This window comes from Actinoplanes sp. NPDC020271, from assembly GCF_044388125.1.
Classification (GTDB): Bacteria; Actinomycetota; Actinomycetes; order Mycobacteriales; family Micromonosporaceae; genus Actinoplanes.
The window spans coordinates 564,393-612,629 of the sequence record NZ_JBIRWQ010000003.1 but is presented as its reverse complement, the minus strand read 5'-3'; the positions used below and the strand labels follow the sequence as shown (position 1 = coordinate 612,629).

42 protein-coding genes, 2 tRNA genes and 1 pseudogene are annotated in these 48,237 nt (G+C 70.4%); 27 read left to right on the top strand and 18 right to left on the bottom strand.

The window, feature by feature from the left end; genetic code table 11:
• Window positions 1–137 precede the first annotated feature (137 nt).
• Window positions 138–536, bottom strand: coding sequence for a pilus assembly protein CpaE (locus ACH442_RS10140; RefSeq protein WP_396337585.1), 399 nt, complete (start codon window positions 534–536; stop codon window positions 138–140).
• A gap of 233 nt (window positions 537–769) precedes the next feature.
• Between ACH442_RS10140 and ACH442_RS10135 the strand changes: the two genes are divergently transcribed.
• Complete coding sequence (locus ACH442_RS10135) at window positions 770–973, top strand: cold-shock protein (protein WP_014447450.1); 204 nt, start codon at window positions 770–772, stop codon at window positions 971–973.
• A 454-nt stretch (window positions 974–1,427) separates the two neighbouring features.
• Here ACH442_RS10135 and ACH442_RS10130 read toward each other — a convergent pair whose 3' ends face one another.
• Window positions 1,428–2,141, bottom strand: coding sequence for a lysophospholipid acyltransferase family protein (locus tag ACH442_RS10130; RefSeq protein ID WP_396337584.1), 714 nt, complete (start codon window positions 2,139–2,141; stop codon window positions 1,428–1,430).
• Between the two features lie 101 nt (window positions 2,142–2,242).
• Here ACH442_RS10130 and ACH442_RS10125 point away from each other — a divergent pair, with 101 nt between their 5' ends.
• The gene (locus tag ACH442_RS10125; protein ID WP_396337583.1) at window positions 2,243–3,124 is read left to right on the top strand and encodes a hypothetical protein; all 882 of its coding nucleotides are present in this window, start codon (window positions 2,243–2,245) and stop codon (window positions 3,122–3,124) included.
• Here the strand turns inward: ACH442_RS10125 and ACH442_RS10120 are convergent.
• The 4 genes from ACH442_RS10120 to ACH442_RS10105 are packed head-to-tail and all read right to left on the bottom strand — an operon-like array spanning window position 3,121 to window position 6,372.
• Window positions 3,121–4,071: an ABC transporter permease gene (locus tag ACH442_RS10120; RefSeq protein ID WP_396337582.1), complete on the bottom strand. Its 951-nt coding sequence runs from the start codon at window positions 4,069–4,071 to the stop codon at window positions 3,121–3,123. The genes ACH442_RS10125 and ACH442_RS10120 overlap by 4 nt on opposite strands.
• Window positions 4,061–4,837 carry an ABC transporter ATP-binding protein gene (locus ACH442_RS10115; protein ID WP_396337581.1) on the bottom strand — a complete coding sequence of 259 codons (777 nt, stop codon included), beginning with the start codon at window positions 4,835–4,837 and terminating at the stop codon, window positions 4,061–4,063. The genes ACH442_RS10120 and ACH442_RS10115 overlap by 11 nt, the downstream gene beginning before the upstream one ends.
• Before the next feature lie 26 nt (window positions 4,838–4,863).
• Entirely contained in the window at window positions 4,864–5,946 is a 1,083-nt protein-coding gene (locus ACH442_RS10110) for an ABC transporter substrate-binding protein (RefSeq protein WP_396337580.1), read from the bottom strand.
• A gap of 12 nt (window positions 5,947–5,958) precedes the next feature.
• A complete protein-coding gene (locus tag ACH442_RS10105) occupies window positions 5,959–6,372 on the bottom strand; it encodes an RrF2 family transcriptional regulator (RefSeq protein WP_396337579.1) in 414 nt (137 codons plus the stop codon).
• Window positions 6,373–6,550: 178 nt separating this feature from the next.
• Between ACH442_RS10105 and ACH442_RS10100 the strand changes: the two genes are divergently transcribed.
• From ACH442_RS10100 to ACH442_RS10085, 4 genes are all read left to right on the top strand, one after another.
• Entirely contained in the window at window positions 6,551–7,858 is a 1,308-nt protein-coding gene (locus ACH442_RS10100) for a M16 family metallopeptidase (RefSeq protein ID WP_396337578.1), read from the top strand.
• The gene (locus ACH442_RS10095) at window positions 7,855–9,171 is read left to right on the top strand and encodes a M16 family metallopeptidase (protein WP_396337577.1); all 1,317 of its coding nucleotides are present in this window, start codon (window positions 7,855–7,857) and stop codon (window positions 9,169–9,171) included. The genes ACH442_RS10100 and ACH442_RS10095 overlap by 4 nt, the downstream gene beginning before the upstream one ends.
• Before the next feature lie 74 nt (window positions 9,172–9,245).
• Entirely contained in the window at window positions 9,246–10,178 is a 933-nt protein-coding gene (nudC, locus tag ACH442_RS10090; RefSeq protein WP_396337616.1) for an NAD(+) diphosphatase, read from the top strand.
• 85 nt (window positions 10,179–10,263) lie between these two features.
• Window positions 10,264–11,145, top strand: a complete 882-nt coding sequence (locus ACH442_RS10085) for a phytanoyl-CoA dioxygenase family protein (protein WP_396337576.1) — start codon at window positions 10,264–10,266, stop codon at window positions 11,143–11,145.
• A gap of 74 nt (window positions 11,146–11,219) precedes the next feature.
• Here ACH442_RS10085 and ACH442_RS10080 read toward each other — a convergent pair whose 3' ends face one another.
• On the bottom strand, window positions 11,220–11,462 hold the full coding sequence (locus ACH442_RS10080; RefSeq protein ID WP_396337575.1) for a mycoredoxin: 243 nt from the start codon (window positions 11,460–11,462) through the stop codon (window positions 11,220–11,222).
• A gap of 83 nt (window positions 11,463–11,545) precedes the next feature.
• Here ACH442_RS10080 and ACH442_RS10075 point away from each other — a divergent pair, with 83 nt between their 5' ends.
• From ACH442_RS10075 to ACH442_RS10065, 3 genes are all read left to right on the top strand, one after another.
• On the top strand, window positions 11,546–13,687 hold the full coding sequence (locus ACH442_RS10075) for an ATP-dependent DNA helicase UvrD2 (RefSeq protein ID WP_396337574.1): 2,142 nt from the start codon (window positions 11,546–11,548) through the stop codon (window positions 13,685–13,687).
• 120 nt (window positions 13,688–13,807) lie between these two features.
• Entirely contained in the window at window positions 13,808–14,101 is a 294-nt protein-coding gene (locus ACH442_RS10070) for a hypothetical protein (RefSeq protein WP_396337573.1), read from the top strand.
• A 145-nt stretch (window positions 14,102–14,246) separates the two neighbouring features.
• Window positions 14,247–14,609: a WhiB family transcriptional regulator gene (locus ACH442_RS10065; protein WP_014694550.1), complete on the top strand. Its 363-nt coding sequence runs from the start codon at window positions 14,247–14,249 to the stop codon at window positions 14,607–14,609.
• Between the two features lie 373 nt (window positions 14,610–14,982).
• Here the strand turns inward: ACH442_RS10065 and ACH442_RS10060 are convergent, their stop codons facing one another.
• The 3 genes from ACH442_RS10060 to ACH442_RS10050 form a co-directional block, all read right to left on the bottom strand.
• The gene (locus ACH442_RS10060; RefSeq protein WP_396337571.1) at window positions 14,983–16,329 is read right to left on the bottom strand and encodes an ABC1 kinase family protein; all 1,347 of its coding nucleotides are present in this window, start codon (window positions 16,327–16,329) and stop codon (window positions 14,983–14,985) included.
• A gap of 321 nt (window positions 16,330–16,650) precedes the next feature.
• The gene (locus ACH442_RS10055) at window positions 16,651–17,772 is read right to left on the bottom strand and encodes a hypothetical protein (RefSeq protein WP_396337570.1); all 1,122 of its coding nucleotides are present in this window, start codon (window positions 17,770–17,772) and stop codon (window positions 16,651–16,653) included.
• Window positions 17,773–17,967: 195 nt separating this feature from the next.
• Entirely contained in the window at window positions 17,968–18,135 is a 168-nt protein-coding gene (locus ACH442_RS10050) for a DUF5679 domain-containing protein (protein WP_189328568.1), read from the bottom strand.
• A gap of 461 nt (window positions 18,136–18,596) precedes the next feature.
• Here ACH442_RS10050 and ACH442_RS10045 point away from each other — a divergent pair, with 461 nt between their 5' ends.
• Together ACH442_RS10045 and ACH442_RS10040 are read left to right on the top strand one after the other, a co-directional pair.
• The gene (locus ACH442_RS10045; protein ID WP_396337569.1) at window positions 18,597–19,127 is read left to right on the top strand and encodes a M48 family metallopeptidase; all 531 of its coding nucleotides are present in this window, start codon (window positions 18,597–18,599) and stop codon (window positions 19,125–19,127) included.
• 402 nt (window positions 19,128–19,529) lie between these two features.
• On the top strand, window positions 19,530–20,126 hold the full coding sequence (locus ACH442_RS10040) for a hypothetical protein (RefSeq protein WP_396337568.1): 597 nt from the start codon (window positions 19,530–19,532) through the stop codon (window positions 20,124–20,126).
• A gap of 80 nt (window positions 20,127–20,206) precedes the next feature.
• Here the strand turns inward: ACH442_RS10040 and ACH442_RS10035 are convergent, their stop codons facing one another.
• The gene (locus tag ACH442_RS10035; RefSeq protein WP_396337567.1) at window positions 20,207–21,460 is read right to left on the bottom strand and encodes a zinc-dependent metalloprotease; all 1,254 of its coding nucleotides are present in this window, start codon (window positions 21,458–21,460) and stop codon (window positions 20,207–20,209) included.
• Window positions 21,461–21,549: 89 nt separating this feature from the next.
• Here ACH442_RS10035 and ACH442_RS10030 point away from each other — a divergent pair, with 89 nt between their 5' ends.
• The 5 genes from ACH442_RS10030 (at window position 21,550) to ACH442_RS10010 (ending at window position 30,131) form a co-directional block, all read left to right on the top strand.
• Entirely contained in the window at window positions 21,550–22,581 is a 1,032-nt protein-coding gene (locus ACH442_RS10030) for a PDZ domain-containing protein (protein ID WP_396337566.1), read from the top strand.
• Window positions 22,582–22,673: 92 nt separating this feature from the next.
• Window positions 22,674–25,646, top strand: coding sequence for a UPF0182 family protein (locus tag ACH442_RS10025; RefSeq protein WP_396337565.1), 2,973 nt, complete (start codon window positions 22,674–22,676; stop codon window positions 25,644–25,646).
• A 73-nt stretch (window positions 25,647–25,719) separates the two neighbouring features.
• Window positions 25,720–25,793 (top strand) — tRNA-Met (locus ACH442_RS10020).
• Between the two features lie 612 nt (window positions 25,794–26,405).
• Window positions 26,406–27,593 carry a thioester domain-containing protein gene (locus ACH442_RS10015; protein ID WP_396337564.1) on the top strand — a complete coding sequence of 396 codons (1,188 nt, stop codon included), beginning with the start codon at window positions 26,406–26,408 and terminating at the stop codon, window positions 27,591–27,593.
• 432 nt (window positions 27,594–28,025) lie between these two features.
• Window positions 28,026–30,131, top strand: a complete 2,106-nt coding sequence (locus tag ACH442_RS10010; RefSeq protein ID WP_396337563.1) for a galactose oxidase-like domain-containing protein — start codon at window positions 28,026–28,028, stop codon at window positions 30,129–30,131.
• Here ACH442_RS10010 and ACH442_RS10005 read toward each other — a convergent pair.
• Complete coding sequence (locus tag ACH442_RS10005; RefSeq protein WP_396337562.1) at window positions 30,112–30,696, bottom strand: helix-turn-helix domain-containing protein; 585 nt, start codon at window positions 30,694–30,696, stop codon at window positions 30,112–30,114. The two genes, ACH442_RS10010 and ACH442_RS10005, sit on opposite strands and share 20 nt — an antisense overlap.
• A gap of 66 nt (window positions 30,697–30,762) precedes the next feature.
• Here ACH442_RS10005 and ACH442_RS10000 point away from each other — a divergent pair, with 66 nt between their 5' ends.
• The 4 genes from ACH442_RS10000 (at window position 30,763) to ACH442_RS09985 (ending at window position 34,407) form a co-directional block, all read left to right on the top strand.
• A complete protein-coding gene (locus ACH442_RS10000; protein ID WP_396337560.1) occupies window positions 30,763–32,190 on the top strand; it encodes an MFS transporter in 1,428 nt (475 codons plus the stop codon).
• A gap of 402 nt (window positions 32,191–32,592) precedes the next feature.
• Window positions 32,593–32,666, top strand: a tRNA-Met gene (locus ACH442_RS09995).
• 395 nt (window positions 32,667–33,061) lie between these two features.
• Window positions 33,062–33,427, top strand: a complete 366-nt coding sequence (locus ACH442_RS09990; protein WP_396337559.1) for a PadR family transcriptional regulator — start codon at window positions 33,062–33,064, stop codon at window positions 33,425–33,427.
• Window positions 33,424–34,407: a hypothetical protein gene (locus ACH442_RS09985; RefSeq protein WP_396337558.1), complete on the top strand. Its 984-nt coding sequence runs from the start codon at window positions 33,424–33,426 to the stop codon at window positions 34,405–34,407. The genes ACH442_RS09990 and ACH442_RS09985 overlap by 4 nt, the downstream gene beginning before the upstream one ends.
• 54 nt (window positions 34,408–34,461) lie before the next feature.
• Here the strand turns inward: ACH442_RS09985 and ACH442_RS09980 are convergent, their stop codons facing one another.
• On the bottom strand, window positions 34,462–35,226 hold the full coding sequence (locus ACH442_RS09980) for a hypothetical protein (RefSeq protein WP_396337557.1): 765 nt from the start codon (window positions 35,224–35,226) through the stop codon (window positions 34,462–34,464).
• 106 nt (window positions 35,227–35,332) lie between these two features.
• Entirely contained in the window at window positions 35,333–36,043 is a 711-nt protein-coding gene (locus ACH442_RS09975) for a response regulator transcription factor (protein ID WP_396337556.1), read from the bottom strand.
• Between the two features lie 124 nt (window positions 36,044–36,167).
• Between ACH442_RS09975 and ACH442_RS09970 the strand changes: the two genes are divergently transcribed.
• The gene (locus ACH442_RS09970; RefSeq protein ID WP_396337555.1) at window positions 36,168–37,595 is read left to right on the top strand and encodes an ATP-binding protein; all 1,428 of its coding nucleotides are present in this window, start codon (window positions 36,168–36,170) and stop codon (window positions 37,593–37,595) included.
• Here the strand turns inward: ACH442_RS09970 and ACH442_RS09965 are convergent.
• Window positions 37,592–38,518, bottom strand: coding sequence for a TAXI family TRAP transporter solute-binding subunit (locus ACH442_RS09965; RefSeq protein ID WP_396337554.1), 927 nt, complete (start codon window positions 38,516–38,518; stop codon window positions 37,592–37,594). The genes ACH442_RS09970 and ACH442_RS09965 overlap by 4 nt on opposite strands.
• The gene (locus ACH442_RS09960; RefSeq protein WP_396337553.1) at window positions 38,515–39,348 is read right to left on the bottom strand and encodes an esterase/lipase family protein; all 834 of its coding nucleotides are present in this window, start codon (window positions 39,346–39,348) and stop codon (window positions 38,515–38,517) included. Before ACH442_RS09960 ends, ACH442_RS09965 begins: the two co-directional genes overlap by 4 nt.
• A gap of 57 nt (window positions 39,349–39,405) precedes the next feature.
• On the opposite strand from ACH442_RS09960, the gene ACH442_RS09955 reads away from it, so the two are divergent.
• The 3 genes and pseudogenes from ACH442_RS09955 to ACH442_RS09945 form a co-directional block, all read left to right on the top strand.
• The gene (locus ACH442_RS09955) at window positions 39,406–40,665 is read left to right on the top strand and encodes an acyltransferase family protein (RefSeq protein ID WP_396337552.1); all 1,260 of its coding nucleotides are present in this window, start codon (window positions 39,406–39,408) and stop codon (window positions 40,663–40,665) included.
• Window positions 40,666–40,696: 31 nt separating this feature from the next.
• Entirely contained in the window at window positions 40,697–41,452 is a 756-nt protein-coding gene (locus ACH442_RS09950) for a pentapeptide repeat-containing protein (protein WP_396337551.1), read from the top strand.
• An 85-nt stretch (window positions 41,453–41,537) separates the two neighbouring features.
• A pseudogene (locus ACH442_RS09945) lies at window positions 41,538–42,521 on the top strand (TerC family protein); the annotation flags it as partial.
• A gap of 222 nt (window positions 42,522–42,743) precedes the next feature.
• On the opposite strand, the gene ACH442_RS09940 reads toward ACH442_RS09945, so the two are convergent.
• Together ACH442_RS09940 and ACH442_RS09935 are read right to left on the bottom strand one after the other, a co-directional pair.
• A complete protein-coding gene (locus ACH442_RS09940; RefSeq protein ID WP_396337550.1) occupies window positions 42,744–43,700 on the bottom strand; it encodes a translation initiation factor 2 in 957 nt (318 codons plus the stop codon).
• Between the two features lie 159 nt (window positions 43,701–43,859).
• On the bottom strand, window positions 43,860–44,711 hold the full coding sequence (locus tag ACH442_RS09935; RefSeq protein WP_396337549.1) for a spermidine synthase: 852 nt from the start codon (window positions 44,709–44,711) through the stop codon (window positions 43,860–43,862).
• 81 nt (window positions 44,712–44,792) lie between these two features.
• On the opposite strand from ACH442_RS09935, the gene ACH442_RS09930 reads away from it, so the two are divergent.
• The 3 genes from ACH442_RS09930 (at window position 44,793) to ACH442_RS09920 (ending at window position 48,089) form a co-directional block, all read left to right on the top strand.
• Window positions 44,793–46,379 (top strand): DUF1800 domain-containing protein, encoded by a 1,587-nt coding sequence (locus ACH442_RS09930; protein ID WP_396337548.1) that lies wholly within the window; start codon window positions 44,793–44,795, stop codon window positions 46,377–46,379.
• Window positions 46,380–46,381: 2 nt separating this feature from the next.
• Window positions 46,382–47,647: a DUF1501 domain-containing protein gene (locus ACH442_RS09925; RefSeq protein WP_396337547.1), complete on the top strand. Its 1,266-nt coding sequence runs from the start codon at window positions 46,382–46,384 to the stop codon at window positions 47,645–47,647.
• 67 nt (window positions 47,648–47,714) lie between these two features.
• Entirely contained in the window at window positions 47,715–48,089 is a 375-nt protein-coding gene (locus ACH442_RS09920; RefSeq protein ID WP_396337546.1) for a hypothetical protein, read from the top strand.
• The last annotated feature ends 148 nt before the right edge of the window (window positions 48,090–48,237 follow it).

Here is a 48,237-nt window from a genome sequence, read left to right as displayed (position 1 = left end):
TGCACTGCTGGAGGCCTTCACCTGTTCGCGAGATGGATCAACAATCCTCAGATCGAGTGGTCACACTTCCTCGACCAACGTCCCCGGATATCACATCTAGGCCACGCCGCAGCCTCGGGTGATCGGCGGTACACGGCTTAGAGGCCGGCCGCTTCCAGCAGGTGGAGCAGTGCCGCGGCGTACGCCTCCTCGGCGGACGGTCCGGGGAACGCGAGTGTCTCGCCGAGCAGCACGATCCGCACCCGGTAGCCACCGCCGGCCCGGTCCAGGGCGTGAAACGTCCCGCCGAGCAGCTCCCGCAGCTGATCCTCGCGCGGCAGCCAGACCGTCTCGTCGATCTCCACGTCGTCGAGCGCCCACTCGGTCGTGCCGTTGAACCCGATGATCCGCCCTTCCGGCCGGTCGTGGACCTGGATCGTCATGTTGCTGAGCACGAACATCTCGTCGTCCAGGTCCCGGTCGGGGATCGCGAACCGGTCCCCGGGCCGGGGCTTCCAGATCAGTCCGGCTGCCTTGAGCTGCCGTGCCATGTGCATGCCGAGCACTTTTTGACCTCCGTACCCGTGATAGAGTCATCGGCGTTGTCAGTTTGGTTCCCAAGTACTCAGGAGCGCCTGTGGGGAAGTCTGCCCCAGGCGCTCTTTGTCGTAACCCGGGTTTCTCCGGTACGGGCGATCAGTACGGCGACACGAGTCCCGCGAATTGCGGGTCTTATTACCTCGTTCCTGTCCATAATGGGCGGGAGCGATCGACCGTCGAGGAGACGATCATGGTTACCGGCGTAGTGAAGTGGTTCAACGCGGACAAGGGCTTCGGATTCATCACCCCTGACGACGGCGGCGCCGACGTCTTCGCCCACTTCTCCGCGATCCAGATGTCGGGCTACCGCAGCCTGGAGGAGAACCAGCGGGTCGAGTTCGAGGTGACCCAGGGCCAGAAGGGCCCGCAGGCCGCGAACATCCGTTCCGTCTGATTCGCGTTGATCACCGGCCGCCGCTCGGTGGTCGCTGACAACGTGTGACTGTGACACGGCGCCGTACCCACCCGGGTGCGGCGCCGTTTCCGTCCCCACCGCGATGTCCGCCGTCGCCCGGCCCTGCCTCCCGGTTGGTCCTGGGGTGCGCCGGGGGCGCGAGACACCCGTGACAACCAGCCGAGCAGCGCGAGGTGCGCCGGGGGTTCCCGGCTGGCTGGTTCTGGGTGGTGTCTCAAAAGGCGTGGGGTATCTCTGAGGACCGGTTACGGGCGCTCGCGGATGGCGGGACGGTGCGGGCCGCGGGAGTGCGCGGGGCGTTTCGATCCGGCGGGCCGGTGCTACGGCCGTACGGCGGAATCGGGAAAGGTCCGGGGAGGGCGACCGTGGGCCCACAGCGGGCAAGGCCCCGGGACACGCCCGGGGCCTTGGTGGTCTTTTTCGGTCAGAAGCGTCAGACCGCGGCCGGCGAGGGCAGCGGCGCGGTGCCCCCGAGGTGCGCCGGGAGCCACCAGCGGTCGTCGTCGCCGGACGGCTTGTCCGGGTAGGCCCGCTGGGCGGCGTCGAGCAGCGTGGTGAGCCGCTGCTTGAGCGTCGCGGTGACCGCCTCGGTGGTCGCGCCCGCGGGCAGGTGGATCGCCTCGCCGATCGTGATGAGGACCGGCACGTGCCGCTTGGTGAGCTCTTTCTTCCGGCCTTTCGTCCACAGCCGGTGCGGACCCCAGACCGCCATCGGGATCAGTGGCACGCCGGCCTCCTGCGCCATCCGCGCGGCGCCGGTCTTGAGCTCCTTGATGGTGAACGACTCGCTGATCGTCGCCTCGGGGAAGACGCCGACCACCTCACCGTTCTTCAACGAGGTGATGGCCTCGCGGAACGCCGCGGTGCCGGCCTTGCGGTCGACCGGGATGTGCCGCATGCCGCGCATCAGCGGACCGCTCACCTTGTGGTCGAAGACCTGCTTCTTCGCCATGAAACGGACCAGGCGCTTGGCCGGTTGGGTGCCGAGGCCACAGAAGATGAAGTCCAGGTAGCTCGAGTGGTTGCTGGCCAGAACCGCCCCGCCCGTGGTCGGGATGTTCTCCCCGCCCTCGATCTCAATCTTGAGGTCGAGCACGCGGAACATCGTCTTGGCGAGGGCGACGACCGGGGGATACACCAGTTCCATGGCAGCACGGTAGCGGACATTTCTGGGAAACGACTGGGCCGGGTGCACTTTCCCCAGGTGCGTTTCGGCGGTTGTCAGCCTTGTGGTGTTCACTGGTGGTCATGTCCGAGCCGCACCCGCAGGAGCCCGTCTGGTCCCGGCCGGGCGGGGCCTGGTCGTCCGGCGCGGTGACCGGTCTTCCCCCGCTCGTGGCGCCGCCCCCGGCGCCGGAGCCACCGAAGCGGGTCGATCCCGAGCAGCAGCGCCGCCGCCAGCTGATGATTTTCGGCGGAGTGGCCGGCGTGATCCTGGCCGGTGGGCTGATCGTGCTGCTCGTCCTGCTCTTCGGCAGTGAGGGCAATCCGTTCGGCGGCCGGGCGTCCGGGCCGACCGACGTCCGCCCGCCGCTGGCCCAGGCGTGCCCGGCACCGAGTGACGCACCGAGCGGCGCGGCCACCCCGGCGCCCGCGTCCCCGCCGGCCGTCACCGGCGACCGGACGGTGGACGAGCAGGCCGGCATCTCGTACAAAAAATATGGAGCGCCCTGGCTCACCTGGAACGAGGTGTGGAAGGCCGGGACGCTGGAGGTGCCCTACCGGGTGGGGCAGCACTTCGTCACCGAGATCTACGGCGGCGGGGAGTACCACGCCTCGATCCTGTCCGCGGCGGTCCCGGCGGCCGACAACGACGCGGTCTCGCTCGACCTGGAGTGCGTGGGCCGGCAGGTCGCGGCGGACGTGCGCGCCAACTACTACCCCCAGCCGAACACGCTCGACGCCATCCGCGACGAGGTCACCACGCTGGGCGGCCTCCCGGCCTACGTGAGCGAGTTCCGGCTGCACTTCCACGAGGCGGGACTGACCGCCACCTCGGAGTTGTCCGCGGTGGCGGTCATCGACGTCGGCAAGCCGATGGCCGCCGTGCTCTACATTTCCATCCCGAGCACGCACCAGCAGCTCGATCCGGTGATCGACGAGGTGCTGGCCTCGGTCCGGCCGATCTAGTTGCCGGTCAGGCCCCAGCGCCGGCGCAGGGCGTTGTCGGCCACGTTGAACAGCTGGTCGATCACGATGCCGATGACCAGGACGACCAGGATGTAGCTGATCACCAGCGGGGTGTCCGACAGGTCGCGGGCGTTTTGCATCCGTACGCCGATGGAGACCGTCCCGGGCACGATGACCAGCAGTTCACCGGCCATCAGGCTGCGCCAGGAGAACGCCCAGCCCTGCTTGAGCCCGGAGACGAAGGACGGCAGCGACGCCGGCAGGATCAGGTGCCGGTACCGGGCGAGTCCCTTCATGCCCATCACCTGGCCGACCCGCAGCCAGGTCCGGGGGACGTAGTCGATGCCGCTGATCAGACCGTTCGCCACCGACGGGGCGGCGCCGATCACGACCACGAACATGATCGCCTGCTCACCGAGCTGGAACAGCAGGATGGCCAGCGGGAACCACATGATCGACGGCATCGTCTGCAGACCGGTGATCAGCGAGCCGATCGCGGCCCGCAGCGGCGCGAAGCGGGACACCGCCGCGCCGATGACCGTGCCGATCGCCACCGCCAGCGCGAAGCCGGTGATCGCCCGGGTCATGGTCAGGCGTACGCCGTCCCAGAATTTCGGCTCGGTGAGCAGGTCCTTGAAGGTCGCCCAGACGTCGAGCGGGGAGGGGAAGACGTAGGCCGGCTTCCACTCGGCCAGGTAGACCAGCTCCCACGCCAGCACGACGATGGCGATCGCCAGCAGCTTGGGCCAGGCGCTGTTCCAGATCCGCAGGCCGAGCCGGCCCTTGTCCTTCTTCGGCTCGAGTTCGAGCGCGTCGAGGCCGCTGACCTGGTCGTAACCCGGTTTCTTGAGCGCCTGCGGTGCCGGGCCGATCCCCTCGGCGCCGAGGGTGCCCTCCAGGCCGGCGCGGGTGCCTGCGTACTTCATCGGGGCGGGCTCAGTGGGCATGACGGGCGACCTCCGCGCGGAGCCGGTCGGTGATCTCGGCGGCCTGGCCGGAGACCTCGGGGGAGTCGATGCGCCGCGGGCGCTCGTGGGCGATCGTGAAGTCCTCGATCACCCGGCCGGGACGGCTGCTCAGCAGGATGACCCGGTCACCGAGCCGGACCGCCTCGCGCACGTTGTGCGTCACGAAGAGCACGGTCAGGTTCTGCTCGCGCCAGATCCGCTCCAGCTCGTCGTGCAGGATGTCGCGGGTCATCGCGTCGAGCGCGCCGAACGGCTCGTCCATCAGCAGGACGTCGGCGTTCTGGGCGAGGGCCCGGGCCAGCGCGACCCGCTGCCGCATGCCGCCGGAGAGCTCGTGCGGCCGTTTGCCGGCGAAACCGCTGAGCCGGACGATCTCCAGCAGCTCCTCGGCGCGCTTGCGGCGCTCGGCCTTGCCGATGCCCTGCAGCCGCAGCGGCAGCTCGACGTTGCCGGCCACCGAGAGCCAGGGGAAGAGGGCGGCTTCCTGGAACATCAGCGCGACCTTGCGCCCGCCGGTGTCCAGGGTGCCACTGCTGATCCGGTCGAGGCCGGCCACCAGCGAGAGCAGCGTGCTCTTGCCGCAGCCGGAGGCGCCCAGCAGGCAGACGAACTCGCCCTGCTCGACGTCCAGGGAGACCCGGTCGAGGGCGAGCAGGGCGTCGCTCCCCGACCCGTACGTCTTGGAGACGTTCTCGATGCGTACGACCGCTTCGGTCCGTACGCCGGTGGTTTCGAGGATGCTCATGCTCTACTCGCCCTCCCGTCAGTCCGTCAGGATGCCGCGGCGTCGCTGACCGCGGGCTGTCCGTCCGCCTTGAGCAGCTCGTTCAGCGGCCCGAGGTCGTAGATGCCCTTCAGGTCGACCTTGTCGAGCAGGCCGACCTCCTCCGCGTGCTGCGCGCTGGTGTAGAGCGAGGACGCGATCGGGTCGTTGGTGAACTTCAGGTTCTTGAACGCCGCCGCGAGGATGTCGTCCTTGAGCGCCTTGCCGGTCAGGGACTCGATCTGGGCGTTGGCCGCCTTCTGCGCGTCGGCGTTGTTGTCGGTGATGTACCTGACCGCCGCGATGTGGCCCTTGAGCAGCTTCTTGACCGTGCCCGGGTATTCCTTCAGGAACTTCTGGCTGACGATCAGGTGCGTGGTGACGAACTCCTGGTTCGGCCAGAGGGTCTTCTCGTCGACCAGCAACTTGCCCTTGGACTCCAGCACCAGCTTGCTCAGGCTGGGCTCGGGAACCCAGGCGCCGTCGATCGCACCCTGGGCGAACGCCTGCACGGCGGTCGCGTTGTCCTGCGGGAGGACGGAGACGTCGCCGCCGCCGTTGGTGTCGGCGTTCAGCCCGTTGGACTTGAGCCAGGCGCGCAGGGCCACGTCCTGCGTGTTGCCCAGCTGCGGGGTGGCGATCTTCTTGCCCTTGAGGTCGGCCGGACCGTTGATGGTGTCCTTGACGACCAGGCCGGCGCCGCCCGAGGTGCTGCCCGCGATGATCTTCAGCGCGGAGCCCTTGGACTTGGCCCAGCCGTTGATCGCCGGGTTCGGGCCGATGTAGGTGGCGTCGATCGCACCGGAGAGCAGCGCCTCCAGGGCCGCCGGGCCGGCGTTGAAGGTCTGGGTCTGCAGCTCGGTGGTGCCCAGGGCCTCCTTGAACAGGCCCTTGTTCACGCCGACGAGAGCCGGCGCATGGGTGATGTTCGGGAAGTAACCGAGCTTGATGGTCTTCGCCTCGGCCTCGGCGCCCGCGGCGGTGTCGGCCTTCTTGTTGCTGTCGTCGTCGGATCCGCAAGCGGCCAGAGCAGTCGTGGCCGCGACGGCGGCCGTGGCAAGGGCGAGCGCACGAAGGGTGCGGGAGCGCATGCTCAACAACTCCTAGCTGTTATTGATTGAGGTGGTGGAGAGTTCGGCCAGGGTCCGGTGGTCGACCACGCCCTCGATGGCCGCTTCGACGGCGATCCACACGTCGTGCAGCGCGGTCGCCGCCCCGTGATAGGTCGCGGTGGCGGTCGGCAGCCCGCGGACCGTGGTGAGTGCTCCGCCGGCGGCGCGGACGACGTCGCCGACGGTGATTTCCCCGGCCGGGCGGGCCAGGGCATATCCGCCGTCCACGCCGCGGTGGCTGTGCAGCAGCCCGGCGCGGCGCAGATCGAGCAGGATGCCCTGCAAGAAGCTCAGCGGGATGTCCTGCGCGGCCGCGAGCCCGGCCGCCTTGACGAGACGCGGGTGCGCGGCGGTGACGGCGAGCATGGCGCGGACGGCGTAGTCCGTGCGTGCCGAGACGTACACAGCGGTGCTCCCTCCCGTTGGATCAATCTTTGCTTAATCTATCTGCTGGATGGGAATAGTGGAGCAGATGGGTTTGGTGCGTCAAGCGCTCGACCGGATGACGGGACCGAGACGCCCGTCTCTTTCCGCCGCCACAGGTAGTCCCGCGAGTGGTCACGCAGCGCGCTAATGTCACCTCGTGGCGTCCAGAATCCAGATCCCCGCGACGAAATACCCGGTCGAAAGGTTCACGCTCGCCAACGGCCTGCGCGTTGTCCTGTCACCGGACCGCAGCGCACCGGTCGTCGGCGTGGCCGTCGTCTACGACGTGGGCATCCGCAGCGAGCCCGAGGGGCGGACAGGCTTCGCCCACCTCTTCGAGCACCTGATGTTCCAGGGCTCGGAGAACCTGGAGAAGCTCGCGCACTTCCGGCACGTGCAGGGCGCCGGCGGCAGCTTCAACGGCTCCACCCACCTGGACTACACCGACTACTTCGAGGTGCTGCCCGCCGGCGCGCTGGAGCGGGCGCTCTTCCTGGAGGCCGACCGGATGCGCGGCCCCCGCCTGACCGAGGAGAACCTGCGCAACCAGGTCGACGTGGTCAAGGAGGAGATCCGGGTCAACGTGCTGAACCGGCCCTACGGCGGCTTCCCCTGGCTGAAACTGCCGCCGGTGATGTTCTCCACGTTCCCCAACGCCCACGACGGCTACGGCTCGTTCGAGGACCTGGAGAGTGCCACCGTCGCGGACGCGCAGGGCTTCTTCGACAAGTACTACGCCTGCGGCAACGCGGTGCTCTCGGTCGCCGGCGACTTCGACGTGGCCGAGGCGACCGCGATGATCGAGCGGCACTTCGGCGACGTCCCGGCCCGCCCGGCCCCGGTGCTGCCCGCCTTCGACGAGCCGGATCTGGACGGCGAGCGCCGCGAGTCGTACACGGATCGCATCGCCCCGCTGCCGGCGGTCGCCGCCGGTTACCGGGTGCCCGACCCGATCACCGCCTTCGAGGCGTACCTGCCGTTCTCGGTCCTCGCCGAGGTGCTCACCGACGGCGACGCCTCCCGCCTGGTCGAGCGCCTGGTCCAGCGCGACCGCTCGGTCACCAACGTCGGGGGCTACCTCGGCTTCATGGGCGACGAGTACCAGGTGCGCAACCCCACCGCGCTGCTGCTGCAGGCGCACATGCCGCCCGGTGGCGACGCCGGCAAGGTGCTGCGCACGGTCGACGAGGAGCTGGACCGCCTGGCCGCCGACGGCCTCCAGCCCGGCGAACTGGAGCGCACCCAGGCGCGCATGTCGGCCCGCCTGCTGCAGGGCACCGACGAGGTGCTCGGGCGGGCCCTGCCGATGGCCGTGCTGGAGCTGCAGCGCGGCCGCCCGGGCCTGCTCAACGAGCTGCCCAAGCTGATCAGCGAGGTCACCGCGGAGCAGATCGTGACCGCTGCCGCCACCCTGCGGCCCGAGCGCCGTGCCGTCGTCGAAGTTCTCCCCGGAGCAGGACAGTGACCAAGACCCTGCCGGATCTGATTCCGGACACCGAGCTGACCCTCCCGCCGCAGGCCGAGCGCAAGCTGCCGAACGGGCTGACCGTGATCGCCATCCGCCGCGCCGCGGTCCCGCTGGTCGAGGTGCGGTTGCGCATCCCGTTCGGCCGGGCCCCGCTGGCCGCGGCGACCCTGCTCTCCCAGGCGCTGTTCACCGGCACCGGCTCGATGTCGATGCTGGAGATCGCCGCCGAGCTGCAGGCGGTCGGCGGCGGCCTGGGCGCCGGCCTCGACCCGGACCGGCTCCAGATCAGCGGCAACGCCCTCGCCGGCGGCCTCGGCCGGACCCTGGAGATCCTGGCCGGGGTGCTGACCGACGCGACCTACCCGGCCGAGGAGGTCGTCACCGAGCGGGAACGCCTGGTCGACAACATCCAGGTCGCCCAGAGCCAGCCGAGCCACCTGGCCCGGGTCGCACTCCTGCGGCGGATGTTCGCCGACCATCCGTACGCGGTGCAGACCCCCACCGCGGAAGAGGTCCGCGCGGTCGAGCCGGCCGCCCTGCGCGAGCTGCACGCCGACCGTGTCCGCCCGGACGGCTCGATCCTGGTCCTGGTCGGCGACATCGACCCGGAACAGGCCATCGACGTGGCCGAGAAGCAGCTCGGCGGCTGGAGCGGCGTCGCGCGCGACGGCGACATCCCGTCCACCCCGGCGCTGCGGCCCGGCGCGCTGCTGCTGGTCGACCGGCCCGGCTCGGTGCAGTCCTCGCTGCGCATCGCGCTGCCGGGGCTGACCCGCACCGACCCCGACTACGCCGCGCTGGCGCTGGCCAACCTGGTCTTCGGCGGCTACTTCTCGTCCCGCTGGGTGGAGAACATCCGGGAGGACAAGGGGTACACGTACGGTTCGCACTCGGTGATCGAGCACTTCGCGGCCGGCTCCTCGCTGGTCGCGGCGGCCGACGTGGCGACCGAGGTGACCGGGCCCTCGCTGCTCGAGACCACCTACGAGCTGGGCCGCATCGCCAGCCTCCCGCCCGGCGAGGAGGAGCTCGAGCAGGCCCGGAGGTACGCGCTGGGCGCCCTGCGCCTGGGCATGTCCACCCAGTCCGGGCTGGCCGCGCTCGCGAGCGTCTACGCCGGTTTCGGGCTGCGCCTCGACCACCTGCGCGAGCACTCGGACCGGCTTGCCTCGGCCACCCGTGAGCAGGTCGCGGCCGTCGCGGCCGAGCACCTGGCCCCGTCCCGCGCGGTGACCGTGGTCCTCGGTGATGCCGAGAGGATCGAGGCTCCGCTCGCCGCCCTGACCCCGGTGGAGCGCGAAACGCTGTGACCAGCACCGATCAACCCGCCCAGGACGCACAGGCGGAACAGCCCGACCTCGGGGAGCAGCCCGGCACCCCGCCGCTGGCGCGGACCACGCTGGACCGCGCCGCTCACCGCCGTAAGGACGATGCCTGGCTGGCCGAGGCCTGGCCCCGCGGCCGGGTCCTGGTGGTCGACCTGGCCCAGGGCGGCCGGGCCCTGGTCACCGAGCGGGCCGACGGCGGCGCCGAGCTGGTCCTGGTGCCGTCCGCCGACGCGCCGGAGGCGGAACGCTGGTTCCTCGGGGAGGACGCCGACGGCACCCCGCTCTGGACCATGGACGCCACGCCGCCGCCGGCCGAGGGCGCCCGCGCGGTGACGTTGCGGGAGGTCGGGCACCTGCTCGACGCCCGTGACGCCGGGATCTTCACGGCCGCCGCGGCGCTGGCCAACTGGCACGCCAGCCACAAGTTCTCGCCGCGCTCAGGCAAGCCCACGGTCGCGGTCGAGGCCGGCTGGGCCCGGGCCGACCCCGACGGCAAGCTGATGTGGCCGCGCACCGACCCGGCGATGATCGTGGTCGTGCACGACGGCGTGGCCGGTCCGTCCGGCCGCTGCCTGCTCGGCCACAATTCCGGCTGGGGCCGCGGCGCCGACGGGCTGACCCGTTTCTCCTGTCTGGCCGGTTATGTCGAGCCGGGCGAGTCGGCCGAGGCCGCGGTCATCCGCGAGGTGGCCGAGGAGGTCGGCATCAAGATCAGTTCTTTGCGGTACGAGGGCAGCCAGTCCTGGCCCTACCCGGGCTCGCTGATGCTCGGCTTCCTGGCCACCGCCGACCCGTCGCAGGAACTGCGGCTGGATCCGGAGGAGATCGACGAGGCGCACTGGTTCACGCGGGAACAGATCGCCAAGATGATCGCCGGAGGCTTCGTCCACCCGGACTCCGGCGTCCCGATGAGCCTGCCGATGCGGTCCTCGATCGCGTTCTACCTGATCGACAAGTGGCTGGACGCCGGTGCCCAAGATCACTCATAAACGTCTGATCAGAGAATTTCTCGTTTAGGAGGCAACCTGGGTACCGTCCCGGTGCGTCAGACTTACAAAGACGAGAGGGGATCCGATGACCCAGGTGGAAGCGCCGGCGTGGACGCCGATGTCCGCGGAGGAGCGGGAGGCGTTCGACCGCGACGGTTACATCGTCGTGCCGTCGGTGCTGAGTGAGAGCGAGATCGAGGCCGGTCGGGCCGCGATCCTGGGGTACTACGAGAAGGCCAAGGCCGAGGGCAAGCTGAGCGCGACCGGCGCCCTGCACCAGCTCTCGCCGATCGCCTACGTGCCCGAGCTGGCTTTCCTGCTCGATCACCCCAAGGCTTTCAAGTACATCTGGTCGCTGCTCGGGTGGAACATCCACGTGTACCACTCGCACATCGACGTGCACCCCCAGCTGCACGAGAAGCAGAAGGAATGGTGGCACTGGCACCAGGACGGCGGCCGGCAGAACCGGGAGATCGAGACCGATCCCCGTCCGATGCTGTCCGTGAAGCTGGCCTACTGGTTCTCCGACGTGAGCGAGACCGGCCGGGGCAACTTCACCGTCCTGCCCGGCAGCCACAAGACCAACTGGCTGCCCGGCCCGCCGAGCCGTGGCGTCCCGTGGCCGCAGCCCGAGGGTGCTGTCCAGATCACCGCGAACCCGGGTGACCTGGTCGTGTTCGACCGCCGCATCTGGCACGCCCGGTCGGACAACTACTCCGACATCACGCGTGTCGGCGCGTTCTTCGGCTACACGCCGCGGTGGATCGCCATCCGCGACGAGAACACCGAGCTGCCGAACACGCCGGCCTGGGCCGACCTGAACCCCGTTCAGCAGCAGCTGCTCGGTGCGTTCGGCAACGGTGACGGTGACCACCAGTGGGGTCACTACCCGGAGAGCACGCCGCTCTACGGCGCGCTCAAGGAGCGGGGCCTGCTCGACTCCAGCATCCCGGCTCTCATCCCGTGATGTTCTGAGCAACGGAAAAGGGGCCGTCCGGAAGGACGGCCCCTTTTCGTTTCGTCGAGCGGTACGCGGCGGAGTCAGGCGCCGATCGTGGCGAGATGCTGCTTGACCTGCACGATCGACGGGTTCGTCAGGGCCGAGCCGTCGTCGAACTTCAGCGTCGGCACGGTCTGGTTGCCACCGTTCACGCTGCGCACGAATGCGGCCGAGGCCTCGTCCTGCTCGATGTCCACCACGTCGTAGGCGATGCCTTCCCGGTCGAGCTGGCTCTTCAGCCGGTGGCAATACCCACACCAGGACGTCGAGTACATGGTCAGCATCGGTCAGGGCTCCTTCGAGACAGGTCACACGGCGGTGCGGCTGAAAAGCACAACGCCCCGGCGGGGTGTCATGATTCCCTACCGTGCGGACTGAAGCGGTGCTGGCCGGGCTCGACCCGGATCAGCGGACGGCGGTGACGGCCCCGGCCGGTCCGGTCTGCATCCTGGCCGGCGCCGGCACCGGCAAGACGCGGGCGATCACCCACCGCATCGCGCACCGGACGCTCTCCGGCGAGATCAACCCGCGGCACGTGCTGGCGGTGACGTTCACCGCCCGGGCCGCCGCGGAGATGCGCGCGCGGCTCACCGCCCTCGGCGCCGGCGGGGTCCAGGCACGTACGTTCCACGCCGCCGCGCTGCGCCAGGTGCGTTACTTCGCCGCCCGCCTGCTCGAGGGCCGCGGCATGCCCGAGCTGATGGAGAGCAAGGTCCGGGTGGTCGGTCTGGCCGCCGCCCGCGCCGGGGTGCGCGCCGACCGTGCCGTCGCCCGTGACCTGGCCGGCGAGATCGAGTGGGCCAAGTCCTCCCTCGTCGAGCCGTCGGAGTACGCCGTTGCCGCCGCCAAGGCGCTGCGTGAGCCCCCGTTCGAGCCGGACCGGGTGGCCGAGGTGTTCGCGGCCTACGAGTCGCTCAAACGCCGTCAGGGCGTGATCGACTTCGAGGACCTGCTGCGCGCCGCGGTCTGGGGCATCGAGGAGCACCCGGACGTCGGCGACCAGATCCGCGCGCAGTACCGGCACTTCGTCGTCGACGAGTACCAGGACGTGAACCCGCTGCAGCAGCGGCTGCTGGAGGCGTGGCTGGGCGGCCGGGACGACCTGACCGTGGTCGGCGACGCCAGCCAGACGATCTACTCGTTCACCGGGGCGAGCTCGTCGCACCTGATCGACTTCCCGCGGAAGTGGCGCGGCGCGACCGTGGTGCGCCTGGTTCGCGACTACCGGTCCACCCCGCAGGTGGTCGGGCTGGCCAACGCGGTGATCCGGCAGGCCCGCGGGACCGAGGCGAAACTGCGGCTGGAGCTGGAAGGGCAACGGCCGGCCGGCCCCGAGCCCGAGCTCAAGATCTTCCCGGACGAGCCGGGGGAGGCGAACGCGGTGGCGCGGCGGTGCCGTGAGCTGATCGCGGCGGGCACCCCGGCGAACGAGATCGCGGTGCTCTTCCGGACCAACGCGCAATCCGAGGCGTACGAGGAAGCCCTGGCCGAAGCCCAGGTGCCGTACGTCGTCCGGGGCGCCGACCGGTTCTTCGAACGTGCCGAGGTGCGGCAGGCGATGGTCGCCCTGCGCGCCGCCGTACGTTCCACCCCGGGCGAGACCCCGCTGGTCGAGGCGGTCGTCGAGGGGCTCGCGGCGACCGGCTGGAGGCGGACGCAACCACCGCCCGGCGGTGCCGCCCGTGAACAGTGGGAGGCGCTGGCTGCCCTGGTCACTCTGGCCGAGGAGTACGCGGCCGAGCCGGAGATCCTGCCGATCGGCGAGGCCGGCCGGGTGCAGCGCGAGGTCACCCTCACCGCGTTCAACGACGAGCTCCTGCGTCGCGCCGAACAGCAGCACGCGCCGACCGTGGCCGGGGTCACGCTGGCGTCGCTGCACTCGGCGAAGGGCTTGGAGTGGGACGCGGTGTTCCTGGTCGGGCTCGCGGACGGGACACTGCCCACGACGTACGCGAAAAGCTCTGAGCAGTTGGAGGAGGAGCGTCGACTCCTCTATGTCGGCGTGACCCGGGCCCGCCGACTGCTGTGGCTCTCGTTCGGCCAGTCGCGGGCGCCGGGCGGCCGGACCAGGCGGCCGTGCCGTTTCCTGCCACAGCTGGAACGCTCCGGCGGTAGCTATTCGCGGACCGCTGCCGAGCCCAGTCGGAAACCCGACCGCCGCCCGCCCAAGGTGTCGTCCTGCCGGATCTGCGGGTCGACTCTGCTGGCCGGGGCCGACCGCAAACTGGGTCGCTGCCCGACCTGTCCGTCGGACATGGACGAGGACCTTTTCGAGCGACTCCAGACGTGGCGGGCGAGCACCGCCGCGGAGCTGAAAGTTCCTGCGTACGTCGTCTTCACCGACGCCACCCTGGTAGCCGTCGCCGAACGTCGACCGACCGATCCGGCCCAGCTGCTGGCAATCGCCGGAATCGGGCCCCGCAAGCTGGGCCAGTACGGCGACGCGGTCTTCGCTCTCGTGGGCGGCGCGAGCCCCGATGATCTTGGCCGAAAAAACTTTGAAAACTAGTCCGTTAATTCGTTTGCCCTCTCCTGTAGGGCAGGCATAGCCTCAGAACACACCTTGCCGGGGGAACTTTCCCAGGCGAGTCCGAACTACGAGTGCAGGTAATTGGAGGAGGTGGCAGTCATGAGGATCAACACCACGCTGATGCGCGCATCGCTGCTGCCGTCCGTTGCCTGTGCTCCGTCCTCGCCGCTGCCCGTCGCCGCTCCGTCGGCGCTGCTGGCCGCTGCGCGGGTTCTGGCTCCGCAGGCGCACCAGGTCGTCAGCCAGCCCCAGGCCGAGCTGGGCAAATGGGCTGCCGAGCGCGTGCTCGTCGGAATCAATGGCACCACTGGCTTCAAGGGCGACGACTCCATCTCCAGCAAGCGCTACACGGATGGTGGCAGCGGCACCCCGCCTCGAGGAAGGCCGGTCTGACAGACCAGACCTCCGGCTCACCTCGAGGCCGCGGAACCCCTAACCGGGATCCGCGGCCTCAATTGTTTTCCGGCTCACCAGCCGGTGCACGACCCGAGGAAGACGATCCAGAAGATCGCGAGAAAGAGAGAGGTGACCGGGCTTTATGAGTCTGGCGCTGGCCCCGATCGACATCACCGTCGACATCGAGGCGAACCTGCCCTGTCGGAAGTTCGACCCGGACCTGTGGTTCTCCGACTCCCCGGCCCAGCTGGAGCTGGCCAAGTCGCTCTGCGGGGACTGCCCGCTGCGCGTCGAGTGCCTCGCCGGCGCGGTGGAGCGGAGCGAGCCCTGGGGTGTCTGGGGCGGCGAGATCTTCGAGCGTGGCGCCGTCGTGCCGCGCAAGCGGCCGCGTGGCCGTCCGCGTAAGGCGGACGTGGCTCGCGACGCCGAGCTCGCTGTCGAGGTCGAGGAGCGGCTCGCCGCGAACGGTCTCGACTCCCGCAACAGCGTGCGGCTGGCGGCCTGAGATGACCGTCCTGACCCGCCCCGAACCCGATAGCCGAATGACGAGCACCGAAAACGTACGTCCGAATGGAGCCACCAAAGTGAGACTTATCCACGAAGCGTTGTCGAGGGCTCGAATGCGTCGGCCTCAGAGTGACCGTGCACCTGAGGCTTACCGATCCGCCCGCCGCATCGCCATGGAAGGCCGCAAGCAGGCCGCCCGTGAACTCGGCGTCGGTGGTTACTGAACCCCGAAATAGACCCGCTACCTGGGAAATGACGAAAGCCCGGCCGTTCTCGCGGCCGGGCTTTCGCTGTTGCGGTTGACTTCGGTCGGTCGAGCTCGCCGTTGCCGTTCGCTTCGGTCGGCTGGGCTTTCGCCGTTGCCGTTCGCTTCACGCGGGCGGGGCGAAGCCCGGCAGCCACTCCTCCAGGATCCCCCGGTACTCCGCCTCTGCCTCCAACTGGCAGAGCACCGCGATCGAACCCAGCGTCACCCGGTGGATCATCAGGTACGACGGGGGCAGGTTGAGCTTGCGGCCGAGCTGGTAGGCCGGGGACCTCGGGTTCGCGATCCGGGTCGCCTCGCCGCGCAGCCAGCTGCGGGTGAAGCGGAACCGCTCGACCGCCACCGGCTCGATCATCGGACGCAGGAAAGACAGCACCGCTTTCGCGTCGATCTTCTCGTCCCGCCGGATGAAGCCCTCGTCGCGCAGCCCGTCGGCGACCCCCTCGGCGTCACCGTCCAGGGCCAGCCTGACCAGCCGCCCGATCGGCTCGGGGTGCCCCTCGGGAAGGCGGGCGACCGCGCCGAAGTCGATCACGCCGAGCCGCCCGTCCGGCAGGATCCGGAAGTTGCCCGGGTGCGGGTCGGCGTGCAGCAGCCCGGCCCGGGCCGGCGCGGAGAAGTGCAGGAGCGCCATCAGCCGGCCGGCCTCGTCGCGCTCGGCGACGCTGCCGTCGGCGATCACACTGGCCAGCGGGGTGCCCTCGACCCACTCGGTGACCAGCACCCGCGGGGCGGAGGCCACCACCCGGGGCACGAAGATGTCCGGATCGTCGGCGAAGGCGTCGGCGAAGGCGCGCTGCGTCTGCGCCTCCATCTCGTAGTCGAGCTCCTCGACGACCCGCTCGTGCAGCTCGGCGAGGAGCGGCTTGACGTCGATGCCAGGCTGCATGATCTTGAACATGCCGGCCAGGCGGGAGAGCTGCTTCAGATCCGCGACCAATGCCTCGCCGGCACCCGGATATTGCACCTTCACCGCGACCGGCAGCAGCTTGGGCTTGCCGTTCTTCCGGGCCGGCGGCAGTTTCCACACCGCGCGGTGCACCTGGCCGATGCTGGCGGCGGCGGCCGGGCTGTCGTCGAACTCGGCGAACTGATCCCGCCAATCCGGCCCGAGCTGCTCGGCGAGCGCCTTGTGCACGTTGGCCACCGGCATCGGCGGGGCGGCCTCCTGCAGCTTCGTCAACGCCTGCCGGTAGGGCCCGGCCATCTCGTCGGGCAGGGCCGCCTCGAACACCGACAGCGCCTGGCCGAACTTCATCGCCCCGCCCTTGAGCTGGCCCAGCACGCTGAACAGCTGCTCGGCGGTGCGCTGCTGGATGTCCGCGGAGATGACGTCGGCGGCGATCCCGACAGCCCGCTTGCCGAGACCAAGGGCGGTGCGGCCGGCGAAGCCGAGGGGCAGGGCGGCCAGCTTGGCTGTCCGGGAGGCCGCGCGGCGCGGTATGTCCGTCACCAGATCATTGTGACCGACGGACGGGCCTAACTCGGGCGGTCGAGCCCGGGTTTGCCAGGTTATGCGACAAAGGTTCGATTGAGGATCCACACTTCCTCCACACTTCGGGACGCGGCACCCACTTCGGTGCGGCACCCAGAAACGGCTGCGGTCCGAACCGAAAGCCGGCCCACGCCCACGAAAGCCGGGCCCACGAAAGCCGGGGCGCGCCACGACCCGGGGCGTGCGCTTGCGATCCGACCGGCGGGCGCACGCACCCCTCCGAGCCGGCCCAGCATCGGCTCAGCAGCTCGGGCGTCCTTCGATCGGTCAAGCCGCGGCTCAGCGGCTCGGTGGGCGACGTGAACGGCGCCGGCAGGCACAGCTCGGGTGCGGTGGCCAGGTGCGCCGCCGCGCCCTTCCCGGCGCGCTGATCTCCACCGTCATCCCGAGCGTCTCCGGCACCCCGCCGTCCAGGAACGTCAGCACCTCGGCCGTGGCGAAACCGGTCGCGGTCAGGACGGTCGCGACGGCGCACGGCTCCGCGGCGTCCGGCCCCGGCGGGGCGGGTGCGCCCGGCCAGTCGGGGTCGCGATCCAGGCGATGCAGGTCGAGACAGTTCAGGCACGGCCCACCGAAGGCCGGCACGAACGGCCCGATGATCGCCACCCCGTCCCGGATCCGGACCGCCAGGTGCGGCTGTCGGCGACCGGCGTGCGCGGCGGCGACCAGCGCGGCCGGTTCGTCGTGGGCGAGCTGGACCACGAGGCTGGCCGGCCCGCGGCGGATCTCGCGCACGTCGGTGCCGGGCACGGCCCGGCTCACGGCCGCCGCCACCGCGGTGCGCAGCGGGCTGCCCAGATCGGGGGCCTGCAACGCACTGCCGGCCAGGTCACCGGGCCCGACCATGCCGGACAGGTCCGGGAAGACGTGACCGACGCCGGCCTCGGCGAGGGCCACCGCGACGGTCGAGCCGAGCCGTCCGCGACCGGTCAGGACGACCCGGGCGGCCCGGCGGCGTCGCAGGGCCCGGGCCGGTGACGAGATCGGCCCACCGGAGGCCGGTGACAGGGCCGGCCCGACGGTGGCCGGCGCGCTGAGTGCGAGAGCGGCTGCCTCACCGGCGAGCCGGCGTCGCTCGGCGCTGGGCAGCCCGGCGGGCAGCAGGGCCGACGAGGGCAGCACGAGGCCGGCCTGGTGCAGGAGGTCGACGAGTTCCCGAGCCTCGTCAGGAGCGATGCCGAGCTCGGCGGCGTGCAGAAGGACCTGCCGCTCGGGCCGGTTGCCGTCGAGCAGGTCGAGAACCCGCGCCAGGCGGGGATCGGGCAGCTCCAAACGCACCGCGTGGGCCGGGTCGAGCCCGAGTTGCAGCTCGACGGGCCCCCGCCAGACCCGGGCGAGCCCCGGGATCAGGGTGGGCCGGGGCAGCGGGACGCGTGGCGGCGTAGGAGGCTTGCGAGTCATGAGTGACAGGTTGTCACTGTGAGGCTGCGGAGAGAGTTGTTTATCCACAGGCTCACGGTTCGCCCCGCAGCGTTATCCACAAGCAGGGGCGAGTTATCCACAGGTGGTGCCGGATGACTCAACGTGCTCACGCGGACACGGTTACGGTCCGCCCGGGGAGGATGGCCGGCGTGGCCGGCCTCCCCGGTGCGACCGTCAGCTGGCCGGCTTGGCCTTGCCGAGAATCCGGTTCATGGTGGTTCCACAGACCGGGCACTTGCCCTTGGCCATGTTCATGCCGGTCTTGGAGACTTCCACGTTCCCCTGGAAGTCACGCTTCTCCTTGCACTTGACGCAGTAGCCGTTGTACGTGGTGTCGGCCACGGTTCCTCCTCGTTCGTGTCGTCGGCCGCTGGGCCCCGTGCCTGTTCGCGGCGACGGGCGCGAACCTGTCTGCGGCGCTGGGCCGCCATGTGGCGTGGCCCCGTCCGGGGCGTGGACTTACCCAGGTCAGGCCGTTTCCATGTCAGCGCAGTGTCAGCGGTGTCACTGACGACGTGAGTGTGCCCGTCCGGAGTGCCCTTTTCGTACAGATTTGCCGGGACACGCCGACGATTGGCTTCATAAGGGCACGAAAGGGACGTGAGCCCCGAGTAGTCGACTGAGTCGAAGATGGTCTAGGTTGACGGCTGTCTCAGATGTTGCGGCTGGGGAAAATTTTTTCGGGTATATGCGGACGAACCAGCCGTATTCCGTGACAGTCATTGGGCGTACTCTTGCGGTGACCAGGGTCTCCCGGTTTAGCGTCTCAACGTGAACCCGAATCTGGGCCGCGCGAGCCGGTAATGGCCCGCGTGCGCAAGCCTGTCGTGGAAGTGCGGCGCAGTCAGCGCCGGCGCAGGACGGTGTCCGCGTACCGCGACGGAGAGCGCGTGGTCGTGCTCATCCCGGACCGGTTCTCGCGCGCCGAGGAGACCGAGTGGGTCGAACGCATGCTCGCCCGGCTGGCTGCCCGTGAGGAACGTCTCAGGTGCACCGACACCGAGCTGCTCAACCGCGCCCGCCGGCTCACCGCGCGCTACCTGGCCGATCACGCCGACCAGGTCGCCCCGGCCAGTGTGCGCTGGGTGACGAACCAGAACGGCCGCTGGGGCTCCTGCACCCCCGACGACGCCACCATCCGGATCTCGCACCGGATCCAGGAGATGCCCGACTGGGTGATCGACTACGTGGTGCTGCACGAGCTCGCCCACCTGGTCGTGCCCAGCCACAACGCCCGTTTCTGGGAGCTGGTCGACCGCTTCCCGAAAGCCGAGCGCGCCCGTGGCTACCTGGAAGGCGTCTCCGCCGCAGGCTCGCTGGTGATGGCCGAATAACGGCCTACGGCTGCGCCGCGCCGGTTACGCTCGGTGCAAGATCCGCTGCCCGCTGCCCGCTGCCCGCTTTCTGGCGCCTTCGGCGGATTGGCGCGTACGGCATGAGCGTTGTCCACACCAGCGCGTTGTCCACAGGCCGTCGGCGCGATGGCGGCCTTTTTCGCTAGCGTTGTCGCCCGAGGTGGTGGCGCCCCCCAGGGAGGGTGGGCCGTGTAGTTCGGCGGCTGCCGATGATCGGTCGACTTGTCTCGCGCGGCTGGCTGGGGTGCGCTCGGCTGAGTGCGGTGCGCCGTGACTTAAGGCGGTGCGCGGTTCAGCGTGGTGTGTGCGGCTCGGTGCGCTGCTCGGCCGGCGCGGCGTGCGCGCCTGAGTTCGGTGCGCGGCGCTGAGTAGGGTGTTTCTGTGACGCGGCGTGTGGTGGTGGCGATGCTGGTCCCGGTGTCGTGGAGTCCGCCGGGGGTGGAGCTCGCCGCGTGGCGGGCCGCCCTCGCCGAGGACGTCGTCGACCTGCTCGCTCGTCTCGCGCAGGCCGAGGCCGCGATCGCGACGACACCGGCTGACCGCTCGCTCGCCGAGGAGGTCGCCTGGCCGGGCATGCGGATCTACGAGGTGCCACGGGTGACGGTGCTTCCGGTGCTGGCCGCTGCCGCCGCGGACGGCTTCGATCAGGCCGCCGTGATCGCGGGCGATGCTCCCGACGTACCGGGAATGATCTTGGGAAAGCTTTTGCGGCCGCTGGAGAGCAAAGCGGTGGCGGTCGCGCCCGCCGGTCCCGGCACTGGGGTGCTCGGCGTCGCGACGAGCCTGCCGGCGCCCGGGTGGCTGGCCGACCATGATCTCGACGAGGCCACCGCGCAGCGGCTGCGCAGGACCGCCCCGGCACCCGGCGACGTCACGTCGACCCCGCCGTGGCGCCGCCTGCGCGGGCCTGCCGACCTGGCGACGCTGGATGTCGCTCTGGAGGGCTGGGACAACACCCGGGCGCTGCTCGGCGGCTGAGCCCGTGTCGGGTTCCCGCTGGCGGCGTACAGGAAAAAGGCGGTGCCGGAGTGGCACCGCCTCGAGGCTCGAAGCGGCCTTTACTTCTCCTGGTCCTCCGGACCGGGCTCGGGGTTGCCCTCGAGCCCCTCCAGCTCGCTGATGTCCCAGTCGGACTGGCTGCGGGCGAAGACCTCGGGGTGCGCGAAGTCGTCGTCGGTCGGCAGCAGGTCCGGGTGGTCCCAGAGGGCGTCGCGGCCCGCTGCCCCGCGCTGCTCGGCGACCGCGGTCCACAACGCGCCGGCCTCGCGCAGGCGGCGGGGCCGCAGCTCCAGGCCGACCAGCGCGGCGAAGGTCTGCTCGGCCGGACCGCCGGCAGCGCGGCGGCGCCGGAACGCCTCGCCCAGCGCGGCCACCGACGGCAGCCGGTCGCCGGCCGCGTCGTCGACCACGTGACCGACCCAGCCCTCGACCAGCGCCAGAGCCGTCTCCAGGCGGGCCAGGCTGGCCTTCTGCTGCGGCGTGTCCTCCGGCGTGAAGATGCCTTCGAGCGCCATGGCCTGCATCGACTCCGGATCGGTCGGGTCGACGCGGCTCATCGCCTCCTCGATCGCCTCACGATTCACGGTGATGCCATTGGCGTACGTCTCGACGGCGTTCAGCACGTGGGCCCGCAACCACGGGACGTGCCCGAAGAGTCGCTGATGGGCGGCCTCGCGCAGGGCCACGTAGAGCCGGACCTGGTCCTCGGGGAGCTCGAGACCCTCGCCGTAGGCCTTGATGTTGGCGGGGATCAGCGCGGCGGTGCCGGCCGGGCCGAGCGGGAGGCCGATGTCGCCGGCCGAGAGCACCTCGGCCGCGAGCTGGCCGAACGCCTGGCCGAGCTGGCCGCCGAAGAGCGCTCCGCCGAGCGTGGCGACCATCGACTGCATCGGGCCGAGCTGGGCCCGGGCCTCCTCGGGCACCAGGTCGCCCATGGCGCCCACCATGCGGCCGGCGATCGGCTCGCACAGCTTCTTCCAGACGTCCAGGGTGTTGTAGATCCACTCGTTGCGGTTCCAGGCGACTGCCTTGTGGATGCCGGTGGGCAGCGAGCAGACCGGGTCGAGCCAGAGGTCGGCGAGTCGCAGAGCCTCCTCGACCTGATGGCGCTCATGCATGTTCACCGCCGGGTCACCGCTGGCCGAGAGCTGGCTGGCGGCGACCTGCCGGGCCAGGTCCCAGTTGACCGGGCCACTGCCGGGGGCAGCGAACATCTGCTGCAGCTGCGCCATGAACTGCTGCATCTGCTGCGGGTCGGAGGGGTCGGGCGGCTGTGCGCCCGGCAGGGAGAAGCCGAACGGGATATCGGGCACGACCCCACGGTACGCGCGAAATGCTCGTAGCGGACTGATGGAGGTGTCAGCTCAGAGAGAACTCAGACGGGGTGGGTAGTCTCACGCGCATGAGACGACGCGGTGTCACCGTCATCCTGGGCGCCCTGGTAACTGCCCTGCTGGCCGCCGGTGTCATGATCTCCGACCTGCCGTACGTGGTTCTCACGCCCGGCCCGACGGTGAACACGCTCGGTTCGGCGCAGGGCACCGAGGTGATCCAGGTGTCCGGCGCGAAGACCTCGTCGTCGACCGGTGAGCTCCGCCTGACCACCGTCAACGTGCAGTCGAAGGTCGAGCTGGTGCAGGCCGTGCAGGGCTGGCTGAGCGGCGAGGACGCGGTGGTCCCGCGTGAGCTGATCTACCCGCCGGACCGCAGCGAGCAGCAGGTCCAGGAGCAGAACGCGCAGGAGTGGAAGCAGTCGCAGACCAGCGCCGAGACGGTGGCGCTGCGCGAGCTGGGCTACCCCGTGCAGACGTACGTGCGGAAGGTCACCAAGGACGGCGCCGCGGTCGGCAAGCTCCAGGAGAACGACGTCGTCACCTCGATCGGCGGCACCGCCGTGACCGGGCCGACGCAGCTCACCGAGCTGGTCCGGGCGAAACCGGCCGGCACCGCGCTGGCGGTCGGCTACACGCGCGACGGCAACGCCGGCACCGTGGAGGTCACCACCAAGGCCGGTGACGACGACAAGAAGACGCCGCGTCTGGGCATCGAGATCGACACCAAGCAGCCGCACCCGTTCACCATCAAGATCGATCTGGACAAGATCGGCGGCCCCAGCGCCGGCCTGATGTTCTCCCTGGGCATCATCGACAAGCTCCGCGACGAGGACCTGACCGGCGGAAAGGTCATCGCCGGCACCGGCACGATCGACGACGACGGCAACGTGGGGCCGATCGGTGGCATCCCGCAGAAGCTGAACGGCGCGAAGGCGGCCGGCGCCAAACTCTTCCTGGTCCCCAAGGACAACTGTGCGGAAGCGCTGCGCAACGCGGTCTCCGGCCTGCCGATGGCGAAGGTGGCCACCGTGGACGACGCGCTCACCGCACTCAAGACATTCACATCGGGTGGCACCCCGACACCGTGCTCGGCATCATGACCACTGGCAGTGACCGGAGATCGTAAGGTGAGTCACCGGCCCGACGAAGTGTGGAGCCAACGTTGGTAATGCGTAATAGTCCCTTACCGAGGATGAGCCGGCGCGGTCGCGTCACCGTCGGCGTCCTGGTCGGGGTCTTCATACTTTTCACGTTGCTCGGTTGGGGCATCGACGCGTACACGGATTATCTGTGGTTCTCCGAGGTTCAGTTCACCCAGGTCTTCTCCGGGGTGCTGGTCACCAAGCTGCTGCTGTTCCTGGCGGTCGGCGCGGCGATGGCCCTGATCGTGGGCGCCAACCTCTACCTGGCCTACCGCCTGCGTCCGCTGCTGCGGCCGCACTCGCAGGAGCAGGCCACGCTGGAGCGCTACCGGATGGTCCTCGCGCCCCGGCTCGGCACCTGGATCACCGTGATCAGCCTCATCATCGGCTTCTTCGCGGGTCTGTCCGCGCAGAGCCGGTGGACCGACTGGATGCTGTTCCGCAACGGTGGTGATTTCGGGCAGACCGACCCGCAGTTCAAGGTGGACATCGGGTTCTACGTCTTCGACTACCCGCTCCTGCGCTACCTGCTCGGCGTCGCCTTCACGGCGGTGGTGTTGTCCGTGCTGGGTTCGCTGGCCGTGCACTACATCTTCGGCGGCGTGCGCCTGCAGGGCGTCGGCGACCGGATGACCACCGCCGCGCGGGCGCACCTGACCACGCTGGTCGCGGTGTTCGTGCTGCTCAAAGCCGTGGCGTACGTGTTGGACAGGCGAGCCCTGCTGCTGGAGCAGCACGTCTCCCCGGGGCTCTACGGCGCCGGGTACACCGACGTCAACGCGCTGCTGCCGGCCAAGGAGATCCTGGCCTACATCTCGATCGTGGTCGCTGTGGCGATCATCGTCTTCTCCAACGCGGTGATGCGGAACCTGGTGTGGCCGGGCGTCTCGCTGGCGCTGCTGGCCATCTCGGCCGTGGCGATCGGCGGCATCTACCCGCTCGCGGTGCAGAACTTCCAGGTCAAGCCGAGCCTGTCGGACAAGGAGCGCCCGTACATAGAACGGGCGATCAACGCAACCCGGGACGCGTTCGCGCTGACCGAAACCACGCCCACGTCGTACACCCCGGTCACGAACGCGGACGGCACCACACCGCCGCCCGCCGGCCTGGCCGACGACACCAGCGCGCAGAACGTGCGCCTGATCGACCCGCAGCTGGTCTCGCAGGCGTTCACCCAGTCGCAGCAGTCCCGCAGCTTCTACGACTTCGGCGAGAAGCTGGACGTCGACCGCTACACGGTCGACGGCAAGACCTCCGACTACGTGGTCGGCGCGCGCGAGATCAACGACGACAAGCTCTCGGCGCAGCAGCGGAACTGGCTGAACCGGCACACCGTCTACACCCACGGGTACGGCCTGGTCGCGGCGCCGGCCAACAAGATCTGCCAGGGCACCGGGTATCCGTACTTCGTCTCCGGCTTCCTCGGTGACAGCGGTTCCGGCGGCTGTTCCCAGCCGGTCAAGGAGCTCGAGGCCCAGCAGCCGCGGATCTACTACGGCGAGCAGTCGACGGAGTACGCGATCGTCGGGCAGACCGACAAGAACAAGAACGTCGAGTTCGACCGCCCGCAGGGCACCGAGAAGGACGCCAAGGAGATCAACTACACGTACGACGGCAAGGGTGGCGTCGCGGTCGGCTCGGTCTTCCGCCGGCTGGTCTTCGCGATCAAGAACACCGAGAGCAACTTCCTGCTCTCCGACCGGGTCAACGCCGCGTCCAAGGTGATGTACATCCGGACCCCGCGCGAGCGGGTGGAGAAGGTCGCGCCGTTCCTGACTGTGGACGGCGACCCGTACCCGGCGCTGGTCGACGGCAAGATCGTGTGGATTCTCGACGGTTACACGACCGCGCAGACCTACCCGTACGCGCAGAAGATCAACCTGGCCACCGAGACCCGGGACGAGCTCACCGGGACCGGCTCGTTCGCCCTGGCCCGGGACGACGTCAACTACATGCGCAACTCGGTGAAGGCCACCGTCGACGCCTACGACGGCACGGTGAAGCTCTACGAGTACGACGACAAGGACCCGGTCCTCAAGGCCTGGAACAAGGCCTTCGGCGGACACCTGATCGTCCCCAAGGCCGACACCCCGGCCGACCTGAAGGCCCACTTCCGGTACCCGGCCGACATGTTCAAGGTGCAGCGCAACCTGCTCACCAAGTTCCACGTCCAGGACCCGCAGGCGTTCTTCACCGGTGACGACTTCTGGCAGGTGCCGAACGCGCCGGACGCGCCGCAGAGCGGGGTCAAGCAGCCGCCGTTCTACCTGAACGTCAAGCTGCCCGAGCAGAGCGAGACCACGTTCCAGCTGACCTCCGGGGTGACCCCGATCAACCGGGACAACATGGCCGCGCTGATCTCCGGGTCGTACGACAAGGACGGCAACCCGAAGCTGCAGGTGCTCAAGTTGCCCAGCAACGCGGTGACACCCGGCCCGGTCCAGGTGCACCGCCTCATGGTCAACAATGCGAGCATCTCGCAGCAACTCTTCGGCCTCAACCGCAACGGCCAGGCCACCGTGCTGTACGGCAACCTCATCTCGTTGCCGCTCGAGGACAACATCCTGTACGTCGAGCCGGTCTACGTGAAGAGCACCCAGGCCAACGCGCCGCCGCAGCTGCAGAAAGTGCTGATGTCGTACGGGGACGGCTCCAACGCCGTGCTGGCCGACAACCTCACCGACGGCCTGAAGGCGCTGGCCAAGCTCAGCAAGCCGGGCACCGGCAACACGGGCACCGGCACCACGCCGCCGACGAACACGCAGCCGACCACCCCGCCGACCCTGTCCGGCGGACTGGCCCAGGCCGCCGCCGACGTGGACACGGCCATCGAGAAGCTGCGCAACGCCCAGAAGTCCGGTGACTTCGCGGCCCAGGGTCAGGCGCTCAAGGAGCTCGACGAGGCCATGACCCGTTTCCAGCAGGCCCAGGCGGCCGGTTCGCCGACGGCCCCCAGCGCGGGTCCGTCGACCGCCCCGTCCACCCCGGCGTCCGCCGTCCCGTCCCCGAGCGCGGGTGGCTGACCTGCACTGATGCTGCCTCCGGGGGCTGTTTTGCAGCCCCCGGAGGCAGTGCGCTAGGCTTTACCCATACCGACGCGGGGTGGAGCAGCTCGGTAGCTCGCTGGGCTCATAACCCAGAGGTCGCAGGTTCAAATCCTGTCCCCGCTACGAGGGATAGAGGGCCCCTGTTCGCGGAAAGCGCGAACGGGGGCCCTCTTCGCATTTCTGCTCAGGGGGCCGAGCCCCCTGAAACCCCGCGTTACGGATTCTTGCGGTGGGTGCGTGGTTGGGCTTTGACGAGCTGCGCCTTTGGAAGCCCGGGTTGTGGATTCTTGCGGTGGGTGCGTGGCTGGGCTTGGTGAGCTGTGCCTTTGAGAACCCGGTTGTGAATTCTTGCGGTGGCTGCGTGGCTGCGTGGCTGGGGGCTTCGCTTCGCTCGCTGGTGTGGGCTGGGGGTTGGCCGGCTGCGCTTTTTATTGAGGGAGGGAAATTTGGCTTAAGGGAGGTAAAGGGTTTATGTCCTTATTGGGGTGGTTACTTAGAGGGCTTTTAGGGTTGCTTACGGCTAGGGTTTTGGCTGTTTGGGTGAGGGGGAAATTGCTCTGCGTGTAAGTGGAGAAAAGTGTGCGAGGTAATGCTGTTTGAGGGATGACAAAGGGATATGGATCTGCACAGAATGCCGAGTCGGCTTCTCTGTGTGTGGGCGTCCTCAGTCCCCGGGGAACCGGCCTCTGCCACCCGCCAGGAGCGGGCCGTTACCTGAAAGAGGTGCACTACGTCATGCTCGGAACACGAGGACGACGCTGGGCGCATGCCACCCTGGCTGCCGTTGCCGGCGGGGCGCTGCTGATCGGCTCTGCCGCTCCCGCCGCCGCTGACGAGGCGACCACGGGCGTCCCGCGGAGCGTGAATAACAGCTCGGTCAGTCTGCTGCTGGACGGCAAGACCGTGAACACCAGCGGGATCGCGCTGGAGATCAAGGGCGAGAAGGAGGCTGTTCCGGCCTTCTGCATCGACTTCCACACCCCGCTGGGCACGGACCAGTCGTACACCGAGGGCACGTGGAACGAGTCCGAGGTCAAGAATCTGGCCAAGGTGCAGTGGGTGCTCGCCCACAGCTACCCGAACGGTGACTCGGCCGCGCTGCTGAAGGCGGCCGGTGTGACGGTCCCGGCCGGGGCCGACAGCAAGAAGCTGCTCTACTTCGGCACCCAGACCGCCATCTGGTACTTCAGCGACAACGTCACGCTGGATGCCTGGAACTCGGAGGGGCTGGGCGACAAGGACCAGTACGCGGTCATCAAGGGTGTCTACGACTACCTGACGACGCATGCGACCGACCAGCCGGAGCCGGCCGCTCAGCTGACCGTCAGCCCCGCCGGTGCGGCCGCGAAGGTCGGCGAGAAGGCCGGTCCGTTCACGGTTGCCGGCCCGGCCGGTGACGTGAAGGTCGCCGTCACCGGTGGCTCGGCGGTGGACGCCGCCGGCAAGCCGGTCACCACGACCACCAACGGCGGCCAGTTCTGGCTGACCGCGACGGAGGCCGGCAAGGTCGCCGTCAAGCTGACCGCCGAGGAGTCCGTCTCGTTCGGCCGGGTCTTCCTGTTCAGCGGGGGCAAGGACCAGCACCAGAAGCTGATCCTGGGCTCCAGCACCGGCAAGACCGTGACCGCGGGGGCCGAGGCGACCTTCACCTCCACTCCGGCCACCACCGCCTCGTCCTCGGCGCCGGCGACCAGCACCTCGTCCGCTTCGACGCCGCCGGCCACCGGCAGCCCGTCGGAGAGCGCTTCGGAGAGCCCGTCGGCCGCCGTCCCGGCCACGAGCACCTCGCCGACCTCCGGTGGGGCGCTGGCCCTGACCGGTTCGGCGACCGGCCCGGTCATCGGCGGCGGCGCGCTGCTGCTGATCGTCGGCGCCGGCCTCATGCTGATGGTCCGCCGCCGCCGGACCCGCTTCACCAGCTGATGCGTTTCTGCTGACCCGAGGTCGGCCGATCTGACGACAATGGCCCGAACCGCTGCGATTTGCGGTTCGGGCCATTGCCGTTTCCAGGAACGAAACCGGCGGACGGGCCGTCATCCACCCCGGAAACCCTTCATCGGCGTACGTCATGAAGTGATCTTCAAATGGCGACTGTGGACCGTAAGTCCGATTTCGTGCACATGAACTAGCTGCTCAGCGGCCCCGTCCAGGGCGATTTAAGTACGCATTGACGTCCGATGAACATTGAAGAGTTCCTAAGCGAAGGGTTAGGGTGGCCGGACTGGACACAGGAGATCAGCGGCGTGGGAGGATATCGCACAGACCCCAGGTGAATGATGCCCGAAATGGGTGCGGGAATGGGTTCGTGCGCCGCCGCGGTCGAGTGTGTTCGACTTCGGGGAGGGACGCATCGAGATGCGTGGAGCACGCGAATTCATCACCTGTGGTGTCCTGGCGGTCCTGGTTCTGTTCGGGGCGTCGGCGGTCGATCCGGTGACCGCCGCGGCCGGGAGCCTGCCGGCCGCCGCCGAGCAGGACGTGCACGAGCATGCCGGGGGCGCGGACGACAGCCTCGAGCACCTGGAGTACGACCTGGCCGGCACGCCGATGTCCGAGATCGAGAAGCAGACCGCGGCGAACGCGGCGCGGATCCAGAAGGCGACCGGGCGGCGGCCCGGCCTGGCGCCGTTCAAGGCGAACGCGGTCGCCGATCCGGGCGTCTCCGGGACGTGGAGCCCGGTGGTGAACACGCCGGTGGTCCCGGTCTTCCAGGCGGTCCTGCCGAACGGGAAGGTGCTGATCTGGGACTCGGTCGGGGACGATGCCGCCGAGTCGTACCCGACGCACAACTTCACCCGGGTGATGCTCTGGAATCCGGTCGACAACACGTACAAGCGGGTCGACCTGCAGGGCACCAACATCTTCTGCGCCGGGTTCGCGCACCTGGCGAACGGCAACATCCTGGTGGCCGGGGGAAACCTCAACTCCAAGCTGGAGGGGACGCTCACCACGTACGTCTTCGTGTGGCAGGAGGAGCGCTGGAGCGTCGGCCGGCTGATGGCGGCCGGGCGCTGGTACCCCTCGGTCACGGAGAATGCCCAGGGTGAGGGCGTGATCGTCGGCGGTGGCCCGGCGACCGCGGAGGTCTTCGGGACGGACAACCGCCTCCGGTCGCTCACCGGTTTCACGAAGTACAGCGCGCGGCTCTACCCGTTCCTCGGCTCGCGGCCGGACACCCAGGTCGGGCTCTACGGCCCGTCGACGACCGGGTACACGATCAACACCTCGGGTACGGGCGTGGTCACCGCGACCACCACGCGGGACTCGATCAACCGTGACTACGGGAGCTTCGCGACGTACGACGTCGGTAGGACGCTCGTCGTCGGGGGCGGCAACGTGACCGAGAACGGTCAGGCCAACGTACCCACGAAGACGTCCGTCATGATCGACACCAACCCGTGGAACACGCCGGTCTACACCGCCGCGGCGTCCATGTCGACGGGCCGGCGGCAGGCCAACGCCACCCTGCTGGCCGACGGCAAGGTGCTGGTCACCGGCGGGATGAGCACGGAGGCCAACGGCGGCGGGTTCGACCTGGCCCACGCGGTCACGGCGGCCGAGGTGTGGGATCCGGTGACCGGCCAGTGGACGACGCTGGCCGGTGCGAGCCGCGTCCGGCAGTACCACTCGACGGCCGCGCTGCTGCCGGACGGCCGGGTCATCACCGGTGGGGGCGGCGTCTGCGGTGGCTGTGTGGCCGCGGGCTATCTGGAGAAGAACGTGGAGTACTTCACGCCGCCGTACCTCTACAAGAAGGACGGAAGCGGGCAACTCGCCGACCGCCCGGTGATCTCCGGTGCGCCGGCCACGGTCGGGATCAACACCGCGTTCACCGTCACCTCCCCGCAGGCGGCGACCGTGGCGAAGGTCGCGCTGGTCGGGCTCAGCGACGTGACGCACGGCCAGGACCAGGGGCAACGCTACATCCCGCTCAGGTTCTCGAAGTCCGGCACGACGCTGACCGTCACCGGCCCGCAAACCGGCGGGGTGGCGCCGCCCGGCTACTACATGCTCTTCATCGTCGGCGCCGACGGGGTGCCGTCGGTCGCCAGCATGGTCAACGTCGGCAAGAACATCCGCCCGTTGATGAACGCGGTGAAGAACAGCACCGGCCGCTGCCTCGACGTGCCGTTCTCGTCCACCACGGTGGAGACCTACCTGTGGACCTACGACTGCAACGGCGGCGCCGCGCAGTCGATGACCTGGCTGCTCAACGACCGGTCGATCCGGGTCCAGGGCAACTGCGTCGACGTGCCGTTCGGGAACTACGTCGCGGGCCAGCGGGTCTGGACCTTCAGCTGCAACGCCAGCAACCCGCAACGGTGGACGTTCTACCGCGACGGCACGATCCGGCCGTCCACCGTGTCCACGGTGTGCCTGGCCACCGCGTCGGCGTCGAACCAGGCCCAGGTCCGGCTGGCGGCCTGCGACGGTGCCGCGCTCACGAAGTGGACGTGGTAGCGGGCCGATCGCCGTGCGGGCCGTAGAGATGCAGGACCTCCGCGGCCCGCTCACCGGCGGCACCGAACCAGTGCGGCTCGGCGGAGTCGAAATCCGCCGTGTCACCCGGCTGCAGCAGCAGCTCACGGTCACCGAGCAGCAAGCGGACGTCCCCGGCGAGAACATAGAACCAGGCGTGCCCCGGGTGGGTGACCAGCCGCGTCGGTGCCGGGCTCGGCCCGAGGATCTGTTTGAAGACCTGAAGACGATGGGGGTACGTCGTCAGCGGCACCACCACGCTCGGATTCCCGGTCCGTTGATCGTGGCGGTGCGGCGTCAGGTGAGCGCGGGGATCGCCCGTGGGCGGCGCGCCGATGAGATGGTCGAGCGCCATCCGATGCGTTTGCGCCAGCGGGATCAGCAGGTCGAGCGTGGGCCGGCGCCGGCCGGACTCCAGCCGCGACAGCGTGCTGATCGACAGCCCGGTCACGGCGGCAAGCGCTTCCAAGGTCTGGCCGCGCTCTTGCCGGATCCGGCGCAGGCGCGGGCCGATGCCGTCGAGCAGCGCGGCCAGGGTCGGGTCCATCGGACCAGTTTGCGGTCTTCGCAAATTTCCTGGTAGCGGGAGGTGCCACGCAGCCACGATCCCGGTGTGAGAGACAAGACGCGTCAATGGGTGGTAATGGCGATCTGCTGTACCAGCATCTTCCTGGTAGGGCTGGACACGACGGTCGTCAACGTGGCGCTGCCGTCGATCGGGCGGGAGTGGCACCTCGGCGTCCGCGAGCTGGAGTGGACTGTCGATGCCTACACGCTGGTGCTGGCCGGCCTGCTGATCACCTCGGGTGCGCTCGCCGACCGGGCCGGTCGGCGGCGGGTCTTCCAGCTCGGGCTCGTGCTGTTCGCGGCCGGGTCGGCCGGGTGCGCGCTCGCGCCGGGCTGGGAGGCGCTGGTAGCGGCGCGGGTCGTGCAGGGCGTGGGCGGGTCGATGCTCAGCCCGGTCGCCCTGGCCATCGTGGTGACTATGATCACCGATCCGCGGGAACGGGCGAAGGCGATCGGGATCTGGGCGGCGGTCTTCGGGCTCAGCATGGCGGCCGGTCCGGTGCTCGGGGGCGCGCTGATCAGCGGCCCGGGCTGGCGGGCGGTCTTCGGGGCGAACCTGCCGATCATCGCGGTGGTTCTCGTGCTCACCGCCGTCCTCGTCCCCGAGTCGCGCGCACCGCGGCCACGCCGGCTGGACCTGCTCGGCCAGGCCCTTCTCATCGCGCTGATCACCGCGGTGGTCACCCTCCTCATCGAAGGGCCGCGGGCGGGTTGGTGGTCCCGGTTCGCGATCAGCGCGTACGTCGTGATCGTCCTGCTCCTGATCTTGTTCGTCCGGGTCGAGGCGCGCCGGGCCGAACCGTTGATGGACCTGCGGCTGTTCCGGCGGCTCCCGTTCACCGCCGCCGTGAGTGGTGCTGTGGTGACCTTCGTCGCGCTGAACGCGGCGCTCCTGCTCGGCACCCTCTACCTGCAGCAGGGGCGTGGTCTGGACCCGCTCGCGGCCGGCCTGGTGACGTTGCCGATGGCGGTGGCCGCGACCGTCTGCGCGCCGCTCTCCGGATATCTGGTCGGCCGGGCCGGACCGCGCCTGCCGCTGCGGCTGGCCGGGGCGAGCACCGCGTCCGGTGGCGCCCTGCTCGTCGTGCTCGGCGATCACCCCGGGCTCCCGCTGCTGCTGACGGCGTATCTGCTGATCGGGGCCGGGGTCGGGTTCGCCAACGCGCCGATCACCAACACCGCGGTCAGCGGGCTGCCGCCGGAACGTTCCGGGGTGGCCGGCGGCATCGCCTCGACCGCGCGTCAACTGGGTGCGGCGCTCGGCATCGCGTTCGCCGGCGGTTTGGTCGCGGACACCGAACCAGCCGGTCTGGCCGTCGCGATCCGCCCGGGCTGGGCTGTCGTCGCGGTCTGCGGCGCGGCGTTGCTGCTGGTGGCGCAGGTTTCGCCCAGGTGGCCGGGGCCAGGTGCTCGGCGAGGACGGCCAGGTGGGTCTTGCGAGCCTCGGCCCAGCGCTGCCGCCCGGCCGCGGTGATCTCGACGAAGACGCCGCGGCGATGCTGGGCGGCGGGTTCGCGTTCGGGTTCAGCTCGATCATGGCCCAGGCGACCGACGGCATCGACGACTCGGAACAAGGACTGGCCTCCGGGCTGGTGCAGTCGTCCGGCCAGGTCGGGACGGCCTTGGTGCTGGCCGTGGTGACCGCGCTGGTGGCGTCGGCGACGACAGCGGCCTCCGGGGACTTCACGCCGTTCCGGCCCGGGGTCAACCCGGTCACCGGGCGTCCGGCCGCATCACCGGGCCCCCGGCGGCATCGCCCGGGCCCTCGGCTGCCTTGCCGGGCACTTGGTAAAGGGCCGGTGACCTGCGGATCAAGGGCAAAGCTGACCCGGCTGCAAGGGGGTCCGGACGACGAGCTAAGCTTTACCCATACCGACGCGGGGTGGAGCAGCTCGGTAGCTCGCTGGGCTCATAACCCAGAGGTCGCAGGTTCAAATCCTGTCCCCGCTACGAGGGATAGAGGGCCCCTGTTCGCGGAAAGCGCGAACGGGGGCCCTCTTCGTATATCTGCTCAGGGGGCCGAGCCCCCTGAAACCCCGCGTTACGGATTCTTGCGATGGGTGCGTGGCTGGGCTTGGTGTTTGGCTGGGCTTGGTGCGTTGGGGCTTTGAGGGCCGGTCTTGCGGTGGGTGCGTGGCTGGGCTTGGTGTTTGGCTGGGCTTGGTGCGTTGGGGCTTTGAGGGCCGGCCTGGCGGTGGGTGCGGGGCTGGGCTTCAGGTGGGCGGGCTCGGGAGCGGACGTCTTTCTACTTCTTCGATGTGATGGTTTGCCGGCTGGGGCTAGTCTGATCCGTATCTAGTGAGTAACGTATCTAGGTAGGTTGCTCTACTAATTTGGAGGAGTACTTGTCTCCGCCGGGTGAACAGGCACGGGAGGAGCTGCCCGCAGGGTGGGTGCGGGCGGTGCTGGACATGGGGATCCTGTCGATCCTCGCGGGGGGTGATCGGCATGGTTATGCGCTGGCTCAGCAGCTGTCGGGCTGGGGGTTCGGGGTGATCCGTGGAGGGTCGCTCTACCCGGTGCTCAACCGGCTGGAGGCCGAGTCGCTGGTGAGTGCGACCTGGCACGCGGGCGAGGGCGGCCCTGGCCGCAAGGTGTATGCGCTGACCCGGTCCGGGCGGCAGCGGCTGGGCCGGGATCGGGAGCAATGGGAGCGGTTCGCGGCCACCGTGAGCCGGATGATGGCAGAGGGTGCGAAGGAGACGGCATGAGGACGTCGTTCGAGTCGTGGGAGCTCGCCGCCCGGCTTGCGATGAGTGACCGTGGCATCGACCACGGCGCGGCCGGTCCGCTGATCGCCGCCGCCAAGAGCCACTGGGTGGAGAGCGGGCAGGATCCGTGGGAGGCGCTGGGCACGCCGGACGCGTTCGCGGTGGCCGCCGCGCAGGAGCGACCGGCCGCCGAGCGGGCCGCTCACGACACCCAGGGCATGACGCCGATCGAGCACGTTTCGGGGGCGCTCCTCGTCCTGGCGGTGCTGACGATTCCCGCGGTGCTGCTGGCGGCGCTGACCCGGGGTGCTCTGACCTTCCCGGTGACCGTGGCGGGCCTGACCGGTTCTTTGCTGTTCGCGCTCTGCTGGGTCGTCGTGCTCGGTGTTCCGGACGCGGCCCGGGCCGCCGGCCGGCCGCAGGGGGTGCGATGGGCCTACGGGGCGGGCTCGGTGCTGGCGGTGGCCTCGGGCGTGGCGTTCACCCAGCTCCCCCAGACCCGGTTCGGTGCGCTGCCGGTGGCCGTGGTCGTGCTGGTGGCCGCCGTCCTGGTCTGGTGGCTGAGCCGTACTCGCGCGTCCCGGCGCCGGCCGGCCGGGGGTGGGGATTCCGGATCCCGGCAGTGGTCCGGTGAGCTGCGTGGGCTACTGATCGGGCGGCACGACCTGCCTGCGGGGCGGGCGGACGAGCTGGTGGCCGAGGCCGAGCAGCATCTCGCCGCGTCCGGCGGCACCGCGTCCGAGGAGTTCGGCCCGGCCGGGGAGTACGCGGCGGAGCTGGCCGTCGGGGAGACGACCCGGCAGGTGCCCTGGTGGCGTGGCCCGGCCGCCGCCTTGGTGTCAACGGTGGCCGGCACCGTGGCGGCGATCCAGGTCGCGGTCGGCCACTGGCGCGATGATCACCCGGTGGCCGCGGTCCTCGCGTCGGCGGTGGCCCTGCTGGGCGCGGTCGCCGTGACGCGACTGATCCGTAAGCGGTGAAACGGCTGTGGCCGGTCGCCCGCGTCGGGCGACCGGCCACAGCCGGAGCTGAGGTCAGAAGCAGTTCGAGTAGACCTTGTCCAGGCTGAAGAACGAGAGCAGCAGGCTGACCGCCTCGGTGCCCAGGCCGCCGACCGCCTCCATCACGCCGAGACGGAGGGCGTCCGTCTTGCTGTACTTGGCCTTGCGGGCCTCCTTGTAGACCGCGCGGACCTTCTTGACGACCTTCTTGACGCCGCCGACCGCCTTGATGATCCGCTTGATCTTGAGGATCTTGCTGATCGAGAAGACGTTCGAGGCAAGCGCGATGACCACGGCGGAGACGCAGCCCCAGGTGCTGCTGAAGGCGTGCACCGTGCCGGTGGCGGTCGCCGCGGCGGAGCCGAGTTCGGACTGCGCGACCGCGGTCTCCCGGTCCAGGTACGCCTGAACGGCGGCCTCGTCGTTCTCGATCTCGTCCGGGATGTTCTCGATGATGCTCAGGCCGACGGAGACCTCGGCGTCCAGCCGCTCCTCCTCGGCGGCCTCGGCGGCGGCCGCAGCCAGCGCGGCACGAGCGGCGGCAGCCGCCGCCCGGGCCCGGGACGCGGCGTCGACGGCGCTCGCGGCGGCTGCGTCGCTGGCCCGCTTGGCCGTCTCGGCTGCGGTGGCCTTCGCCGCGGCGGCAGCGATCGCGGCCCGCGCCTCGCTGACCGCGGCGGCGTTCGGAGCCGGAGCGGTGGTCCCGCTGCCGACCGGCGCCGCCACGGCGGCGTTCTGCTGGAGCACCAGGGCGCCCACCGCGACGAGCGAAACCGCGAGGATCCTCGTTCTTGCCATTTCTTTCCTCCCCGTAATCCTGCAAGAAATGGCTTCGACCGTTGAGCCCGGGCGGGAATGCTGTGCTCAATTCGGTTCGTCAGCCGGCAGGAAAACTAACACCGGCTCATATTGACGACGATTGGCCGGGATGTTTCTTGAGGATCTCTTGAGGGAGCGGCCCACTCGAGCTCAGCGCGTAACCGACGCCGCGGACCGTACGTATCCGGCCCGGCGCGCCGATCTTGCGGCGTAATGCGGCGATGTGGACCTCCAGCGTGTGGTCCCCGCCGACCGTCGTGTGCCACACGGCGAGCAACAGCTCGTTGCGGGACACCGGCGTGTCCGGCCGCCGAGCCATCGTCAGGAGCAGGTCGAACTCCTTGCGGGTGAGCATCAGGTCCCGGCCGTCGTCGGTGGCGCTGCGGGCGGTGGCGTCCAGCCGCAGGCCGCCCACCAGCACCGTGTCGGCGGCCCGGGCGCGGTGCACGGTCCGGCGCAGCACCGCCTCGATGCGCGCTTGCAGCTCCGCCATCGAGAACGGCTTGACCACGTAGTCGTCGGCGCCGGCCTGCAGCCCGGCGACCCGGTCGTGCTCGGCGCCCCGGGCGGTCACCGCGATGATCGGCACCTCGGGGTCACGCCGCCGCAGCTGACGGCACACGGTCACGCCGTCGCCGTCCGGCAGGCCCATGTCGAGGAGCACCAGATCCATGTCGGTGAACGTCAGCGCCTCGCGTGCGCTGGTCGAGCAGGTCACCGTGTATTTGCGGCGCTGGAGGGCGGCGGAAAGAGCGGCGGCAACGCGGACGTCGTCCTCGACAAGAAGTACTCGCATAGTACGGGGAGGGTAGCCACGCCATTCCACATGCTGTTTTAATGGGCCGCGCAAGCCCTCCGATAATTGTTCCCCCTAGGGTGTTTCGCGGCGGCGGCGATTCCGTCGGGGGAGGGTGTGGACCGTGCGGCGACGACTGGCGGTGAGTTACGGCCTGCTGCTGGTGGCGGTGCTATTGGCGCTGGCGGTGCCGCTGGCGGTGACCTCACTGCGCCGCAACAGCGAGCGGATCGCCGCCGACCGGCTCGCCGACGCGGTCTACCTGGCCTCGGTCGCGGAGCCGGCGCTGCGCACCGGGCAGTCCCGGACACTGCTCGCGACGCTGCGGCGGTACGGCGAGCTCTACGGCATCAGCGCGGACGTCGTCGACATGGACGGACGTGTCGTGACGGCCCTGGAGGCACTCGGCGAGCCCTCGGGGACCGAGCCGGGCACCGTGGTCGCATTCACCGCTCACCAGGCCGGGGCATCGGTCCTGGGCCGGGCCGACATCAGCGCCGCGATGCGCCGTGCGCTGGCCGGCGGCCAGGTCGGCGGCGACACCCGGATCTGGCCGTGGGACGACTCGAGCCTGGTCGTCGCCGTGCCGGTCTCCAGCAACGGCGAGGTGATCGGCGCCGTGGTGACGGTCTCGCCGACCGGCCGATTGCGCTCGGCCACCGTCCGGGAGTGGCTGATGTGGTCCGCCGCCGGCCTGGTGGTGCTGGCCGGGTGCGCACTGATGGCGGCCGGCCTGGCGCGGTGGACGTTGCGGCCGGTGAGTGCCCTGGACGCGGCAGCGCAGACCCTGGCCGCCGGTGAGTACGCCGTCCGCGTCCCGGCCGACAGCGGCCCGGCCGAGCTGCGGGGGCTGGGCAGTGCCTTCAACCACATGGCCGAACGGGTCAGTGACGTCATGGTTCGCCAGCAGGCGTTCGTGGCGCAGGCCAGCCATCAGCTGCGCAACCCGCTGACCACGTTGCTGCTGCGGCTGGAGGCGCTGGAGGAGGAGGCGCTGACCGAACAGGGGCGGTCCGAGCACCGGTTCGCGGTGGAGGAGGTCGACCGGCTGCGGCGGATGATCGAGGCGCTGTTGATCCTGGCGCGGTCGGAATGCGGTGGCGACCGTGTCGAGACCGTCGACGCGGTCGCGGTCGCGGCTGCCCGGGTGCGCGACTGGCAGCCGGTGGCGCGGGCGCGTGACGTCACGGTCCGGCTCGACGCCCCGCCCGGTGCGGTACCGGTGTGCAGCGTCCCGACCGGTCTGGAGCAGACGCTGGACACGCTGCTCGACAACGCCGTGAAGTTCGGCGCCCGGACCGTTACCGTGCTGGTCACCGGCGGCGCCCGGCCGCGGGTCACGGTCGCCGACGACGGGCCGGGCCTGAACGCGGAGCAGCTCTCCCGGGCGAACGAGAGGTTCTGGCGGGCCGCGAGCGTGCAGAACATCGACGGTCACGGTCTCGGGCTCTCCATCGCCACGACGCTGACCGAGGCGGCCGGGGGAACCCTGCGTCTGGGGGCGGCCGAGGACGGCGGTCTGGCGGTCACCCTGGATCTGGCGACGCCCTAGGGCTTGCTCTCCCGGTAGTAGCGGACCGCGCCGGGGTGCAGGGCCAGCGGCTCGGTCACGATGGCGTTGCGCCGGTTGAAGCGGTCCGCCGCCGGATGGGCGGCCCGCAGCAGGTCCGGTTCCTCCATCAGCAGGCGGGTCACGGCGTACGCGGTCGGCTCGGGCAGGCCGGGCGGTGCCACCAGGTAGTTCGGCACCGCGACGGTGACCACGGGCGCGGTCGGATAGACCCCGGTCGGAATGTTGCGTTCGGCGTAGACCTCGCCGTAGCGCCGCCGCAGGGCCGGCACGTACCGGCGCAGGCCGATCAGCCGGATCCGTACGTCCGCGGCGAGGGCGGCGACCGCCGCCACCGGCAACCCGCCGGAGAAGAAGAACGCGTCGACCGCTTGCGTCGCCAGGGCGGACACCGCGTCGTCGAGGCCCAGTCCCGGATCGATCAGGTCGGTCCCGGGCCGGAGGCCGGCGACGTCGAGCAGCCGTCGCGCGCTGATCTCGGTACCCGAGCCGGCCGCGCCCAGCGACACCCGCTGGTGCCGCAGGTCGCCCAGTGCATGCAGGCCGCTGTCGGCCCGGACGACCAGGTGCAGGTAGTCGTCGTGCAGCCGGGCCAGCGCCAGCGGATCGGCCGGGCCGGCGCCGGTCAGGACGTCAGCCTGGGTGAACCCGACCTCGGCGGCGCCCCGGTTCACCAGCGCGACGTTGCTGACCGAGGCGTTGGTGACCAGCACCTCGGGGCGCAGCCCGGGATACTGCTCGCGGATCGCCCGGGCCAGCCCCTCGCCGAGGCGGAAGTAGACGCCGCCGTGACCGCCGGTCGCGATGCGTAGCGACCCGGCCGGATGTTCGCCCTCGTCGCACCCGGTGAGCAGCGTGATCACGCCGGCGGCCGTGGCGCCGAGGAAACTTCGCCTGCCGATCACCCGAGCGATCGTGCCATGCCGGGTCCCGTGTCCGGCCCCGGCTGTCCGGTGGCCTCGATCGCGCGTACCACCTGGGTCAACGACGACCGGTGGTGCAGGATGCCGAGGTGGCCGACGACGGCGGTGCGGTTCAGCACGACCGGGGTGGCGTGGGGTGCCGCGGTCAGGGACGCGGTCCAGGGCGTCACCATCTGGTCGTAACGGGTCACGATCGTGGTGAAGCGGGCCGACCGGGCTGCCGGGGCGGACTGGATCGCGGTCAGGACGGCCGAGCCGGGGATCTGTTCCAGCCAGGTGGGGATCTTCGCGTCCAGCCGGCGCCGGAGACCGGCCGGCAGGCGGTGCGGCTGTCGTAGCAGGCCGTGCAGGGTGGTGCCGCCGTAGGTGGGGGCGAGGCCGACCACGGTGCGGACGGCCGCGGCGGACGGCTCGGCGGGCAGGCAGCGGACGAGATAGTGGGCGAGGACCGCGCCCCACGAGTGGCCGACGACGTCGACACGGTCGCTGCCGGTGGCCGTACGGACCGTGTCGGCGAACGCGGCGAGCTCCAGCGCGTGCCGGTGCGTGGCGCTGACGCCGTCGGCCGGGCGGGCGCGCCGCCAGTCGAACGGGTAGACCTCCCGGCCGTGGTTGACGAGCAGCGGCGCGAGCGTGAACCAGTCGGACGAGGAGCGCCCGTTCGTGCCGTGGACCAGGATCACCGGTACCGAACCGGTGACCGGAGAGCCGTCGCCGGGGCGGCGTGCGCCGGGCGGAAGCCCGCGCGGATGCGCTGCGCTGTGGCGCAGAGCGGCCCGTCGGCTGAAGATCACGGGCAGATCGGCGTCCATGTCGTGGATCTTAGGTCGGCGGGTGCTTTCCGGCTCCGGCGGCTATATTCCGCTCCGATGACGAACCAGAACACTACTAAAAGCGGGCAAACTCGGACGCTGCCGCGAACTCAGCACCGCCAAGCCGCCGTGTCCGCGCGCCCGGCCCGTCCCGCGGCGCGCGAGCCGGTCCGGCTGGCCACGCTCGACGCGTTGCGGCTGATCGCGGCCCTGGCGGTGGCGGGGTTCCACCTGACCGTGGCGTGGCGGATGGACGGGGAGCACGAGCCGGCGTACTTCCTGCCGCACCTGGCCCACGTCACCGTCTACGGCTTCCTCGGCGTCGAGCTGTTCTTCCTGATCAGCGGGTTCGTCATCGGCATGAGCAGCTGGAACCGCGGCCTGGGCGACTTCTTCACGTCCCGGGTCAGCCGGCTCTACCCGGCGTACTGGGCGTGCGTGCTGATCACCGCGGCGGTGGTCACGCTCGCGCCGATCGACGGTGGGGTGACGGTCACCGGCAGGCCCGGGGTGCGGGAGATCGCGGCGAACCTGACCATGCTGCAGGAGCCGCTCGGTATCCCGGCGGTCGACACCGTCTACTGGACGCTCTTCGTCGAGCTGCGCTTCTACCTGCTCTTCGCGGCGCTGGCGGCGTTCGGCCTGACGTACCGCCGGGTGGTGCTCTTCTGCGCGGTCTGGATGACCGTCGCGGCGATCGGGCCGGCGCTGGGCAGCACGGCGCTCGACGTGATCGCGATTCCGCAGTACGCGCCGTACTTCGTCGCCGGCATCGCCGCGTTCCTGATCCACCGGTTCGGGCGCTCGACGCTGCTGGTCGGCATCTACGGCTTCGCCTGGCTGCTCGGGGTCGCGCGGGTCAGCGACCGGGTGAGCGACCTCGACCCCGGTTTCCCCGTGCCGGTCTGGCCGGGCCTGCTGATCGTCACGCTCGCCTTCGCGGCGGTGCTGGTGATCGCGCTGGGCTGGACGGATCGGATCCGCTGGCGCCGGCTGACCGTCGCGGGCGCGCTGACCTACCCGTTCTACCTGCTGCATCAGCGGATCGGGTACACCCTGATCCGGCACGCGCACGACTGGACCGGGCTCCCCGCCTGGATGCTGGTGCTCGGCGCTGTCGTACTGTTGCTCGGCCTGTCCTGGCTGGTCCACCGCCTGGTGGAGCGGCCGCTGGCCAAGTGGGTTCGTGACAGCCTGCGGCAGGCGCTGGCCGAGTTGCGGACCGCCTCGGTGGCCGATGCCCAGGACTTCGTGCTGCCGCGGCGGGCCCGGGAGGGCCGGTTGGTGCGGTCCGCTCGGGGGCGCGAGGAGAGATGATCATTCATTCAGTACGTACGGACACCGTCCCGTGACCGAACTCGAAGCCGACTGCACCCGGTGTGCGGCCCTGTGCTGCGTCGCCCCGGCGTTCGCCAAGTCCTCCGACTTCGCCGTGAACAAGCCGGCCGGCCAGGCGTGCCGCAACCTGGGTGACGACTTCCGCTGCACGATCCACGAGCAGTTGCCGCAGCGCGGGTTCCGTGGCTGCGTGGTGTTCGACTGTTTCGGGGCCGGCCAGCGGATCACTCAGGAGACGTTCGGCGGGCGCGACTGGCGGGGCACCCCGGAGATCGCCGGCGCGATGTTCGCCGTCCTGCCGGTGATGCGTCAGCTGCACGAGTTGCTGTGGCTGCTCACCGAGGCGCTGGAGCTGGACGAGGCCGAGGCGCTGCACCCGAAGCTGCGGGCGGCCCGGGACGAGATCGACGCGGTGGCCGCGCGACCCGCCGCCGAGCTGCGGGGACTGGACGTCGACACGTACCGCAAAAAGGTGGTTCCTCTGCTGCGGCGCGCCAGTGACCTGGCCCGGGCCGGGGCCGGCGGTCGCCGCCCGGACCACAGTGGTGCTCAGTTGATCGGTCGCCGGTTCCGTGGGGCCGACCTGCGCGGGGCCAGTTTCCGCGGCGCGTTGCTGATCGGGGCCGACCTGCGGGGCGCCGATCTGCGGCGGGCGGATTTCACCGGTGCCGATCTGCGGGGCGCCGACCTGCGGGGTGCGGACTTGACCGGAGCACTGTTCCTCACCGCCGCACAACTGCGCGCGGCGGTGACGGACGCCGCTTAGCGATCGGGAGGGGCGGTCGCGTGATCCACCCGACAGCCCCTCCCGCCGTGCTGTGGGCTCGGCCGTTCGCCTCTAAGCTGTGTCGATGCAGGATGTGTCCGGCGTGGTGTGGCTCCTGACCGTTCTCGGGATCATCGGGTTGCTGCTGTTCGACTTCTTCGTTCACGTCCGGCGGGCGCACGTGCCGCGGCTGCGTGAGGCTGCTCTGTGGACCGGGATCTACGTGTCGATCGCGATCCTGTTCGGCGCCGGGGTCTGGGTGTTCGGCGGGTCCACGATGGGCACCGAGTATTTTGCCGGTTATGTCACCGAGGAGGCGCTCTCGGTCGACAACCTCTTCGTCTTCCTGCTCCTGCTCGGCAGTTTCAAGGTGCCCCGGGCCGATCAGCAGAAGGTGCTGCTGGTCGGGATCGCGGTGTCGCTCGTCGCGCGGACGGCGTTCATCCTGCTCGGCGCGGCGCTGATCAACTCGTTCGCCTGGATCTTCTACATCTTCGGGCTGATCCTGCTGTTCACCGCCGGCAACCTGGTCCGCGACAAGGGCGAGGGCGAGGAGGCGCCGGACAACGTGGCGATCCGGCTGGCCCGGCGGGTGCTGCGGACCACGGACACCTTCGACGGTGACAAGCTGGTCACCTACCGCGACGGCAAGCGGATGCTGACCCCGATGCTGTTGGTCATGGTCGCGATCGGGGGCACCGACATCCTGTTCGCGCTGGACTCGATCCCGGCGATCTTCGGGCTCACCCAGAACGTCTACGTGGTCTTCACCGCGACCGCGTTCTCGCTGCTCGGGCTGCGTCAGCTGTACTTCCTGATCGACGGCCTGCTGGACCGCCTGGTGTACCTCTCCTACGGGCTGGCCGTGATCCTCGGGCTGATCGGCGTGAAACTGATCCTGCACGCCCTGCACCAGAACAACGTGCCGTTCATCAACGACGGCGAGCACATCGGGGTGATCGAGATCCCGACGGTCGCCTCGCTCGGCATCATCGTCGGGGTGCTGCTGGTCACGGTGGTGGCTTCGCTGCTCAGCCCCAAGGGCCGGGCCCGGACGTACGCCGCGGCGGCGCGACGCCGGGCGAACGAGTTCCTCGAGATCGAGAAGGACCCGGCCTACTGCGACGAGGTTTACCACCTGCTCCTGGACGAGGAACAGAACCTGGAGTCCCTGCCGGAGCGCTACCGCGAGCGCGTCCGGCAGGGTGAGCTGGCCGACCTGTTGCGCCGCGCGCACCGGGTGCACGCGGAACGGGTCGAGGCCGGCCACTGCTTCGTGCAGCGCGAGCCGTCAGCGGCGTGACTGCGGGTCGTCCGCCCGGTTGAGGTAAGCGGACAGGTTCGTCGTCTGGCCGGCGAAGCCGTCGTCCTCGTCCGCCGACAGCAGGCTGGCGACGCGGGCGGCCAGGCTCGACGCCCGGGACGCGAGGTCCGGCTCGGTGTAACGGATGTCCTGTTCGGCGCGCATCGCCTGCTCGGCGCGGACGGCGTCGGCGGCGATCCCGGGCCGGTCCTGCCCGCGGGCGCCCGAGGTGGGCAGCGCCGACACCGGCGTCGAGGAGACCGGGGCGTTCTCGTAGACCGGCTCGGAGTACGACTGCTCCGCGAAGACCGCCTCGGCATACACCGGCTCGTCGGCGTAGGCGGGCTCGTCGTAGACCGGCTCGGACGGCTCCGGGGCGGGCACCGGGACCGAGCCGAGCAGCGTCACCGTCTGCCCCTCGCCGCCCTGGAAGTTCTGGAATTCGGGGCCGATGACCAGGCGCGACAGCATCCGCGCGTGGACCGGGGCGACCCCGATCTCGGTCTGGTTCTCCACCCGGAAACGGGCGATCGCCTGCCGCAGCACGTTCGCCAGCTTGTCGGCGTCGTTCACGGTCGCCAGGGCCCCGCCGGCGAACACCAGCGCCGGGAAGCTGCCCTCCGGCCCGTTGCAGACCAGCTGGATCTGGGTGACGGTCGCGGTCCGGCCGAGATCCCGGTTCCCCGGCTGCACCCGCAGGTGCTGCGGCCACAGCCAGAAGAGCTCACCACTACTCAGCGTGCTCTCACCCGCATACGTGTAGCGAACCCGGCGGTCGGTCACGAGGACCTCGGTCTCCTCCGGCAAGGTCCATCGCGGTAGCGAGGAGGCCTCGTCGAAGGCATATTCGGCCACGGCGCAGCGGCCGCGCCAGAGCACCCGCTCGCCGCCGTCCAGCGGTCCGAGGTCGGTGCCCGGTGCGGACAGGAAGTGCTGGTGGAACATGGTTGCCTTCCCCGTTCACGCCGCGATCGGATAAACGCGGCCGAAACGATTACAGCGTTGTCCTACCAGTGTCGCCAGTCGCTCGACGCGAATCACATCCGATCTTCCGGATTCGACACCGGACGGTGATGACCGGTGAACGATCGGCCGAACCTACCATCACTTTCGGTTACCGAACAGCCCGGCCGGTGGTACGGGGGAGGCGACCGCCGAGGCGTCCGGGACCGGCGTCGCGCCGGCCGCGAACCGATCCAGGTCGGTCTCCACCCGCCCCGGGAACCAGTCCCCGGCGGCTCGGCGGGTGAGCTCGGCCACCGGCGGCGGGGTGCGCCCGGCGAGCACCACCAGATTGCCGAACCGGCGGCCGCGGAGCACCGCCGCGTCGGCCACCAGACAGGCCTGCGGCAGAACCGCACGCAGCGTAGCCACCTGAGCACGGGCGTGTCTGAGCGGCGGACCGTCGGCGATGTTCGCGATCAGCCAGCCGGACGGGTCGAGCACCCGGGCCAGCTGCTGGGCGAACTCCAGCGAGGTCAGGTGCGCCGGGGTGCGGGCGCCGGCGAAGACGTCGAGCACGATCACGTCGTACGCGCTGTCCTTCATGCTCTCGACGGCCTCGCGCGCATCGCCGACCCGGACCCGGATGTTCGCCCGCTCCGGGAGCGGGAGCTCCCGGCGGACCATCTCGACCAGCGGCCCGTCGATCTCGACCACCCGCTGCTGCGACCCGGGGCGGGTGGCGGCCAGGTAGCGCGGCAGGGTCAGCGCGCCGCCGCCCAGGTGCAGCGCGCGCAGCGGCCGGCCCGGCCCGGCGACCAGGTCGATCGCCGCGGCGATCCGCCGGACGTACTCGAACTGCAGGTACGTCGGGTCGGCCAGGTCCACGTGTGACTGCGGCGCGTCGTCGAGCAGCAGCGTGAACGCGGTGTCCCGGTCCGGGTCCGGGACCAGTTCCGCGATGCCCGAGGCGACCGTCTCACTACGCCGTCGTGACGCCCTGCGCTGTGCCATCCGGCAATTGTGCCGGGAGCGATTCGGTAGCACCGGGCCGGGAACGCGATGGTGATCGCGGAAACTTCCGACGTTTACCCCGTGACGGTATTCGAGCAGACCCTGAACCGGCGTACGGCGATCGGCGGCGCGGCCGCGGCCGGCGCGGCGGCCGTGCTTGCCACGGGTTCGCCCGCCCTCGCCGACTCCCAGCTGCACACTGCGGTGGAGCCCGGCGTCGTGATCGAGGAGGAGACCGCCGGGCTCCTCCCCGCCGACCCGCTGCTGCACCTGCTGCGCCGGGCGACCTTCGGGCCGAGCCCCGCCGCCATCGCCGAGATCCGCGCGCTGGGCGCCGACGCCTGGCTGGACCGGCAGCTCAACCCGGCGGGCATCGACGACAGCAAGGCCGACGCGCTGATCGCGCGGCTGCCGCTGTGCGCCCTGAGCATCGGCGAGATCCGGGCCAAGGTGGCGGCCGGAGCGCTCAAGCAGTTCGACTGGAACCCGATGTGGCAGCTCTCGTTCGCGGCCCCGGTCCGCGCGATCTGGAGCGAGCGCCAGCTGTTCGAGGTGATGTGCGACTTCTGGTCCAACCACCTCAACGTGACGTGCCCGTCCGGCGACGTCTGGGACAGCCGCACCGACTACGACCGCAACGTGATCCGCAAGTACGCCCTGGGCACGTTCGCGGACCTGCTCAAGGCGTCGGCGCGGCACCCGGCGATGCTCACCTACCTGGACAACCGGTTCTCCACCCGGCTCGCGCCGAACGAGAACTACGGCCGTGAGCTGATGGAGTTGCACACCGTCGGCCTGGAGTACGCCGAACCGGACGTCAAGGACGCCGCGAAGCTGCTGACCGGCCTGACCGTGGACAACGCGACCGGGCAGTACCGGTACGCCGCCGCCGACCACGTCGTCGGCGCGGTCAAGATCCTCGGGTTCACGCACGCCAACGCCACCACGACCGGCGGGGAGGCGGCCGCCATGGCGTTCCTCGATTACCTGACGATGCACCCGGCGACCGCGCGCCGGATCGTCACCAAGCTCTGCGTCCGGTTCGTCGCCGACGTGCCGCCGGCCACGCTGGTCACCAAGCTGGTCAAGGTCTACCTGGACAACCGGTCGGCGATCGGGCCGGTGCTGCGGGCGCTGTTCACGTCGGCGGAGTTCGCCGCGGCGGCCGGGGCGAAGACCCGCACGCCGCTGGAGGACCTGGCCGCGACCGTGCGGATTCTCGGCTACGGGCCGCCGCCGAGCGGGACCAAGACGTACGAGAGCCTCTACTGGATGGCCCGCAACGCCGGCCAGGCCCCGTTGTTGTGGGGGCCGCCGAACGGGTACCCGGACGTCGCCGCGGCCTGGTCGTCGCCGTCCGGCCTGCTGGTCCGGTGGAATTTCCACCTCTCCATCGCCGCCGGGTACTGGCCCGCTGACCTGGTCAAACCGGCCGACCTGCTGACCGGGATGATCGGCGCGCGGCCGGCCACCTACGGCGCGCTGATCGACGCGACGGCCAAGCGGCTGCTCGGGGTCACCCTCGGCGGCGAGCAGACCGCGGCGCTGGCCGGCTTCTACGGCAAGACACCGGCGGCGCCCCTGAAATACAACGATCCGGCGGTTGGCTGGATGTACCCGTACCTGATGACGATGCTGCTCAACAGCCCGAACTTCGCCCTGAGGTGACGATGACGCTGACCTGTGAATGTGACGAGTCCCGCCGCGCGACCCTCTCCCGGCGCCGGCTGCTCGCCGCCGGTGCGGCCGGGGCGTTCGCCGGGCTGACCGGCTCGCAGCTCGACACCCAGCTGGCGTTCGCGGCCGACCCGGCGTACTCCGGGGACGTGCTGGTGCTGCTCTCGCTGCGCGGCGGGTTCGACGGGCTCTCCGCGGTGGTGCCGGCCGGCGACCCGGCGTACTACACCGCCCGGCCCGGGATCGCGGTGCCGAAGTCGCAGCTGATCGGCGGCGGGACGTACTTCGGGCTGCACCCGGCACTGGCGCCGCTGCTGCCGTACTGGACGTCGGGCAAGCTCGCCGCCGTGCAGGCGGTCGGGCAGCCGGCCCCGAACCGGTCGCACTTCTCCGCGATGGAGGAACTGGAACGGGCCGCGCCCGGCACCTCGCTGCGGACCGGCTGGCTGAACCGGATGCTCGGCTCGCTCGGCGCCGACGACCCGTTCGACGCGATCGCGATGGGGACCGCCCGGCCGGCCCGGGTGCTCGACGGATCCGCGCCCTACCTCGGCGTGACCTCGATCGACGGGCTCGCACTGACCGGTGACGACGCGGCCAAGCCGCTCGCGGCGACGATGGCGGCGCTCTACAAGGGCGCGCCGGCGGCGCTGGCGCGGACCGCGGGCCAGCTGACCGGCGCGCTGAACCGGGGCAAGGCTCTGCGGGCAGCCGGGTACACGCCGGCGAACGGGGCGGTGTACCCGTCGACGGACCTCGGGGCGGCGCTGCGCGACGTCGCCCGGATGATCAAGGCGGGCGCCGGGCTGATGACCGCGACCGTCGACTCCGGCGACTGGGACATGCACGAGAACCTCGGCATCGCCCAGCCCGGCCGGCGCATGCACGACCAGCTCGCCCGGCTGGCGAGCGCGATCGCGGCGTTCGCGGCCGACCTCGGGCCGGACGGGCTGCGCCGGGTCACGCTGGTCACGATCAGCGAGTTCGGCCGGCGGGTCACGCAGAACGGCTCGGGCGGGCTGGACCACGGGTACGGCAACGCCATGTTCGTGCTCGGCGGCGGGGTCCGCGGCGGCCAGGTCCACGGCAGGTGGCCGGGCCTCGGCGCGGGTCAGCTGCGCGACGGCGACCTGGCCGTCACCACCGACTACCGCGCGGTGATCGGCGAGATCCTCCGCGCCCGGTGCGGCATAGGCGATCTGGCCCCGGTCTTCCCCGGCGTCGCGGCATCGTCGCTCGGTGTGGTGACCGCGCGGTGAAACCCCGATTCACGACATAGTCCCCGTTCCACACTGACACCGACATTTTCGACGTACGGAGGTGACGGTGACCAGCAACCTGTTGGCCGAGCTCATCGGGGGGCAGCGGCGCCCGCCCGGCCCGCCGCCCACCGGGAAGATGCCGGCGATCCTGCGCGCGGCCACGCACCAGGCCGGGCCGCCGCTCAGAATTCGCCGGCACACCTCGGACGAAGGGCTGCCGTTCTGGCGGTGGGACTGCGAGAGCTGCGGTGAGTACGGGGGCGGCCGGCATCACCCGGACGCGGTCCTGCGGGCGACGCGGCACTGCCAGGAGCATCCGGAGCACCGGTCGTCACTGCTGCCACCGGCCAGTTGCCGGCAGCCGGACACGTACCTGCCGCTGCACCCGATGCTCTTCTCCGTCGACGACGACCCCGGCCCCGAGCCCCTGAGCATCTGACCGCCCGGACCGCCCGCGACCTGGTCCCGGCTCGATCCCGCGGCCCGCGTCACCCACCCGGCGGGGGGGGGGCCGGGGGGGGGGGGGGGGGGCCCCCCGCGGGGGGCCCCCCCCCCCCCCCGGGGGGGGGGGGGGGGCGGGCCGGGCG

Bases quoted from the DNA above. Each gene is read 5' to 3' on its own strand.
- ACH442_RS10010 (WP_396337563.1), top strand. From the start codon at position 28,026: ATGCGTGGAGCACGCGAATTCATCACCTGTGGTGTCCTGGCGGTCCTG.
- ACH442_RS10065 (WP_014694550.1), top strand. From the start codon at position 14,247: ATGAGTCTGGCGCTGGCCCCGATCGACATCACCGTCGACATCGAGGCG.
- ACH442_RS10080 (WP_396337575.1), bottom strand. From the start codon at position 11,462: ATGCTGACCATGTACTCGACGTCCTGGTGTGGGTATTGCCACCGGCTG.
- ACH442_RS10030 (WP_396337566.1), top strand. From the start codon at position 21,550: ATGAGACGACGCGGTGTCACCGTCATCCTGGGCGCCCTGGTAACTGCC.
- ACH442_RS10135 (WP_014447450.1), top strand. From the start codon at position 770: ATGGTTACCGGCGTAGTGAAGTGGTTCAACGCGGACAAGGGCTTCGGA.
- ACH442_RS10015 (WP_396337564.1), top strand. From the start codon at position 26,406: ATGCTCGGAACACGAGGACGACGCTGGGCGCATGCCACCCTGGCTGCC.
- ACH442_RS10140 (WP_396337585.1), bottom strand. From the start codon at position 536: ATGCACATGGCACGGCAGCTCAAGGCAGCCGGACTGATCTGGAAGCCC.
- ACH442_RS10070 (WP_396337573.1), top strand. From the start codon at position 13,808: ATGAGGATCAACACCACGCTGATGCGCGCATCGCTGCTGCCGTCCGTT.
- ACH442_RS10045 (WP_396337569.1), top strand. From the start codon at position 18,597: ATGGCCCGCGTGCGCAAGCCTGTCGTGGAAGTGCGGCGCAGTCAGCGC.
- ACH442_RS09975 (WP_396337556.1), bottom strand. From the start codon at position 36,043: ATGCGAGTACTTCTTGTCGAGGACGACGTCCGCGTTGCCGCCGCTCTT.
- ACH442_RS10085 (WP_396337576.1), top strand. From the start codon at position 10,264: ATGACCCAGGTGGAAGCGCCGGCGTGGACGCCGATGTCCGCGGAGGAG.
- ACH442_RS09925 (WP_396337547.1), top strand. From the start codon at position 46,382: ATGACGCTGACCTGTGAATGTGACGAGTCCCGCCGCGCGACCCTCTCC.
- ACH442_RS10115 (WP_396337581.1), bottom strand. From the start codon at position 4,837: ATGAGCATCCTCGAAACCACCGGCGTACGGACCGAAGCGGTCGTACGC.
- ACH442_RS10110 (WP_396337580.1), bottom strand. From the start codon at position 5,946: ATGCGCTCCCGCACCCTTCGTGCGCTCGCCCTTGCCACGGCCGCCGTC.
- ACH442_RS10125 (WP_396337583.1), top strand. From the start codon at position 2,243: ATGTCCGAGCCGCACCCGCAGGAGCCCGTCTGGTCCCGGCCGGGCGGG.
- ACH442_RS09955 (WP_396337552.1), top strand. From the start codon at position 39,406: ATGACGAACCAGAACACTACTAAAAGCGGGCAAACTCGGACGCTGCCG.
- ACH442_RS10025 (WP_396337565.1), top strand. From the start codon at position 22,674: ATGAGCCGGCGCGGTCGCGTCACCGTCGGCGTCCTGGTCGGGGTCTTC.
- ACH442_RS09985 (WP_396337558.1), top strand. From the start codon at position 33,424: ATGAGGACGTCGTTCGAGTCGTGGGAGCTCGCCGCCCGGCTTGCGATG.
- ACH442_RS09935 (WP_396337549.1), bottom strand. From the start codon at position 44,711: ATGGCACAGCGCAGGGCGTCACGACGGCGTAGTGAGACGGTCGCCTCG.
- ACH442_RS10055 (WP_396337570.1), bottom strand. From the start codon at position 17,772: ATGACTCGCAAGCCTCCTACGCCGCCACGCGTCCCGCTGCCCCGGCCC.
- ACH442_RS10120 (WP_396337582.1), bottom strand. From the start codon at position 4,071: ATGCCCACTGAGCCCGCCCCGATGAAGTACGCAGGCACCCGCGCCGGC.
- ACH442_RS10005 (WP_396337562.1), bottom strand. From the start codon at position 30,696: ATGGACCCGACCCTGGCCGCGCTGCTCGACGGCATCGGCCCGCGCCTG.
- ACH442_RS10130 (WP_396337584.1), bottom strand. From the start codon at position 2,141: ATGGAACTGGTGTATCCCCCGGTCGTCGCCCTCGCCAAGACGATGTTC.
- ACH442_RS09960 (WP_396337553.1), bottom strand. From the start codon at position 39,348: ATGGACGCCGATCTGCCCGTGATCTTCAGCCGACGGGCCGCTCTGCGC.
- ACH442_RS09980 (WP_396337557.1), bottom strand. From the start codon at position 35,226: ATGGCAAGAACGAGGATCCTCGCGGTTTCGCTCGTCGCGGTGGGCGCC.
- ACH442_RS09940 (WP_396337550.1), bottom strand. From the start codon at position 43,700: ATGTTCCACCAGCACTTCCTGTCCGCACCGGGCACCGACCTCGGACCG.